Here is a 57671-nt window from a genome sequence, read left to right on the forward strand (position 1 = left end):
GGCCTGGCTGCTCAAGGGCGACCCGGCGAGCGAACAGCTGCGCCGAGAGTTCCGCGTGAAGGACCTGGGCGACAATCTGTTCACCGTGGCCATGGTGGCCACGCTGCCCAAGATCGCCCCCGGCGCCACGCAGGTCGTGAACAGCACGCTGTTCGCCGGCCCCGAGGAAGAAAAGAAGCTCGAAGCCATCGCGCCCGGCCTGGACCTGGTGAAGGACTACGGCATCTTCGCGATCATCTCCAAGCCGCTGTACTGGCTGCTGAACCAGCTGCACGGCATCCTGGGCAACTGGGGCTGGTCGATCGTCGCGCTGGTGGTGCTGCTGAAGGCGGCCTTCTACTGGCTCAACGCCAAGGCCTACGCCAGCATGGCCAAGATGAAGGCCATCAACCCGAAGATCATGGAGATGCGCGAGCGGCTCAAGGACAAGCCGCAAGAGATGCAGCAGGAGATGATGCGGATCTACAAGACCGAGAAGGTCAATCCGATGGGTGGCTGCTTCCCCATCGTGATCCAGATCCCGGTGTTCATCGCGCTCTACTGGGTGCTGCTGTCGTCGGTCGAAATGCGCCACGCCCCGTGGATCGGCTGGATCACCGACCTGTCGGCACCGGACCCCTGGTACATCCTGCCGATCGTGATGACGGCCACCTCGCTGTTCCAGACCTGGCTCAACCCGACGCCGCCCGATCCGATGCAGGCCAAGCTGATGTGGATCATGCCGCTCGCGTTCAGCGTGATGTTCATCTTCTTCCCGGCCGGCCTGGTGCTGTACTGGATCACGAACAACACGCTGTCGATCGCGCAGCAGTGGTTCATCAACAAGCGCCTGGGCGTGCTCGGCGCCAAGAAGTAGCCGCACGACGCCCCAGTCATCCCCCGAAAGGGCCGCGAAAGCGGCCCTTTTTGCTGAAAGAATCCGTACCATGCTTGCCCGCACCACCGATCCCATCGTCGCCATCGCCACTGCCTCGGGACGCGGCGCGGTCGGCATCGTGCGCGTGTCGGGGGCCAGGCTGGCGCCGCTGATCGATGCCATCTGCGGCCGCGCGCTCAAGCCGCGCGAAGCCACCTACCTGCCGTTTCGCGATGCGCACGGCGAGCCGGTCGACCATGGCCTGGCCGTTCACTTTCCCTCGCCGAATTCCTTCACCGGCGAGGACGTGCTCGAACTGCAGGCCCACGGCGGCGCGGTCGTGTTGCAGCTGCTGCTGGCGCGCTGCCTCGAAGCCGCGGCCGAGCCTGATCCCGTCACCGGCCGCGCTCGCCTGCCCGGCTTGCGCGTGGCCGAGCCCGGCGAATTCAGCCAGCGGGCCTTTCTCAACGGCAAGGTCGACCTGGCACAGGCCGAGGCCATTGCCGACCTGATCGACGCCAGCACCGAGGCGGCTGCGCGCAGCGCCGGGCGTTCGCTATCGGGCGCGTTCTCGCGCGAGATCCACACGCTGCGCGATGCGTTGATCCACCTGCGCATGCTGGTCGAAGCGACGCTCGACTTTCCGGAAGAAGAGATCGATTTCCTCCAGAAAGCCGATGCCACCGGGCAACTGGCAAAGCTGCAGTCGCAGCTCGCAGCCGTGCAGCAGCGCGCGAAACAGGGTGCGCTGCTGCGCGAAGGCATCAAGGTCGTGATCGCAGGCCAGCCCAACGCGGGCAAGAGCTCGCTGCTCAATGCGCTGGCCGGTGCCGAACTGGCCATCGTGAGCGCAGTGGCGGGCACCACGCGCGACGTGGTCTCGCAGACCATCCAGATCCACGGCGTGCCGCTGCACGTGGCCGACACCGCCGGCCTGCGCGAGAGCAGCGACGAGGTCGAGCAGATCGGTGTGGCGCGTGCCTGGGGCCAGATCGAAAGCGCCGACGCCGTACTGTTCCTGCACGACCTGACGCGCGCCCATCTGGCCGACTACGGCGCCGCCGATGCCGGCATCCTGGCCGGCCTGCGCCAGAAGCTGCCTGCGAGCGTGCCGGTGCTCGACGTCTGGAACAAGCAGGACGCCGCGCCTGACGCCCATGCCGGGCACGGCATCGCCCTGTCCGCCAAGACCGGCCTGGGCATCGAGGCCCTGCGTGAACAGCTACTGGCCATGGCCGGCTGGCAGGCCGTGCCCGAGGGTGTGTACCTCGCGCGGGCGCGCCACGTGCAGGCGCTGGCCCGGGTCGAAACGCACCTGGCGCTGGCGGCCAGCCATCTGGCGGCGCAGGCCCAGTTGCTCGACCTGCTGGCCGAAGAACTGCGGCTGGCGCAGAACGCCCTGAACGAGATCACCGGCGAGTTCGGCGCGGACGACCTGCTGGGCGTCATCTTTTCGCGCTTCTGCATTGGTAAATAGCGACAGCCGGTTTGAAAAACGTAAACAGTTGTAGCCGAATCTCCTGAGCATCGCTGATACTTCGGCTCACATGCGGGGGCCGAAGAAAACATGTCCATCCAGAACCTGAGCCGCGCCATCGCGGAGAACACGAGCACCGACGCGTTTGCGTTGACGTTCAACGTCCAGCAGTGGGAAACACTGGCGGGCTATCTGCAGCCCATCGATACCGGCGTTGGCGACGTGCTGATCGAACAGGGCACGCCGGACCGCTCGGTTTTCTTCATCGAGAGCGGTGCCATCAGCGTGCACCGCGTCAGCAGCAAGGAGCAGATGCGGCTGGCCGTGCTCACGCCCGGCTCGGTGGTCGGCGAAGGCTCGTTCTTCTCGCGCCAGCCGCATTCGGCCAACGTGGTGGTCACCGGCGCAGGCCGCGTGTGGCGGCTCACGGCGATCCGCTTTGCGGAAATGTCGAACCGCCAGCCCAATATGGCGCTGGAAATCGCGATGGCGCTCGGCGCCGTGATCGCCAAGCGCATGGCGCACCGCTCCAAGCGCGTCGCCGTGACCTGAGGCTGCGCTGTCCGCCGGCGGATCGATCTGCCACATGCGGGCAGGCCAGCCAGCTTTTCGTTTTGACCCCCGAGAGTAGTCAGTAAGCAATCCATGGCCTTGATCTGTCCGGTCTGCAGCACGGAAAACCGCGGCGGCGCGAATTTCTGCAGGAGCTGCGGCGTCAAGCTGCCTGCCGCGGGAGACCGGATTCCCCCGCCGCCGAGTCCCGAACGCGAATGGGCCGCCACCGCGCCCGCCCAGTTGCGCGCGCCGACCATCCCGGCGCCGCTGTTCGAGCCGGACGAGCTGCTGCCTGCGCGCGGATCTTTTTTCGGCAGGTCGGCCGCGCGGCAGAGCGACGAGCATGAACAGACCGTGCTCATGGTGCACGACGACGAACTGCCGCGGACACCCGCGCCGCCCGCTTCGCCGCCGGGCCTGGAGTCGACCTGGGCCCCGAAGTCCGGAACGAAAAGGAGAAGCCGGGCCAAGGTCCGGCAATCCGTGCCGGCCGAACGGCCGCCGCGCAAGCGCGTGATCCTGCTGTGGCTCGGTCTGCTGGTGGTCGCGGTGGCAATGATCGTCGCCGGTTGGTCCGGCAACGGGACGCGAAAGGCGCCTGCGGCCGCTGAAGAGGCCACCGCCCCAGCCACCGAAACTCCCGCGCCCGTGGCCCCATCGTCGCCGTCGCTCGCCGAACCTTCGCCGGCGGCGCCCGAACCTCAGCCCGCCGAGCCGGCCGTGACGCCGCCTCCCGTGGAAACCGCACCGGCTGCCGCCGCGGCGCCCAAGCCCGCTGCCAAGCCGCGCAACAAGCAGGCGATCACTGCCGCACTACCGTCGAACGCGCCCGAACCCGCTGCCGCGGTCGCTGCCCCCGCCCCGGCGCCGGCACCTGTCGCTGCGGCCGAGCCCCAGGCCATGTGCGGCGACCGCAACTTCATTGCCAAGGCGCAATGCATGGCGGCCCAGTGCCTGAAGCCCGAATTCAAGGCCCACGCGCAGTGCGAAGCGGTGCGCCGCCAGCAGCGCATCGAAGAAGAAAAGCGCAACCCGACGCTGATCAACTGAGCTCGCCTCTACCGGGGCACCCTGCGAAGCGGGTTCCGCGGCGTTCCCGAACAAGAAACTAGCCTTTTTGCAGGCGGTCGATGGCGATCGCCAGCGCAGCCGGCTTGCCGGACAGCACCAGCGTATCGCCCTCCGACAGCACCGTGCCGTCGGCCAGCGCACGCGGCTGGCCGTCGTGCCGGCGCAGGCTGGCCACACGCACGCCGAGCGTGGACAGCGCCAGCCGTTCCAGCGGCTGGCCCACCGCGCGCGCGCCGGCGTTGAGCGTGAAGCTGTTGAGGCGCTCGTGATCGAGTTCGTCGGCGTTGTCGTCATCGGCGCCGTGGAAGTAGCCGCGCAGCAGGTTGTAGCGGGCGTCGCGCTGATCCTGCACCACGCGGATCACGCGGCGCATCGGCACGCCGACCAGCGCCAGCGCATGGCTCGCGAGCATGAGCGAGCCTTCGATGGCCTCGGGTACCACTTCCGTCGCTCCGGCCGCCTGCAGTTTTTCCAGGTCGTGATCGTCCTGCGTGCGCACGATCACCGGCACGTGCGGCGCATGGGCGCGCGTGTTGGCCAGCACCTTCATCGCACCGGGCACATCGAGGTAGGTCACGACGACGGCACTCGCGCGCGCCAAGCCGGCCGCCATCAAGGCCTGCAGCCGCGCCGCATCGCCGAACACCACCGAGTCGCCGGCGGCGGCGGCCTGCCGCACGCGGTCGGGGTCGAGGTCGAGCGCCATGTACGGGATGCCCTCGCGTTCGAGGATGCGCGCCAGGTTCTGGCCGCAGCGCCCGTAGCCGCAGATGATCACGTGCTGCGCCGTGTTGATGGTCTTGCGCGCGATGGTCGTCATTTGCAGCGACTGCTGCAGCCAGTCGCTGGCCACGAGCTTTCGCACGATGGCGTTGCTGTACATGATGATGAACGGCGTCGTGAGCATCGACAGCACCATCGACGCCAGCACCGGGTTGGCCAGCCACGGCGGCAACAGGCTGCGCTCCTGCGCCAGCGTCAGCAGCACGAAGCCGAACTCGCCGGCCTGCGCCAGGTAAAGGCCGGTGCGCAGCGACACGCCCGAGGTGGCGCCCAGCACCCGCGCCAGCACCGTCACCAGCCCCAGCTTGAACGCCAGCGGCATCAGCAGCAGCACGGCCACCAGCAGCCAGCGTTCGACCACGATGTGCCAGTCGAGCGACATGCCCACGGTGATGAAGAACAGCCCCAGCAGCACGTCGTGGAAGGGACGGATGTCGGTCTCGACCTGGTGCTTGTATTCGGTCTCCGACACCAGCATGCCCGCGATGAAGGCGCCCAGCGCCAGGCTCAGGCCAGCCAGTTCGGTGAGCCAGGCCAGGCCGAGCGTGATCAGCAGCACGTTCAGGATGAAGAGCTCCTCGCTGCGCCGCCGCGCCACCAGCGTGAGCCACCAGCGCATGATGCGCGGGCCGCCGTACAGCAGCACGCCGATCAGGAAGCTCGCCTTCAGCAGCGCGAAGCCCAGCGCCTTGGCCAGCGCCTCGGGCGGCGCGCCCAGTGCGGGAATCAGCACCAGCAGCGGCACCACGGCCAGGTCCTGGAACAGCAGCACGCCCATCACGCGCTTGCCGTGTTCGCTCTCGAGTTCGAGCCGCTCGGCCATCAGCTTGACCACGATGGCCGTGCTGCTCATGGTGAGCGCGCCCGACAGCGCCAGCGCGGTCTGCCAGCCGAGCCGCCACGACGGCGGCAGCCAGTGGGCGATCAGCAGCGCGCCGGCCGTGGCGATGGCCATCGTCAGCAGCACCTGCAGCAGGCCGAGGCCGAACACGTGTTTTCGCATCGCGCGCAGCTTGGGCAGGCTGAACTCCAGCCCGATCACGAACATGAGGAACACCACGCCGAATTCGCCCAGGTGCTGGATGCCTTCGGTGTTCTGCGCCAGCGCGAAGGCATGCGGCCCGATCAGCACGCCGGCCGAGAGATAGCCCAGCATCGGCGGCAGCTTGAGGGAGCGGCACGCCACCACGCCGATCACCGCGGCGAGGAGATACAACAGCGTGAGATCGAACGAAGACATAGGCGGCGATGCTAGAGCAAGACCCGTGCGCAGCGCGTCGGGGAGGACACGCAGTGCCGAGCGTGGGGGCAACGAGCGCCGCCGGGCCGCCCCAAGGCGCGAGCGCCCCCTCGGGGGGCAGCGAGGACACGCAGTGCCGGGCGTGGGGGCAACCCTCCGACCCGTAAAATCCGGCAATGAGCTCCCGTCCCGTCCCGGCCCCCGTGGTCGACCCCGAAGCCATCCTCGCTCGGGCACGTCTCACCTTCGACATCGAAGCCGAAGCCGTCACCGGTCTGAAGACCCGCGTCGGCCCGAGCTTCGTCGAGGCCGTGCGCAAGATCCTCGAAGTGCGCGGCCGCGTGGTCGTGATGGGCATGGGCAAGAGCGGCCACGTCGGCCGCAAGATCGCCGCCACCCTCGCTTCCACCGGCACGCCCGCGATGTTCGTGCACCCGGCCGAGGCCAGCCACGGCGACCTTGGCATGATCAAGGCCGTCGACCTGGTGCTCGCCATTTCCAACAGCGGCGAGGTCGAAGAACTCACCGTCATCCTGCCGGTCGTCAAGCGCCAGGGCGTGCCCCTGATCGCCATGACCGGCCGCCCTGAATCCACCCTCGCGCGCCATGCCGACATCGTGATCGACGCCGGCGTGTCCAAGGAAGCCTGCCCGCTCAACCTCGCCCCCACCGCGAGCACCACCGCCCAGATGGCGATGGGCGACGCGCTGGCCGTGGCGCTGCTCGACGCGCGCGGCTTTGGTTCGGAAGACTTCGCGCGCTCGCACCCGGGCGGCGCGCTCGGGCGCAAGCTGCTCACCCACGTGAGCGACGTCATGCGCTCCGACGACGATGTGCCGCGCGTGGCACCCGACGCCGGCATCGGCGAGCTGATGCGCGCCATGAGCAACAAGGGCTTCGGCGCCGCGGCGGTGGTCGCGCCCGACGGCCGCGCGCTCGGCATCTTCACCGACGGCGACCTGCGCCGCCTGATCGAAGCCGGTGCCGACCTGCGCAGCCCCAAGGCGGCCGAAGTGATGCACCACAACCCGCGCACCATCCGCGTCGACGCGCTGGCGGTGGAAGCGGCCGAGCTCATGGAGCAGTGCGGCATCACCCGCCTGTTCGTGATCGACGGCGAGGGCGTGATCGTCGGCGCCATCAATACCAACGACCTGATGCGCGCGAAGGTCATCTGATGCCGCTCGAGTTCCAGGCCGAGACATTGCTCGCCGCGCAGGACGTGCGCATCGTCTTCTTCGACATCGACGGCGTGCTGACCGACGGCGGCGTGTACTTCACCGAGCACGGCGAGACGCTCAAGCGCTTCAGCATCCTCGACGGCTACGGCCTGAAGCTGCTGCGCAAGGCGGGCATCGTGCCGGCCGTGATCACGGGACGCGATTCCAAGCCGCTGCGCGTGCGGCTCGAGGCGCTGGGCATCGAGCACGTGCGCTACGGCACCGAAGACAAGCTGCCCGCCGCGCAGGCCATGCTCGACCAGCTCGGCTTCACCTGGGCGCAGGCCGCGGCCATCGGCGACGACTGGCCCGACCTGCCGGTGCTCCTGCGCGTGGGCTTCGCCGCGGCGCCGGCCAATGCCCACGCGGAAGTGCGCGGCATCGCGCGCTACGTCACCCGCGCGCGGGGCGGCGAAGGCGCGGCGCGCGAGTTCTGCGACCTGCTGCTCACGGCCTGTGGCCAGTACCGTGTCATGCTCGACGCAGCCCGGGGCCCGAATACATGAACAATGTCAAACGCGCATGGGGCATGGTGCGCGACGTCCTCGACCGCGCCACGATCTACCTGCCGATCATCCTGACGGCGGCCGTCGCGCTCGGCACCTACTGGCTGGTGCGCAACGCGCCCAAGCTGCTGGAGCCCACGGCCAAGGCCGCGCCCACGCACGAGCCCGACTACTTCATGCGCGATTTCGTCATCAAGAACTTCCTGCCCAACGGCGACCTGCGCAGCGAACTGCATGGCACCGAAGGCCGGCACTACCCGGACTCGGACACCATGGAGGTCGACAAGGTGCGCATGCGAACGGTGTCGCCCGAAGGCCTCGTGACGCGCGCAACGGCCGACCGGGGCGTGTCGAACTCCGACGGCAGCGAGATCCAGCTGTTCGGCAATGCGATCGTCATCCGCGATCCGTCCGTGGGGCCCGGTGGCAAGCCTGCGCCGCGCCTCGAGTTCCGTGGCGACTTCCTGCACGCCTACGTCGACACCGAGCGCGTCACGTCGAACAAGCCGGTCACGCTGATCCGCGGCACCGACCAGTTCACCGGCGACACGCTCGACTACGACAACCTGAGCGGCGTGGCGAATCTGAACGGCCGGGTGCGCGGTGTGCTGATTCCTTCAGCGGCCGCTCCTTCAGGGAAGCGCTGAATGACTCCATCCCCGCTTGTCTTCATCACCGGCGCCTCGAGCGGCATCGGCCAGGCGCTGGCTGCGAGCTTCTACGATGCGGGCTACCGCCTGGCGCTGGTCGCCCGGCGCACGGGCGAGATCGAATCGTGGGCTGCGGCGCGCCAGCTGAGCGCAGACCGCTACCGGATCTACAGTGCCGACGTGGCGCAGACCGACAGCATCGTCGCTGCGGGCAATGCCTGCATCGCGCAACAGGGGCTGCCCGACGTGGTGATCGCCAATGCAGGCATCAGTGTCGGCATCGACACGGCCGAGCGTTCCGACCTCGACGTGCTGGCGCAGACCTTCGCCACCAACAACGTCGGCCTGGCCGCCACCTTCCATCCATTCGTGCGCGCGATGGTGCAGCGCGGCAGCGGGCGGCTGGTGGGCATCGGCAGCGTGGCGTCCATCCGCGGGTTGCCGGGGCACGGCGCGTACTGCGCCAGCAAGGCCGGCGTGGTGGCGTACTGCGAGAGCCTGCGCGGCGAGCTGCACGGCAGCGGCGTCAAAGTCATCACCCTGTGCCCGGGCTACATCGATACGCCGCTGACGCAAGGCAACCGCTACGGCATGCCCTTCCTCATGAAGGCCGAGGATTTCGCCGCCCAGGCGCTGCGCGCCATCGAGGCCGGTACGAGCTATCGCGTGATCCCGTGGCAGATGGGCGTGGTTGCCAAGATCATGCGCATGCTGCCCAACGCCGTGCTGGACCGGGCGGTGCAGGGGCGCGCGCGCAAGAAGCGCAGCGGCGAGGCCTGACGAGCCGCACGCGCCGAGCGATCGGCCATTGAAAAAGGCTCCCGAGGGAGCCTTTTGTCTGTGTGCGCCTTGCAGTGCAGGGCTCAGTAGCCGCTGTTGCCGCCGCCGTAACCGCCGCCACCACCGCTGCGCGGGGGGCGTGCTTCCATCGGACGTGCTTCATTGACGACGACGCTGCGGCCGCCCAGGGGCTGGCCGTTCATGCCGTTGATGGCGGCTTGTGCTTCTGCGTCACTGCCCATCTCGACGAAGCCGAAGCCCTTCGAGCGGCCCGTGTCGCGTTCCATCATGACCTTGGCGCTGGTCACTGCGCCGAACTGACCGAAGGCCTGTTCGAGATCTCCGTCGCGCACCGAGTAAGGCAGGTTGCCGACGTACAGTTTGTTGCCCATCAAGGGACTCCTATAAACACATCAAGAAAAGCGATGGAGTCCCGGAAAGCATCACTCAAACGAGAGCCGTCGAGCCGCGCGAAACTGACCGATCACCGAACTTGCCCCCCGACCAAAATGAAGAGGGAGGCTCGTGCATTATGGGTGAAATAGCCGAAATGCAAGCAGGAATTTGCGTCTTGAGGTAGCACCCGTCAAAACCCCTGGAAGCTGGCGCCTACTTGCGGAGCGGGGCGAGGTCCTTGGTGCTACATGTAGAATCCGCCCGTCATTGGGGAGTAGCCGCCTTCCGATTTGCGAGAGGGGCCCGCGTCAACAGACTTGTCCTGCCCCACAGGACATGGCGCGTGCAGTGAACACACCTGGCGAGACCTTTGACCGTGCAACTTCGGGAATATGGCCGAAGGTGTTGCACGGTCAATTGCGTCCTTCGGCCCAAGGAACCCCTCATCATGGAAGCTTTTCTGGTTGCAACCGGCGTGGTTGCGCTCGCCGAAATGGGCGACAAGACCCAACTCCTGGCCCTCCTGCTCGCAGCCCGCTTCAGGAAACCCTGGCCGATCGTCCTCGGCATCTTCGCCGCCACCCTCATCAACCACGCGCTGGCCGGCGCGGTCGGCAACTACATCACGCGCTGGCTTGGGCCTGATGTGCTGCGCTGGATCCTGGGCGGCTCGTTCATCGCGATGGCCGCGTGGATGCTGATTCCAGACAAGCTCGACGACGATGACGCCCCGGGCGCGTCGAAGTTCGGGGTCTTCGGCACCACCGTGATCGCGTTCTTCCTCGCCGAGATGGGCGACAAGACCCAGATCGCCACCGTCATGCTCGCCGCCCGCTTCACGCACGATTATTTCTGGGTGGTGGCGGGCACCACGCTGGGCATGATGCTGGCCAACGCGCCGGTGGTATGGCTCGGCGAGAAGATCGTGCGGCGCGTGCCGATCAAGCTCGTGCACGGCATCTCGGCCGCGATCTTCCTGGTGCTGGGCATCATCATGATCATCGGCTGGTAAGAAAAAGGCAGGGGGCCCTTCCAGAAACACCGCGGAACCGGCTTTGCCGGGCCGCAGGTGTTGCCCCCGAAGGGGGTTGGCGAAGCGACACGAAGTGCGCGCAGCCTGGGGGATATACTTTGCCTTGCGCCGATTTGCTTCAGCTTGCGGGCGCTTTATAAATCCAGCTAAAGACAGGCGCGGCAGACCCGGCTCGTTTTTGGCGAGGCCGGGTTTTTTTCATTCATGTCGTCGTCACCATCCTTGGTCGTCACCTCGCAGTCGATGCAGTTCGCAGGCCCCCTGGCCCTGCGCAGCGGCGCGTCGATCAGCGACTACACGCTCGCCTACGAAACCTACGGCACCCTGAACGCCGAGCGCAGCAATGCGGTGCTGGTCTGCCACGCGCTCAATGCGTCGCACCACGTCGCGGGCGTCTACGAAGGCCAGGCCCGTTCCGAAGGCTGGTGGGACAACATGGTCGGTCCGGGCAAGCCGGTCGACACCGATCGCTTCTTCGTCATCGGTGTGAACAACCTCGGCTCCTGCTTCGGCTCGACCGGACCGATGCACGCCAACCCCGCCACTGGCCGTGTCTACGGCGCCGACTTCCCGGTGGTCACGGTCGAGGACTGGGTGGACGCCCAGGCCGTGCTGCTCGACGCGCTCGGCATCCGCACGCTCGCGGCTGTGATGGGCGGCAGCCTCGGCGGCATGCAGGCGCTCTCGTGGACGCTGCAGTATCCCGACCGCGTGCGCCACGCCGTCGTCGTGGCGAGCGCGCCCAACCTCACGGCCGAGAACATCGCCTTCAACGAGGTTGCGCGCCGCGCGATCGTCACCGACCCCGATTTCCACGGCGGCCACTTCTACGAACACGGCGTGATCCCCAAGCGCGGCCTGCGCATCGCGCGGATGATCGGCCACATCACCTACCTCAGCGACGACGTGATGAACGCCAAGTTCGGCCGCATCCTGCGCAGCGCCGTGGAGGGCGAGGCCGCGGGGCTCGACTACCGCTACTCCACGCAGGACGTCGAGTTCCAGATCGAAAGCTACCTGCGCTACCAGGGCGACAAGTTCAGCGAGTACTTCGACGCCAACACCTACCTGCTGATCACCCGCGCGCTCGACTACTTCGACCCCGCACGCAGCCACGGCGGCAAGCTCAGCACCGCGCTGGCCCAGGCCACCGCCCAGTTCCTGCTCGTGAGCTTCAAGACCGACTGGCGCTTCTCGCCCGCGCGCAGCCGCGAACTGGTGAAGGCGCTGCTCGACAACCGCCGCAACGTCAGCTACGCCGAGATCGATGCGCCGCACGGCCACGACGCCTTCCTGCTCGACGACGTGCGCTACATGGGCGTGGTGCGCTCCTACTTCGAGCGCGTCGCCAAGGAGTTCCTGCAATGAGCGACCTCGAGCATCAACGATTGATCGCCGAGCTGGTGCCGCGAGGCGCGCGGGTGCTCGACCTGGGCTGCGGCGACGGCGCCCTGCTCGACCTGCTGCAGCGCGAGCGCGGCTGTACCGGCTACGGCGTGGAGATCGCCGACGGCAACGTGCTGCAGTGCATTCGCCGCGGCGTCGACGTGATCCAGCTCAACCTCGACGAAGGCCTCGCGATGTTCGACGACGCCTCCTTCGACGTGGTGCTTCAGATCGACACTCTGCAGCACCTGCGCAATGCCGAGGTGATGCTGCGCGAGACCGCGCGCGTGGGCCGCATCGGCGTCGTCGCCTTTCCCAACTTCGCGCACTGGCCCAACCGCCTGAGCGTGGCGCGCGGCCGCATGCCGGTGACGCGCCGCCTGCCCTACCAGTGGTACGACACGCCCAATATCCGCGTCGGCACCTTCAAGGACTTCGAGGTGCTGGCCGGCAAGAACAACCTGCGCGTGCTCGACGCCTTCGGCCTGCAGAACGGGCGCGACGTGCGCTGGCTGCCCAACGCGCGCGCCAGCACGGCGGTCTTCAAGTTCGAGCGCGGCGGCGGCTGAACGCCACGAAGAACGCCGGATGAGCTTCACGCTTGCACAGCCGGTCCACAGCGAGCTGCTCATCAAGAAAAGCCGCTTCATCGGCTGCGTGCAGCCGGTGGCCGACCGAGCGGCCGCGCTGGCCGTGGTCGCCTCGCTGCGCGCCGAACACCCCGCGGCCGCACATGTGTGCTGGGCCCTGATGGCCGGCGGCCAGTCGGCCGCGAACGACGACGGCGAACCCGGCGGCACGGCCGGCCGACCGATGCTGGAGGTGTTGCGCCACCAGCAGGTCGAAGGCGCGCTCGCGACCGTGGTGCGCTACTTCGGCGGCGTGAAGCTCGGCGCGGGCGGTCTCGTGCGGGCCTACACCGACGCGGTTGCACAGGCCCTGCTCGGCGCCACGCTCGTGCCGTTGCTGCGCCAGCGCAGCCTGCGCTGCGCCGTGCCCTATGCGCTCGAAGGACTCGTGCGGCGCGAACTCGCCGCGGCCGGGGCGGTGCTCGACGGCGTGCAGCATGGCGACGACGTCGCCTTCGCCTTCTCGCTCCCCGAGCCCGATGCCGATGCCTTCATCGCCCGCCTCGGCGATGCTGCGCAAGGGCGCGTCGTCTGGCCGCAGGCGTAACGCGCTTCGGCGGCACGCTGAGCGGCGCCGTCATCGCGAGGATGCCGCGCGGCGCCAATGGCATTGCTTCGTCATCGGGTCCGCGCCGCGCCATCTCCGCGGTCACGATGCCGGTCGGTACCGCGAGCACGCCCCAGCCCAGCAGCATCATGACGGAGGCGATCGCGCGGCCCAGGTCGGTCTTGGGCACGAGGTCGCCGAAGCCCACCGTGGCCATCGTCGAGATGGCCCAGTAGATCGCCACCGGGATGCTGGTGAAGCCATGCACCGGCCCTTCGACCACGTACATCAGTGTGCCCATCACCAGCACCACCAGCATCACGAAGCCGACGAACACGGTGATCTTGCGCCGGCTCGATGCCACCGCCGACACCAATGCGCGGTACTCCACCGAGTAGCGCGACAGCTTGAAGATGCGGAACACGCGCAACAGCCGCAGGATGCGCACGTCGATCAGGTAGGCCATCTCGGGCGCGAAGGCCACGAGAAAAGTCGGCAGCAGCGCCAGCAGGTCGATCACGCCGTAGAAGCTCGTTGCATAGCGCAGCGGCTTGTTCACGCAGCTCAGCCGCGCGAGGTACTCCAGCGTGAAGAGAATGGTGAACACCCACTCGAGCACATTGAACAGCGGCCGCCACTGCTCTCGGATCGGCTGCACGCTGTCGAGGATCACCACCAGCACGCTGGTCACGATCACCGCGATCAGCGCTAGGTCGAACATCAGCCCGGCGCGCGTGTCGGCCTCGAAGATCACCGTGAACAGCGTGCGCCGCCAGCCGTGCGTGGGCTTGTCGAAGCGTGAATCGGTGGCGGACGACATGGCGCGCGAGGTGTGCGCGGCGGAGAGGTTGTCGGTGTTCGAGCGGCTCATGGCGCCACATTGTCATGTCCATGGCCGACTTATTCGGTTACGCTTATTGCGCAATGAAGTGCCGCAGGCCGTGAGCGCGTTCTTACGATAGTCCCTTTCTTGAGGAGCTCCCCCTTGGCTACACAGTCCCCCTTCTTCGGCAAGCGTGATCGTGACACCGATTCGTTGACATCGCGCCCTGCACCGCTCGTCGGTTCGGGCACCAATCTCTCCGGAACCCCCGTCAATCCCTCGTCGCTGACCGCACAGCAAGGCGGCCTGAACGCGGCCGCCGCACCTGCCGCCAAGGAAGGCGGCAGCAAGCTCACCGTCGGCCCGAACATCAAGCTCAAGGGCGTCGAGATCACCGATTGCGACACGCTCGTGGTCGAAGGCCTCGTCGAGGCCACCATGGACTCGCGCCTGATGCAGATCGCCGAGCAGGGCGAGTTCAAGGGCTCGGCCGAGATCGATATCGCCGAAATCCGCGGCGTGTTCGACGGCAGCCTCACGGTGCGCGAAAAGCTCGTGATCCACTCGACCGGCAAGGTCACCGGCAAGATCCGCTACGGCAAGATCGTGATCGAAGAAGGCGGCCAGCTGTCGGGCGAGATCAGCTTCGGCGCCAAGCCGTCGCTGCACGCGGCGGCTTAAGCCTCCACCACGGGAGGCTTCCATCCCAGGCGCTCCAGCAAGGCACCGGCCGCGGCCGGTGCCTTTTCTTTGGCGCCGTTGATGAAGTAGACGAACACGTCGCGCTTCCTGGGCGACTCGGCCCAGCCCTGCGCGCGTGCGGCCCAGGTGTCGAGCGCCTTGGGGGCGTAGCCGGTCTTGAGCTCGGCGTCGGCCATCATGAGCCGTGCGTAGGCGACATCGCCCTCGGGCTCCTCGAACGATGGAAACTTGTCGGCGTCCGTGAACACGGTCGAGACCTTGTGCTTCTTCGCGAGTGCCTTGTAGGCGGGCACGATGAAGCTTTCGTGCCGCACGTCCATCACGTGCCGCAGCACGCGGCTGCCCTCCTTCTTGGGCAGCAGCTCTAGAAAAGCCTCGAAGTCTTCCGCATCGAACTGCTTGGTCGGCATGAACTGCCACACGATCGGTCCGAGCTTGTCGCCGAGTTCGCTCACGCCGCTGTCGATGAAGCGCTTGATCGAGTCTCCCGCGGTGGCAAGCACCTTGCGATTGGTGGTGAAGCGCGAGGCCTTCATCGAGAACACGAAGCCTTCGGGCGCTTCGTCGTGCCACTTGCGGAAAGTATCAGGCTTGAAGGTGCTGTAGTAGGTGCCGTTGATCTCGATGGCGCTGACCTGTCGGCTTGCGTAGTTCAACTCCTTCGCGTGCGCGAGGCCCTTGGGATAGAAGTTATCGCGCCAGGGTTCGTAGGTCCAGCCTCCTATGCCCACCTTGATCCGAGTCGATGCTGCCTTGCTCACATTGCGCTCCGGGTTGAGATCGCCCGCACTCTACGCGGGCTCGCCGCCGGGCGCAAAATGCGTTTTTTCGTCACCCGCGGAGAACCCTTCGATGAACGCCCCCCTGCACCGCGAAATGCCCACCGGCACGCTCGACGCCGAGCGTGCCCTGTCCGACGTCACCGCCCGATGGGACGGCGACATCCTCAAGCAGCTTACCGACTACATCGCCATTCCCGCCAAGTCGCCCGGCTTCGACAAGGACTGGTCGGCCAATGGCCACCTCGAGACCGTGCTGCGCAACGCCGCGGCCTGGGTCGAGGCGCAGAAGGTCGAGGGCCTGAAGCTGGAGATCGTGCGCCTCGAAGGTCGCACCCCCGTGCTGTTCTTCGAAGTGGCTGCCACCGGCACCGACATGGGCGAGACCGTGCTGATGTACGGCCACCTCGACAAGCAGCCCGAATTCACCGGCTGGCGCAACGACCTCGGCCCCTGGACGCCCAAGTACGAGAACGGCCTGCTCTACGGCCGCGGCGGCGCCGACGACGGCTATGCCGTGTACGCCAGCATCGCCGCGTTGCAGGCGCTCAAGAACCAGGGCGCGGCGCATCCGCGCATCGTCGGCCTGATCGAGACCTGCGAGGAAAGCGGCTCCTACGACCTGCTGCCCTACGTCGACGCGCTGCGTCCGCGGCTGGGCAGCGTCGAACTGGTGATCTGCCTCGACTCCGGCGCCGGCAACTACGACCAGCTCTGGCTCACCACCTCGCTGCGCGGCATGGCCAGCGGCACGCTCAAGGTCGAGGTGCTGACCGAAGGCATCCACTCGGGCGACGCTTCGGGCCTCGTGCCTTCGAGCTTCCGCATCATGCGGCAGGTGCTCGACCGCCTGGAGGACAGCTCCACCGGCCGCCTGCTGCCTGCGAGCTTCCACTGCGAAGTGCCGGCCGACCGGCTGGCGCAGGCGAAGGCCACCGCGGCGATCCTCGGCGAAGAGGTCTACAAGCGCTTCCCGTGGGCGCACTACGATTGCGGTGGCTCCACCATGTTCGCGCTGCCAACCACCACCGACCCGGTGGAAGCGCTGCTCAACCGCACCTGGAAGCCGACGCTTTCGGTGACCGGCGCCGAAGGCTTCCCGGCGCTGAAGGACGCGGGCAACGTGCTGCGCCCGTACACCGCGTTCAAGCTCTCGCTGCGCCTGCCGCCGCTGGTCGATGCGGCCGAAGCGGTGCAGAAGCTCAAGGCGCTGCTCGAGGACAACGCGCCCTACCAGGCGCGCGTCACGTTCGAAAGCGGCGGCGGAGCCACCGGCTGGAACGCGCCGACGATCACGCCGTGGTTCGAGGATGCGCTCAACAAGGCCTCGCAAGCGCACTTCGGCGCCTCATGCGGCTACATCGGCCAGGGCGGCACGATCCCGCTGATGAACATGCTCAGCGCCGGCTTCCCCAAGGCGCAGATGATGGTCTGCGGCGTGCTCGGTCCGAAGAGCAACGCGCACGGCCCGAACGAGTTCCTGCATGTGCCCTACGCCAAGAAGCTCACCGCCGCCGTGGCCGAGGTGATCGCCGCGCTGCCGGCCGCGCACCGCGCCGCTGCATCGGAGCCGGCGGCCGCTTGAGCGAGGCGCTGCCTTTGCCGCAGCGCGTGTCGCTGTCCACGCCGGACGGCGAGACGCTCGCCCTGCGCCGGCTGCCGGCGCCCGGTCCGGCGCGCGCCGTGATCGTGGTGGTCCATGGGCTCGGCGAGCACGCGGGCCGCTACCACGCGCTTGCGGAATGCCTGCACGAATGGGACTTCGCCGTGTGGGCGCACGACCACCACGGACATGGCGAATCGACCGGCGCGCGCGGCGGCCTGCCCGGCGAGTTGCGGTTGGTCGACGACCTCGCCCTCGTGATCGACGATGCGCGCCGCGAGAACCCCGGCCTGCCGCTCGTGCTGCTGGGCCACAGCCTGGGCGGGCTGGTGGCCGCGAGCCTGGTGGCGCGCGGGGTGCGGCCGGTCGATGGGCTGGTGCTTTCATCGCCAGGGCTCGATCCGGGCCTGGGCGGTTTACAGAAGGCGCTGCTCGCGGTGCTGCCGCGCATTGCGCCCAACCTGCGCGTGGGCAACGGGCTCGACGACAACTACCTCTCGCACGACCCGGCCGTGGTGCAGGCCTACCGCGACGACCCGCTCACGCACGACCGCATCGGCGGCCGGCTCGCGCGCTTCCTGGCGTACGAAGGCGCGACGGTGCAGCAGCGGGCCGCCAGCTGGCCCGTGCCGACACTGCTGCTCTACGCGGGCGACGACCGCCTCGTGGTGCCCGCCGCCAGCCGCGCCTTTGCCGCGGCCGCTGCGCCCGGCGGCAAGGTCGAGGCGCACTGCTTCGACACGCTGTACCACGAGATCTTCAACGAGCTTGAAGCCGACCCCGTCTTCGAGGCGCTGCAGCGTTGGCTCAACCGGCGCTTTCCGTCGCCGGCCTGACGGTGCGCCTGCGCGCCAGCCAGACCAGCGCCGCGCCCGTCAGCACCACCGGCACCAGCGAACCGAGGTTCAGCAGTCGCCAGCCCTGCGTGGTGACCAGCACGCCGGAGGCGAACGAAGTCACCGCCAGCGTGGCGAACACGCAGAAGTTCAGCGCACCCTGTGCACGGTCGCGCTCCTCGGCGGTGTAGGTCGTGAGCGAGAGCGTGGTGCTGCCGGTGAACAGGAAATTCCAGCCCACGCCCAGCAGGCACAGCGCCACGACGAAGTGGTGCAGCTCGACGCCCGAAAGCGCGATCGCGATGCACCCGAGGTTGAGCACCAGCCCCACGCCCATCACCGGCAGCGCGCCGAAGCGGCGGATCAAATGGCCGGTGAAGAAGCCCGGTGCGAACATGCCGATCACATGCCATTCGAGCACCAGCGCGGCATCGGAGAACGGCAGGCTGCAGATCTGCATCGCGATGGGCGTTGCGGCCATCAGCAGGTTCATCACGCCGTAGCCCAGCGCGCCCGCGGCGGCGGCCACGATGAACACCGGCTGCCGCATGATCTCGCCCAGTGGCCGGCCCCCGGCGGGCCCCGTGCGCGTGGGCGCGGCGGGGAATTCGATGAAGTGCATCACCGCCATCGACAGCAGCGCCACCGCGGCCAGCGCGATATAGGCGCCCGCGAACGGCACGGCAAAGACCTGGCGCGTGGCCGTCGCGAGGTTGGGCCCCGCGACCGCGCCGATCAGCCCGCCCGCCATCACCACCGACACCGCCTTCTCGCGCCACGCCGGCGCGGCGAGCTCGGCTGCGGCAAAACGGTAGAGCCCCGCATTGGCGTTGTAGTAGCCCGCGACCACCGTGGCGAAGCACAGCAGCCAGAAATTCTTCGTGGCAGCCGCGTAGCAGCACAGCAAGGCCGACACCAGCGCCACCGCCAACCCGGTCTGGAACGAGCCGCGCCGGCCGAGGCGTTGCTGCGTGCGGGCCACCAGCCCGGTGCTGAGCGCGCCGCCGATCACGTAGCTCATCACCGGCAGCGTCGCCATCCAGCCGCGCGGCGCGATGCTCAGGCCCACCAGCCCGTTGATGGCGATGAAGGTGACGTTGTTGGTCAGGAGCAGGCCCTGGCAGATGGCGAGCAGCCAGAGGTTGCGGTTCATGGTGTGTCCCGAATCGCGCGTTGCAGGTCGCGTTCGATTTCACTGAAAACGACAGGCGGCAGGTCGCCCAGCGTGCCTTCGGTGCCGTCGAGCGCCACCGCGCGCACGGTCTGAAGTTCCTTGCCGTCGGGGCTGTCCTGCACGAACCTGCCTTCTTCGATTTGCAGGCAGATGCGGCGTCCGCCGGGCACGGCCTTGTTGAAGCTGTCGACCATGCCGCCGTCGCCCACCTCGCGTTGCCAGCCGCGCGTTTCCAGGCCCATGAGGGCGGCGTTCGATATGGCGCGGCCGGCCCAGTGCGGCAGCTCGCGGCGCGGGCGCAGCGCTTCGCCGAGCACGAAGACCGGGCGCATCAGCTGTTCGAAGGGCTGCACGATTTCGTAGTCGGCCAGCACGGCGGCCCAGGCAGTTGCCAGCGACGGGTCGAGGGCCGCGACTTCGAGCGGATGCGGCAGGCCGATGCGCGCGGTCTCGGGCAGCTTGACGGCGTCGTCCTGCAGGTCGGTCAGCTCGCCTTCGGCGCTGATGCGGAAGATGCCTTCGAGCTGCCTGCCCGATGCGTCGAACAGGCCCCAGACCAGCGGCCGGCTGAAGACCCGCAGCACCGGATGGTTGGCGAAGAAGGGAATGAATTCGTCGGGGCCCCAGCGGCGCTGCGCGCACATCGCGGCCTCGAGGCGCTTGACCTGCGTGGTGGCCACGGTCTTCGCGAGCTTGCGCAGCTCCTTCAGCTGCGTGGTCGCAGCGGCGGCCTTGCCGGCGTCGTCGTTGGCGCCCGGCTTGGGCAGCGTCTTGAGCACCTTGCCCCTGGCGTCGTGCACCACAGGCTGGAAGTTGTCGTCCATGCGCACTTCGAAGCTGCGCGGGCCGAAGTCGAGCGTCAGCCGGGCGCGCGTGTCGAGGCCGAGGTCGGGGACGGTGCGATCGGCCAGCTGGTCGAGGCTGAGGCCGCGCTGTTCGGCCACTTCGCCGAGCATGCGATCAGCGCGCGTGCGCAGGTCGTCGTGGCGGGTCTGGCGCGCGAGTTCGGCCAGGTGCATCAGCGCGGCATCACTGCCGATCTCGCCGAGCATCGCCATCGCGTCGTAGGCGCGCACGCGGTCGAGCGCAACGCGCCACTGGCGCAGCAGGCCGTAGAGCTGGCGCGCGGTCTCGCCGTCGCCGAGGCGGCCCTGCAGCGTGAACATCCAGCGCTCCTTGGCCGGGCGGCCGTTGCCGATCCACCAGGCCAGCAGCGCGCGGCCGAAGCGCGCGAGGGAATCGGGCGTGAGTGCATCCAGCAGCCCGGCCAGCCCAGGATAGGGGGCGTCGGGCTTGCCGAGCATCATCGCCATCAGCACGTCGGGCACCACCGCCTGCGGTAGCGCTTCCCCGCCTGCCTTGAGGATCAGGCGGGGAAGCGCTACCAGCGGCAAGGCCTTCGGCACCACGGGCAGGTTGTCGGGCAGGAGTTCTTCGGGCGCGATGGCCAGCAGCTGCGCCACCGCATTGGCGGCTTCGGCGCCGTAGGCGTGGGCCTGGTTGCGCACCGCTTCGGCGTGGCCGGCGCCGTGCAGCCAGCGCAGCGCGGCCTGCGCCGCCTCGCGCGCGGGGCCGGGTTCGCCCAGCGCGACGGGAACAAGGCCGCGCGCAGCCGTGTCGGGATAGCGCGCCAGCCACTCGCCGGCTTCGCGCCGGACCCAGCGGTTGGTGTGAAAGCCCCTGGCGATCCAGCCGGCGAGCGGATCCCATTCGATGACCGAGGCCAGCTCGAACATTGCGCGAGAGCCCTGCTTGAGAAAGCGCGGCAGCCCCGGCAGCGCGGCAGCGCCGAACGCATGGAGGATGGGCCGCACGCGCGAGACATCGCCCGAGTACAGGATGGGGGGCGGCCCATGCATGAATACCGCGACAGCCAGCGGCAGGGGCAGGTGCCAGATGCATTCGGCGACGCCCCAGCGGCTGCCCGGCAGCGTGCCGAAGTCTTCCGGACCGATCTCGCGGCCGTTCGCTGCGACGGCCTCGATGAGCTCGGGGCGCAGGCCCAGCATCCACAAGGCCTTGTGAACCGTGCCGCCCTCGCGCACCTCTGCAGGCGCGTCGGGTTGGTTGCGCGCGAACTCGTTCATCCACCGGTCGGCGCTTTCGCGCGAGACCCGGAGTTCGCGGGCCAGCCAGTCGGACGATTCGCCCGTGGCCTGCAGGTACTGCGGTGGCGGCAGATCGCTCCAGTGCAGCCGCGCCGTCGGCGGCAGGGGCTGCAAGGCCAGCGTCGGGATGACGGGCAGCGCCTGCCGGTTCTTCCACGGCGGGCGCCGCAGCAGCGCGGGCCAGGCATCGACAGCGGCATCGGTCACTCCGCCGGAGCTGTCTTCCTGCAGGCGCGCGAGCGTCTTGCGCTGGGCGTCGTCGCAAGAGGCTTCCAGCGGTTTCTGCCAGTCGGGGTTCGCGGCCAGCAGCTCCAGGACCAGCGCGGCGCCGGCCTGGTGCCGCGCCGGGTTCGCCGACAGCAACTCGCGCAGCACGAACAACGGCCAGCGGCCCGCCTGCTTGACGAGGGCGTTCTTGCAGTCGATCTGCTTGACCTGGGCCACGAAGAAGCCAACGACCGCCGGATCGTGGATGGCCAGCAGGTCGGTCACGGCTTCCTTGTGCGGGGACGGCTCGAAGAACAGTTCCGCCGCCGCGGCGCCGTGCATGTCGAGCATGCGCAGCCGCGCGGCGCGCGGGGGGTAGAAGCGGGAGCGGTGGCGGCGAAAGAAGTCGAGGCTGTCGCAGAGGCGGCGTTCGTCGCAGAGCAGGCCGCCGCAGTGGCCGCAGGGCCGGTCGTTGAATTGCGCGAGCGCCTCGCGCATGCCCTTGGACCACCGCACGGTGCCATCGGGCTGCGCGTCCAGACCTTCTTCCTTCGACTTGCGACTGCCCGCCATGCCATTTCCCTCGATTGATGCCAGCGGGATTGTCGGCCAACACGCGCGGCCAAAAAAAAGCGCCCTCGCGGGCGCATGAATTCAGGAGAAGACAGTCCTTCGGTCAGGACTGCCTGCCTTGCAGCAGGCCGCTGAGCGAACCCAGCAGGTCGTCGTGGTTGCCCAGACCCTGGTCCGGGACTTTGCCGTGCGGCGTGAGCTGGTCGATCAGCGCTGGCAGCATGGTGGCCAGCATCGGCAGCAGCGTTTGCGCGTTGATGCCGAGCTTGGACGCGATGGCAGCGATGGTGTCGCTGCCCAGCGCGTTTTGCAGCTGATCGCCCGAAACCGGCTGGTTTTCCCCCTTGCCGATCCACGAGCCGATGACGTCGCCCATGCCCGCCTGCTCGAATTTCGAGACCAGACCGCCCAGGCCGCCCTGCCCGCCGTTGTTGGCGAGCAGGCCGCCCAGCGCGCCGGCCAGGCCTCCCAGATCGCCCAGTCCACCGCTTTGCGGTTGCTGCTGCTGGGCCGCGCCCCCGAGCACCTGACCGAGTACTGAATCGAGCAATCCCATGACTTTTCCTTTTGGTGTGTGACAGACCGACAGCATTGTTAGGCGCCGCGGGCCATAAGCTGAAAGTGGAACATCACTTTCAAACTGGCAACGTGACAAATTACTTGGTACGGGCCGTCCGTTTGGGGAGCAATGCGGGACTGACCCCTTGCACTCCCACCAGGCCCAGCACGGTGAGCAGCGAATTCTGCGCGCCTTTCCATGCGTCTGTCACGTCGATGGACTCGCTCAGCGAATGGAATCCGGAGGCCTTGCCGCCGCCGCCGACGATGATGGCCGGAACGCCCAGCGAGATCGGCACGTTGGCGTCGGTGCTGCCGCCGCGCAGCAGTGTCTTGTGGCCGAAGGCGCTGTTCGAGCGGACGGCGGCCTCCACGATCACCGAGTCGGGCGGCGTGCGGCCGCCGGGGCGGTTGCCGATGAGCTTGGTGCTCACGCTCAGCGTGTTGACGTTCCAGCGCTTGTTTTCCTCGACCACGGCTTCGTCGATGGCCGCGAGGATCTTCTTTTCGGTCTCCAGCAGCGAGGCCATGTCGTCCGAGCGGATGTCGATGGCCATGCGCGCGTCCGGCGCGATGGTGTTGACCGAGGTCCCGCCGCCCACGGTGCCGACGGTGAACGTCGTCTTGGGAAAACTCGGCGTGTGCACGTCGGCGATCTTCGCGATGGCGCGGCCCATGCCGTGGATGGCGCTGGGCACCTGGCCGAAGGCGCCGAAGCTGTGGCCGCCCGGGCCCTGGAACGTGACCTCGTAGCGGTGGCTCGCGGTGCCGAGCACCAGCACCGCGCCCGGCGGCGACGGCTCCAGCCCCACCATGCCGTCGATGTCGAGGTGGTCGTTGAAGACGGCCTTCATGCCACGCAGGTTGCCGAGCTCTTCCTCGCCGACGTTGCCGACGAACAGCAGGTCGCCCACGGTCTGGACCTTGTTGTCGTTCAACACCTTGAGCCACGACAGCAGCACGGCGAGCCCGCGGGTGTCGTCCGCAATGCCCGGCGCGTGGAGCCGGCCGTCGCGCTCCTTCACCTTCACGTCAGTGCCTGCAGGGAACACCGTGTCGAGGTGCGCGGAGATCAGCAGCTTCGGCCCGTTGCCCGTGCCCTTGCGCAGGCCGATCACGTTGCCTTCGGTGTCGATCTTCGCGTGCGTCAGGCCGAACGCCTTCATGCGCGCGAGAAAGGCTTCGGCGCGCTTCTGTTCCTTGAAGGGCGGTGCCTCGATCTCGGTGAGCATCCTCAGGTCTTCGACCGAGCGCTCGTGGTCGGCCCTGACCGCGTCGAGCAGCTTCTGGATGGCCGGTGCTGCCATCAGTTGGGCATAGGCCTTGTCGACATCGGGGCTGACCTGCGCGGGCGTGGGGGCGACAGCCGGGCTCTGGGCGAGCGCGCCCTGTGCGGCGCACACCAGCGCGGCAAGGACGAGAGGGGCGAGGCGCAGTGGACCTGGCGAGCGGGACATCGAAAGTCCTTCTTTTGTCTCAGTAGAGTAACGATTGTTTCTCAGGCTTTCCGCGCGCGCGTTGCGGAAAACACCACCTTGCGCGGCCTGCCTAGAGGCCGGCGAGGCACACCAGCGCGGCCAGCGCCGCGGTTTCGGCGCGCAGCACGCGCGTGCCGAGGGTGACGGGGGCGAAGCCGCGGGCGATGGCCTGCTGTTCTTCCGAGCTGCTCAGGCCGCCTTCGGGGCCGCTCAGGACGACCGCGCCATGGCCATCGGGGATCTGCACCGCAGGAAGGGCGCGCGTGCCCTCCGCGAGGCTCAGCACGAGGCGCACGGCGGTCGACCCCGTGTCGTGCTGCGCATCGAGCCAGCCCGAAAAGGACTGCACCGGAAGGACCACCGGCACCCGGTTGCGTCCGCACTGCTCGCAGGCCGCGACCGCGATCGCCTCCCAGTGCGCCCGCTTCTTCTCGGCGCGCTCGCCCGACAGGCGCAGCACGCCGTGGGCCGTGGCCAGCGGCTGGATGCTCGCCACGCCGAGCTCGGTGGCTTTCTCCACCAGCCAGTCCATGCGCTCGTTCGCCGGCATCCCGACCGCGAGATGCACGGCGCGCGGGGCTTCACGCTCCACCGGCTGGTGTGCGCCGACCGTTACCGCGACCTCGCTGCGGCCCATGCGCTCGACCGTCGCCGCGTATTCGCCGCCTGCGCCGTCGAACAGCGTGAGCGCATCGCCGGGCTGCATCCGCAGCACCTGAACATGGCGTGCGGCGCCGGCCGGCAGCGCCAGGCTGGCGCCGGCGGTCAGCGGCACGGAACAGTGAAAACGCGGCATGCTGTGAAATCGATGGCGTGGGCAGCCGTTTTCCTTCAGACGCGGCCGTAGGCGAAGCCGGTGAGGGCCGAGGTGCCCTCGACTTCGTCGATCACGCGCAGCAGCGGCGTCAGCTCCATGTAGCGGCTGGCGGTGGCGCGGATGTAGGCGATGAAGCGCGGCGTGTCGGCCAGGTACTTGGGCTTGCCGTCGCGCAGCGTGAGGCGCGCGAAGATGCCGGCCACCTTCAGGTGGCGCTGCAGCCCCATCCACTCGACTGCGCGGTAGAAGGCGCCGAAGTCCTCGTCGACCGGCAGGCCGGCCTTGCGCGCCGCCGTCCAGTAGCGGATGGTGACGTCGAGCACGAATTCCTCGTCCCAGCTCAGGAAGGCGTCGCGCATCAGGCTGGCGACGTCGTAGGTGATGGGGCCGTAGACCGCGTCCTGGAAGTCGAGCACGCCGAGCGCGGGACCGTTGCCGGCCATGAGGTTGCGCGGCATGAAGTCGCGGTGCACGTAGACGCTGGGCGATGCGAGGTTGCTCTCGACGATCAGCTTGAAGCTGCGCTCCAGCCGCTCCTTCAGCTTGCCCTCGACCGCGATGCCGCGGTGGCGGCCGATGTACCACTCGGGGAACAGCGCCAGCTCGCGCTCCAGCAGCGCCCGGTCGTAGGGCGGCAGCACGCCGGGTTTGGAGGCCAGCTGCCAGCGGATCAATGCGTCGATGGCCTGGTCGTAGAGCGGGCGGCTCGCGTCGGGCCGGGCCGGATCGATCACGTCCAGCATGGTCTGGCGGCCCAGGTCGTCGAGCAGCAGGAAGCCGCGGGGCTGGTCCCATTCGAGCACCATGGGGGCGAGTACCCCGGCGCCGGCCATCAGCTGCGCCACCTGGACGAAGGGGGCGCTGTTTTCCTTGTCCGGCGGGGCGTCCATCACGATGCGCGTCGGCGCGGCGGGGTCGGCGGTGTCGAGGCGGAAATAGCGGCGGAAGCTCGCGTCGGCCGAGGCGAGCCGCACCGTGTCGGGCAGCAGCCGGTGGGCAGGCGCGACGGCGGCCACCCAGGCCCGGAACGCTTCGGCCCGTTGCGGATCGGTCCAGGGGATGGTCTCGGCGGGGCTTGGGGCCAATGAGGCCGGGGGCGGGGGTGCTGTCATGGATAATCGATTCTACAAATCCGCCTGGCGCGGCAATCCCCCTTGGCCGGCTTCCGGCCGATGCGGGTTGCTGCTGGCCCCTGCAACCCGCCGGCCTGCCGCGCCGTCTCCCGACGATCCTTCGTTCCGAACCGATGCCTACGACCCAAAGCCCCCACGCTTGGCACCTTGTGCGCTCGCTGCCGCTCTCCCTCGGGGAGTCGGTGGCTTCCCTCGGAACAGCGGGGCGGGTGGCTTGATGCGCCGGCGTGTCGCCCTGCGGCGCTCCACCCCGCCGCTGCGGCTGGCCGTTCTGTCGCTGGCCCTGATGCACGCGCATGGCGCGTCCGCGCAGCAGGCCGGCAACCTCGACGGGCCGCTCACGCTGAAGCGCACGCCGCTGCTGACCGAAACCCTGACGCCCGCGGACCGCAGCCAGATGCCCAGCATCATCACCGGCGACCGCATCTCCGGCCGGCCCGACCTCGAGACCGTGGTCGAAGGCAACGCCACGCTGCGGCGCGGCGCGGTGTCCATCACTGCCGACCGGCTCGAGTACTACCAGCCGGACGACCGCGCCAAGGCCACCGGCAACGTGCGGGTCAACCAGGCCGGCAACGTGTACGAAGGCCCCGAGCTGCAGCTCAAGCTCGAGACCTTCGAGGGTTTCTTCAACAACGTGCGCTACCAGTTCCTCGCGAACGAAGCGCACGGCGAGGCCAAGCGCATCGACTTCGTCGACGCCAACGTGTCGGTGGCCCGCGAAGCCACCTACACCACCTGCCGCCGCGAGGACTTCCCGGGCTGGATGCCGGCCTGGCTGCTCACCGCGACCACGATGACCACGGACACCGAGGAAAACGAGGGCGTGGCCAAGAATGCGCGGCTGAGCTTCATGGGCATCACCACGCCGCCGCTTCCGAGCGTGAGCTTCCCGCTGTCGAACGAGCGCAAGAGCGGCCTGCTGCCGCCCACCATCGGCGTCGACAACATCAACGGCATCGAGATCGCGCAGCCGTACTACTGGAACATCGCGCCCAACCGCGACGCCACGTTCACGCCGACGGTCATGAGCAAGCGCGGTGTCGATTTCAGCAACGAGTTCCGCTACCTCGAGAAGGGCTACAGCGGAACGATGCGCCTCGACCTGATGGGCAGCGACCGGCTCGTGGGCCAGCGCTACAACGAGCTGCGCGCCAGCCAGCTCCAGCAGCTGGCCAAAGGGGAGATCCAGGCCAAGGACCTGACCCCGGCGCCCGGCAGCACCAAGCGCTGGGGCTTGTGGGCCACGCATCACCAGGACTTCGATGCCAAGGCGCTGGGCCTGGATTCGTTGTCCGCCAATATCGCCATCAACAGGGTGAGCGACAACGACTACTGGCGCGATTTCACGCGCACGCCGTCGCTCACGCAGCGCCAATTGCCCAACGACGCATCGCTCAACTGGAGCAAGGGCGACTGGAGCGGCATGGTCCGCACTCTGAAGTACCAGAACCTGCAGTACAACCTGTCGCCGATCGTGCCCGCGTACGACCGGCTGCCGCAGGTCACGGCCAACTACAACAAGTACGACTGGCACGGCTTCGACGTGGCGCTCAACCTGGACTACACGCGCTTTCGCGTGAACACGATCCTGGCGGGGCAGCCCGGCTACGACGCCACCCAGCAGTCGCAACCCGACGGCGACCGCGCCTCGGCCGTCGCCTCGATCAGCCGGCCGTTCATCACGCCGAGTTCGTTCGTCATTCCCAAGCTGATGCTGAACGCGGCCTCGTACAACTACTACCTGCCGCAGTCGGACATTCCGAAGCTGACGCTCAACGGGGTCCAGTACGTCAATGGCGTGCCCTACAACGCCAACTCGCTGTATTTCTTCCCGACCTCCAGCAACCGGACGGTTCCGACCTTCAGCCTCGACAGCGGCCTGATCTTCGAGCGCGACGCCAGCTACTTCGGCCGCGCCTTCCGCCAGACGCTGGAGCCGCGCGCGTACTACGTCTACACGCCGTACCGCAACCAGAGCATGCTGCCGAACTACGACTCGGCGGCCAACGACTTCAGCTTCGCGACCATCTACACCGAGAACGCGTTCTCGGGCGGCGACCGCATCTCGGACACCAACGCCCTCACGCTGGGCGTGACCTCGCGCCTGATCGATCCGGCAACCGGCGTCGAGGCCGCACGCTTCGGCATCGCGCAGCGGCTGCGCTTCAGCGACCAGAAGGTCACGCTGCCCGGCGGCACGCCGGTGACCGACCGCAAGAGCGACCTGCTCGTGGGCGCCCAGATCAACTGGACGCCCAAGTGGAGCCTGGATACCGTCGTGCAGTACAACCCCGACACGCGCAAGTCGGAGCGATCGGCCATCAGCGCGCGCTACAACCCCGAGCCGTACCACAACCTGAGCGCGGCCTTCCGCTACCAGGCGCCCAGCACCCCGACCGCGACCGACGGCAACAAATCGATCGACGTGGGCTGGCAATGGCCGATCAACGACCTCTGGGGTGACAAGGGCAAGAACCTCGGCCCCGGCAAGGGCCAGGGCGGCGGCCGCTGGTATGCGGTCGGCCGGCTCAACTACAGCCTGCAGGACAAGAAACTCACGGACGGCGTGCTCGGTTTCGAGTACGACGGCTGCTGCTGGATCGGGCGCGTGGTGCTGCAACGCATCACCACGGGCCAGGTGACGGCGAACACCCGCATCATGTTCCAGCTCGAATTCGTCGGCTTCTCGAGCATCGGCTCCAGCCCCATGCAGGCCCTGCGGCAGAACATCCAGCGCTACGAACCCTTGCGCCAACCGGGCGAGGCGCCGAGCCGCTTCACCAATTACGACTGAGACGACTGAGCGACGCCATGAAATACATCCGTTCCATCATCACCCTGGGCTGCCTCGCGGCAATCGCTGCAAGCTCGGGCGCGCAGGGCTACCGCGCCGGCAGCGGCATCACGGACATCATGCGCGCCGGGCCGCGCCTGGGCCCGCCCGCAGCGCGTGCGCCGGCGGCTGCGCCCGCTGCGGCGCCCGTGCAGCGCTCGGCCGAATACATCGTTGCGCTGGTCAACTCGGAGCCGATCACCAACACCGACGTGCAGACGCGCGTGTCGCGGCTGATCAAGGAGAACCCCGACGCCGAACGCGTCCCCCGCGGCGAGCTCACGCGGCTCGTGCTCGAGCGGCTGATCACGGAACGTGCGCAGCTTCAGCTCGCGAAGGAAGCCGGACTCAAGGTCGACGAAGTGGCCATCGACCAGGCCGAGCAGACCGTGGCGCGCCAGAACGAGATCAGTCTCGTCGAGCTGCGCCGCCGCGTGGCCGACGAGGGCATCGCGCTGCAGGATTTCCGCAACGACCTGCGCGATCAGCTGCTGCTCACGCGCCTGCGCGACCGCGAAGTCGAATCGAAGGTCAAGATCAGCGACGCCGAGGCCGACGAATACCTGCGCGACCAGCGCAACCTCGCCGTCAAGAATGCGGCGCTGGAAAACCTCAACCTCGCGCAGGTGCTGGTGGCCGTTCCCGAGAATGCCACCGACGCGCAGGTGGCCGCGGCGCAGAAGAAGGCACAGGACCTCGCCCAGCGCGCCCGCTCCGGCGAAGACTTCGCCAAGCTGGTGCGCGAGAACTCCGATTCGCCAGACCGCGCCAATGGCGGCGCCATCGGCATGCGCAGTGCCGACCGCTATCCGTCGCTGTTCGTCGAGGCCACGCAATCGACGGCGGTGAACGGCATCGCCGGGCCGGTGCGCTCCAGCGCCGGCTTCCACGTGCTCAAGGTGCTGGCCAAGGCCCAGATCGGTTCGGGCGACGCGACGGTCACCCAGACTCAGGTGCGCCACATCCTGCTGCTCAACGATCCCAAGCGCACCACGGCGCAGGCAGTGGCGCAGCTGGCCGAATTCAAGCGCCGCGTGCAGGCCGGCACCGCCGACTTCGCCGGCCTGGCCCGCGACAACTCGCAGGACGCCAGCGCCAAGGCAGGCGGCGACCTCGGCTGGTCGCGCCCGGGCCAGTTCGTGCCCGAATTCGAGGAAGCCATGGACCGGCTCGCGCCGGGCCAGATCAGCGACCCCGTGGTGTCGCGCTTCGGCGTGCACCTGATCCAGGTGGTCGGCCGCCGCGATGCCAAGCTCAGCCAGTCGGAGCAGCGCGAAGCCGCGCGCGCCGCGCTGCGCGAACAGCGCGTGGACGAAGCCTTCACCACCTGGGTACAGGAAGTGCGTGCGCGCGCCTACGTCGAATACCGCGATCCGCCCCAGTCTTGATGGCACACCCCCAGGCTGCGCGCACTTCGTGTCGCTTCGCCCACCCCCTTGCAGGGGGCAACGCCAGCGGCCCGGCAGAGCCGGTTCCGCGGCGTTCCTGGCGCAACTTCTCTTTCTTCTCATTGACGGTGGCTTGACGGTATGGCTCAGCACATCGCCAGAAAGCGGTTCGGGCAGCATTTCTTGTCCGACGGCGGGATCATCGACGCGATCGTGCAGGAGATTGCACCGCAGCCCGGCGATCCGATGGTCGAGATCGGCCCGGGGCTCGCGGCGCTGACGCAGCCGCTGGTCGAGCGGCTCGGCCGCCTGACGGTCATCGAGCTCGACCGTGACCTGGCCAAGCGCCTGCGCGAGCACCCGCAGCTCGATGTCATCGAATCCGACGTGCTGAAGGTGGACTTCGCCGAACTCGCGGCCAGGGCGTCGAAGCCCCTGCGCGTGGTGGGCAACCTGCCCTACAACATCTCCACGCCGATCCTGTTCCACCTGCTGGGCTATGCCCACCTGGTCGCCGACCAGCACTTCATGCTGCAAAAGGAAGTGATCGACCGCATGGTGGCGAAACCCGCCACCTCGGACTACAGCCGCCTGAGCGTGATGCTGCAGTGGCGCTACGAGATGGAAAACGTGCTGTTCGTGCCGCCCGAGAGCTTCGACCCGCCGCCGCGCGTGGACAGCGCCGTGGTGCGCATGGTGCCGCTGGCCGAACCGCCGGCCGTGGATGCGGCGCGGCTCGGCGAGATCGTGCAGGTGGCTTTCAGTCAGCGCCGGAAGATCCTGCGGCACACGCTGGGCAAATGGCTGGAAACGCACGGCTACACAGGCGAATTCGATGCGCAGCGCCGCGCCGAGGAGGTGCCGGTAGCCGAATACGTCACCCTGGCCCAAGCTGTTCCCCCATGAAAAAGCCCCGCAGAAGCGGGGCTTTTTCAATTCCATGGTGCCGCCGATCCGGCTTTGCCGGTCGGCCAGCACCGCCCTCGGAAGGGGGTAGGCGAAGCGACACGAAGTGCGCGCAGCCTGGGGGTGAACCGATTACGCGGCGGCGAGCCAGTAGCCGGCGTTGAAAGGGCTGCTCATGCGCAGCGCCAGGGGCGACACGTCGACCAGTTTGTCGGTCGGCATTTTTTCACCGGCCGGCTCGGTGCCGGCGGCGGCCGTTGCGGCGGCGTTGGGGTTCACTTCGATGCCATCGAGGGTTTCAGCGTTCGGCTGAGCCTCGTTCGCCCGTTCTGCTTGGCTGGTAGATGCAGAACGGGCTACAGAAAAGAATAGAAGCACCGGAACGGGACCTTGCGGTCGCCCCAGTAGTCCGAGGCGTCGCGGAAGATGTCGAGCAGCTGCTCGCGCGCTTCCTTGTCGAACTTGGCGTTGGCCGGAATCTGCTCCAGGACGATGACGAAACCAGGCTGTGGGCCCGATTTATGCAACGGGTCCGTCATGCAGTCGTACAGCGCGTCGAAGTTCTTCCCGAAGTGGGCCGGGAACGTGAACTGCTGCGCGATCAGGTCGAGCACGTCCTGCTTGGTCTGGGCGTTGCCCAGGTTGGCGTACAGGAAGTGCTGGCCGGCTGCGTTGGCAGCGTCCTGCAGGTCGCTCACGCGGAACGCGCGGATCGATTGCACGATGTTCGGGCGTACGGCACGAAGGGATAAGGTCATCTCCGCTGGTCTTTCCATAGTCATCATCATTTCTTCGGGGCGCTTCGGGGCGCCGCCCAGGTCGTTTTCATCGCTCATGGCGCAATCCGTCTGAAACTCGCATAGTGATCTGCCGTGTACCAGCAGGCCTCGGGCGCCGTGCGCTGCTCGCCGCCGCAGACGATCCGTTGTGCACCACGATTGCGTGAACCGGGCGTCTGCACCGTGTACTCGCGGTAGTGGCCACGGCGCGCCGGCGGCAAAAGACGCTCGCGATTGCCGAACACGGTGCCGTCCTTGTCATGCCGGAAGGGGCCGCCACTGAGGATGGCCTGGTAGGTTCGCTGGCCTTGCACTGGCAAGTCGGACAGTGCAATTGTTTCCTCGGCGGACGTTTTTCCGGCGCCGAACCATCCGCGGGCCTCGGCCCCCGTCGTCAACGCCGCCAGCATCAGGCTGGTGAGCGCAAACTTTGTGAACGAGGACGTGATCGAGGCGTAAGCCGCCATGGGGCACCACAAGAAAAGAGCGGGGGGTTCGAATCGGCGATCAACGTCGGGGTTAACCCGCAAATTCAAGCCCGCGAGTGTGCACCACGCTGGCGAAAATAGCAAGCGACTGCTCAAAGTTTGAGCAGTCGCAAGGGGAGTGAGTGGTACTTTAAGTTGGCGACCACTCTCGCCAAAGGGCCTATCTTTCGGCGTTTGCGTCAGCCACTGTCAAGGCTGTCATGTTCACGATGCGTCGAACAGTCGCGCTGGCCGTGAGAATGTGCACAGGTTTGGCCGCGCCAAGCAGAACCGGGCCGATCGCGATATTGCCGCCAGCCGCCGTCTTGAGCAGGTTGTACGAAATATTGGCGGCATCGATGTTCGGAAATACCAACAGGTTGGCGTCGCCGGCCAGTGCGCTGTGCGGCATGACGATCGCGCGCTGCTTGCTGTCGAGCGCCACGTCGCCGTGCATTTCGCCATCCACCTCGAGCCAGGGGGCCTGCACGCGCAGCAGTTCGAGCGTCTTGCGCATCTTGATGGCGCTGGGCTCGTTGCTGGTGCCGAAGTTCGAATGCGACAGCAGCGCCGCCTTCGGCTTCAGGCCGAAGCGCATCATTTCCTCGGCCGCCATCGTCGTGATCTCGGCCAGTTCCTCGGGCGAGGGGTCGTAGTTGACGTGCGTGTCGACCAGGAACACCTGGCGGTCCGGCAGGAGCAGGCCGTTCATGCAGGCGTACACCGGCACGTCCTGCGGCGTGCTTTCGCAGCCGCCGGGGCGCTTGCCGATCACCTGGTCGATGTAGTGCAGGTGGATCAGTGTGGTGCCCCAGGTGCCGCAGATCATGCCGTCCACCTCGTCCTTGTGCAGCAGCATCGCGCCGATCAGCGTGAGGCGGCGGCGCATCTCGATCTTGGCGGTCTGCACCGTCTGGCCCTTGCGCTCGGTCATGCGATGGTAGGTCTGCCAGAAATCGCGGTAGCGGTGGTCCTGCTCGACGTTGACGATGTCGTAGTCGAGCTCTTCCTTCAGGCGCAGGCCGAACTTCTCGATGCGCTGGGCGATGATGGCCGGGCGGCCGATCAGCGTCGGACGCGCAATGCCCTCGTCGACCACGATCTGCGCGGCGCGCAGAACGCGTTCTTCCTCGCCTTCGCAGTACGCCACGCGCTTCTTCGACGCGCGCCGGGCGCTGTCGAAAATCGGCTTCATCGTGGTGCCCGAGGCATAGACGAAGCTCTGCAGCCTGTCGCGGTAGGCGTCCATGTCCTTGATCGGACGCGACGCCACGCCGCTATCCTCGGCCGCCTTGGCCACGGCGGGCGCGATCTTCATCATGAGACGCGGATCGAAGGGCTTCGGAATCAGGTATTCGGGGCCGAAGGACAGCTTTTCACCGACGTAGGCCGCAGCCACGCGCTCGCTCTGCTCGGCCTGTGCCAGGTCGGCAATGGCGTGCACCGCGGCGATTTCCATCTCGTCGGTGATCGTCGTCGCGCCGCAGTCCAGCGCACCGCGGAAGATGTACGGGAAGCACAGGACGTTGTTGACCTGGTTCGGGTAGTCGGTACGGCCGGTGGCCATGATGACGTCGTCGCGCACCGCATGGGCGTCTTCGGGCGCGATCTCGGGATTCGGGTTCGCCAGCGCGAAGATCACCGGGCGCTTGGCCATCCTGGCGACCATCGCGGGCTTCAGTACGCCGCCGGCCGACAGGCCCAGGAACACGTCGGCGCCCTCGATCACCTCGGCGAGCGTGCGCGCGTCGGTCTTCTGCATGTACTGGCGCTTGTCGTCGTCCATCAGCTCGGTGCGGCCTTCGTAGACCACGCCGGCGAGGTCGGTGACAAACACGTTCTCGCGCTTCAGGCCGACCTTCAGCAGCAGGTTCAGGCAGGCCAGCGCCGCGGCGCCCGCGCCCGAAGCGACCAGCTTGACTTCCTCGATCTTCTTGCCCGCCACCTTCAGTCCGTTGACCATGGCGGCAGCCACCGTGATGGCCGTGCCGTGCTGGTCGTCGTGGAACACCGGGATCTTCATGCGCTTGCGCAGCTCGCGCTCGACGTAGAAGCAGTCCGGGGCCTTGATGTCTTCGAGGTTGATGGCGCCGAAGGTCGGCTCCAGCGACGCGATGATGTCGACCAGCTTGGCCGGGTCCTTCTCGTCGATCTCGATGTCGAACACGTCCACGCCGGCAAATTTCTTGAAGAGAACGCCCTTGCCTTCCATCACCGGCTTGGACGCCAGCGGGCCGATGTCGCCCAGGCCCAGCACGGCGGTGCCGTTGCTGATGACGGCCACGAGGTTGCCGCGCGAGGTGTACTTGAACGCGTTGGCCGGGTCCTTGACGATTTCCTCGCAGGGCGCGGCAACGCCGGGCGAATAGGCCAGCGACAGGTCGCGCTGGTTGATCATCTGCTTGGTCGCCGCGATGGCGATCTTGCCGGGCACGGGAAACTCGTGGTACTCGAGGGCTGCACGTCGCAACTCGGCGCGTTTGTCTTCGGGCGTGGGAGTCGATGAGGTCGAGGGGGTCGAATCTGACATGTGCCGTAGCTCCTGGTGGCGCTTCTTCTGGGGGCGCCGATTGTAGACCTCGCTGCGCACCGGCCATACGTCGCATGGCCGGTGGTAGCCATGGCGAAAAGCCGGGTGCGCCGTCAAACCGGTGTGGCAATATGCACGGTTCGGACAAAACCTGAAAAAACGAGGAGCGACCATGGCACTGATGGATTTCATCAAGAAGCAGTTCATCGACATCATCCAGTGGACCGAGACCGGCGACGGCACGCTGGCCTGGCGCTTCCCGATGGCCGAGATGGAAATCCAGAACGGCGCCTCGCTCACCGTTCGCGAATCGCAGGTTGCCGTCTTCGTCAACGAAGGCAAGGTGGCCGACGTGTTCGGCCCCGGCATGTACAAGCTCACGACGCAGACGCTGCCCGTGCTCACGTACCTGAAGAACTGGGACAAGCTCTTCGAGTCCCCCTTCAAGAGCGACGTCTATTTCTTCAGCACCCGCCAGCAGGTCGACCAGAAGTGGGGCACGCCCCAGCCGATCACCATCCGCGACAAGGACTTCGGCGCCGTGCGCCTGCGCGCCTTTGGCAACTACAGCTTCCGCATCGGCGACGCCAAGGCCTTCCACACCGAGATCTCCGGCACGCGCGACATCTATTCGGTGGCCGACCTCGACGGCCAGTTGCGTGGGCTGGTACTGCAGAACATCAGCAACGCCATCGCTTCGAGCGGCGTGCCCTTCCTCGACCTCGCGGCCAACCAGATCCAGTTTGCGCAGGCGCTCGCCGCGCAGCTGGTGCCCGAGTTCGGGAAGATCGGCATCAAGCTCGAGAACATCACGGTGCAGAACGTCTCGCTGCCCGAAGAGCTGCAGAAGATCCTCGACCAGAAGATCGGCATGGGCATGGTCGGCAACGACATGGGCAAGTTCATGCAGTACCAGACCGCGCAGGCCATTCCCAAATTCGCAGAAGGCGCCGCTGGCGGCAGCGGCATCGCGGGCGACGCGATGGGCCTGGGTGCCGGCGTGGCGCTCGGCCAGGTGCTGGCGCAGAACCTCGCGCAGGGCCTGAGCCCGAATGCGGCCGCCCAAGCTGCGGCGACGCAGCAGCAGCCGGCCGTGGCCGTGGTGAGCCCCACCGACGTGATGACCACGCTCGAGAAGCTCGGCGAACTCAAGGCCAAGGGCATCCTCACGCAGGAAGAGTTCGACGCCAAGAAGGTGGAACTCCTCAAAAAGCTCGTCTGACCCCAGTATTGGTCCAACCTCCAGGCTTCGCGCACTTCGTGTCGCTTCTCCTCCCCCCTTGCAGGGGGCAACACCGACGGCCCGGCAAAGCCGGTTCCGTGGTGTTTCCCGCAACTGCATCCGTGGTTACAGCCGTCGATCTCCTGAGCCGCCATGGCTGAGGAAACCGGCAACCAACGCTACTACCGCGCGCCCTGCCCTGGCTGCGGCGCGCCCGTCGAATTCCGCTCGGCGCAGTCGACGCACGCGGTCTGCCCCTACTGCCAGAGCACCGTCGTGCGACAGGGCGACACGCTCGCGCGCACCGGCAAGATGGCCGAGCTGTTCGACGACTTCAGCCCGCTGCAGCTGTTCGCCGCCGGCCGCATCCAGGACAAGCCCTTCACGCTGATCGGCCGGTTGCAGTACACCTACCCCGGCGGCCGCTGGACCGAGTGGATCGCCGCGCTCGACGGCGACCGCACCGGCGTGCTCAGCGAGGACAACGGTGCCTACGTCTTCGCGCTGCCCTTCGACCTGCAGCGCACCGCACCGCCCTGGAACGAACTGCGCGTGGGCGCCACCACCGCCTTCGCGGGCCAGAGCTACGCCGTCACCTCGAACGAGCAGGTGGCGCTGACCTCCGCGCAGGGCGAACTGCCGCACCTGCCCGAGCTCGGCCGTTCCTTCGCGATGGTCGAGCTGCGCAACGACAAGGGCTTGGTCCTCAGCATCGACTACGGCACGCAGCCGCCCGCGAGCTACCTCGGCCGCTCGGTGCAGCTCGAAGACCTGCAGCTCACCGGCCTGCGCGAGGAATCCGCAAAGGACGAAAAGGGCCGCAGCTTCAACTGCCCCAACTGCGGCTCGCCCGTCACCGTCAACCTCGCCGACAGCAAGAGCATCACCTGCCGCTCGTGCAACAGCATCATCGACCTGTCGCAAGGCATCGGCGGCGAGCTCAAGCACGCCACGCAGGACGAGCCCGTGCGCCCGCTCATCGCGCTGGGCAGCATGGGCCAGCTGCAGGGTGCGCAGTGGCAGGTGGTCGGCTTCCAGCACCGCATGGGCAGCGCGCCCGGCGACGACGAGTTGTTCGGCTGGGACGAGTACCTGCTCTACAACAAGAAGCGCGGCTTCAGCTTCCTGGTGGACGCCGAGGACGGCTGGAGCATGGTCAAGCCGACCACCGGCGCGCCCGTGATGGCCGAGAGCGGCAACACCGCCACCTACCTCAACAAGCGCTACCAGCAGCAGTACGCCTACAACGCCGAGACCACCTACGTGGCGGGCGAGTTCTACTGGCAGGTCGAGCGCGGGCAGAAAACCTTCAACCGCGACTTCGCCAGCGGCGGCGCACTGCTGTCGATGGAGCGCTCGGCCAACGAACTCACGTGGTCGTCGGGCAGCAAGCTCGACAGCGGCCTGGTGGCCTCCGCCTTCAAGCTCGACGCGCGCAAGGACATGTTCAAGCGCGCCGACGCGCTGCCCGTGAGTGCCGCATCCGGCATGGGCTGCGGCACCATCGTCCTCATCGTCGTCGTGATCATCATCGTGCTGATCATCATGAGCACCTGCAGCAGTTCCAGCGGCTCCACGGGCGGTTACCGCAGCTCGGGCGGGTCATACGGCGGCTATTCGAGTGGCGGCGGGCACAAATGACCGCCCCCAGGCTTCGCGCACTTCGTGTCGCTTCGCCTTCCCCCTCACCGGGGGCAACACCTGCAGCCCGGCGAAGCCGGTTCTGCGGTGTTCCCCGACTTGGGGGGGCGCCAGTTCTGGCGCGCGTTGTGCGGTGACTGGGTGCAAACTGAATCAACTTTGACTGGAGGTCCTCATCATGGGATTTGAATGGCTGAAACCGGGCGTGGTCCTTGGATCGCTCGTGTATGCGCTGATCGGCGTCCTGGTCTTCTGGCTCTGCTTCCTGATCATCGACAAGATCACGCCGTATGACCTGTGGGGCGAGATCGTCGAGAAGCAGAACGTGGCGCTGGGGCTGGTGGTTGCCGCGATGAGCCTCGGCATCAGCATCATCGTCGCCGCAGCAATCCATTGAGCGACGCGGCCCTGCCCGCGCGCACCCCGGATGCGCGGGGGCCGCAACCCGTGGAGATCGCGCTGCTCGCCAGCGTGTTCGTGGTCGCCGCCTGCGGGCTTGTCTACGAATTGAGCGCGGCCGCGCTGAGCAGCTACCTGCTCGGCGACTCGGTGCTGCAGTTCAGCACCATCATCGGCACCTACCTGTTCGCGATGGGTGTGGGCTCATGGCTCTCACGCTATTTCGAGCGGCAGCTGCCGGCGCACTTCCTTCGCATCGAACTGATGGTGGCGCTGATCGGCGGTGCGCTGCCGGCGATCCTGTTCCTCGCGAATGCGTACATGCCGAGTGCCTTCCGGCTGCTGCTGTACGGCCTCGTGACGGTCGTGGGCACGCTAGTGGGGCTCGAGATTCCGCTGGTGATGCGCATCCTGAAGCGCAACATCGTGCTCAAGAACCTCGTGTCGCAGGTGCTCACCTTCGACTACCTCGGCGCGCTCGCGGTGTCGGTGGCGTTTCCGCTCGTCCTCGTGCCGCAGCTCGGCATGATCCGCACCGGCCTGCTGTTCGGCTTCATGAACGCGGCCGTGGCGGTGTGGGCGCTGTGGTTGTTCCGGCATGAACTGCGCCGCGTCGGCGCGCATGCGGTCGCGTGCTTTCTCGCGCTGGCCGCGCTGGTCGCGGCCTTCGCCTGGGCCGATCACATCACCACGCTGGCCGAGGACAAGTTCTACCAGGACCGCATCGTCTTCAGTGCCACCTCGCCCTACCAGCGCATCGTCGTCACGCGGGGGCTGCTCGGGCACCGGCTGTTCCTCAACGGCAACCTGCAGTTCGCCGAGCGCGACGAGTACCGCTATCACGAGGCGCTCGTGCATCCGGTGATGGCCGCGCAGGGCGCGCCGAAGAAGGTCGCCGTGCTGGGCGGCGGCGATGGCATGGCGGTGCGCGAGATTCTCAAGTACCCCTCGGTCGAGTCGGTCACGCTCGTGGAGCTCGACCCGAACATGACCCAACTCTTCACCGAGCACGAGACCCTGGCCGCGCTCAACGGCCACTCGCTCTCGTCGCCCAAGGTGAAGATCGTCAACACCGACGCCTTCCAGTGGCTGCAGCAGCCCGGGGACACCTTCGACGTCATCGTGGTGGACTTTCCCGATCCGACCAACTTCGCCATCGGCAAGCTCTACACCAACAGCTTCTACGCGCTGCTCGAGAGGCGCCTTTCGGCCAGCGGCTATGCGGTGATCCAGACCACCTCGCCGCTGGTGGCGCGCAAGAGCTACTGGACCGTGGCCACCACCATCGAATCGGTGGGCCTGCGTGCCACACCGTACCACGCGCATGTGCCGAGCTTCGGCGAATGGGGCTACATCATCGCGAGCCGGCGGCCCTACCGCATGCCCGATGCGCTGCCTTCGGGCCTGCGCTTCCTCTCGCCTTCCACCTTGCCGCTGATGTTCGACTTTCCGCTCGACATGGCGCGCGTGCCGGCCGAAGTGAACCGGCTGTCGAACCAGACCCTTGTCACCACCTACGAGCAGGAGTGGGGCAAGGTGATGGCGCACTAGCTGAGTCATGCAACGGCGCGAATTTCTCGGAATGGCGGCAGGCGCGCTGGCGCTTGCCGGCTGCGAGGCGCCGCCAACGCCCGTCGAAGGTGGCTTCACCGGCATCGACATGGCGCGCGGCCACGCGATGCGCGATGGCGCGCTCAAGAGCCAGGCGCCCGCCGTCGTGAAGCGCACGCACGTGGTGATCGCAGGCGGCGGCGTCGCGGGCCTTGCGGCTGCACGCGCCCTGCGGCTCTCGGGCATCGACGACTTCACGCTGCTCGAGCTCGAGGACACCGCCGGCGGCAACGCACGCGGCGGCGTGGTCAACGGCATCGCCTGCCCGCTCGGTGCGCACTACCTGCCCGTGCCGGGCGACGACGCGCGCGAAGTGCAGGACCTGCTCGAGGAACTCGGTCTGCGCCGCCGCGTGGCGGGCCGCTGGGAATACGACGAGGCCACGCTCTGCCACAGCCCGCAGGAGCGCCTGTTCTTCCGCGGCGAGTGGCAGGACGGCCTGTTGCCCATGCACGGCGTGGGCGAAGGCTCGCTCGCGCAGTACCGCAAGTTCGCGCAGCGCATCGATGCGCTGCAGCACGCGGCGCATTTTGCGATTCCCACGCTCAAGGTCGCCGTCACGCCCGAGCTGCTGGCGCTCGACGCCATCACCTTCGCGGGCTGGCTCGACAGCGAAGGATTCAGCGACGCACAGCTGCGCTGGTATCTCGACTACTGCTGCCGCGACGACTACGGCGCTGGCATCGAACACGTCTCGGCCTGGGCCGGCATCCATTACTTCGCGAGCCGCCACGGCTTCCATGCGCCCGGCGATCCCACCGGCAGCGTCAACGATTCGAGCCCCGAGCGCGACGGCATCCTCACCTGGCCCGAAGGCAACGGCTGGCTCACGAAGCAACTGGCCAGGCCGCTCGGCGACCGGCTGCGTACCGGCCAGGCCGTCACGCGCATCGCCGAGGTGCGCGACGGCGTCGAGGTCGACGCGTGGGATGCGGCCACGAAATCGCTCGTGCGCTGGCAGGCCGAGCGCTGCATCGTCGCGCTGCCCGTGTTCATCGCCGCGCGCGTGGTCGAGAACCCGCCGGCCGTGCTGAAGAACGCCGCGGCCCACGTGCGCTACGCGCCCTGGCTCGTGGCCAACATCCACCTGCGCGGCCCGCTGGCCGACCGCCATGGCGCAGCGCCGAGCTGGGACAACGTGATCCACGGCACGCGCGGCCTCGGCTACGTCGACGCGCGGCACCAGTCGCTCGACCCCACGCCGCGCGGCACCGTCCTCAGCTGGTACCGCCCGCTGGGGCCGAGCGGCTACGACGCGGCGGACGGTCGCAAGCTGCTGCTCGATCGGCCGTGGAGCGGCTGGCGCGACGACCTGCTCGCAGAGCTGTCGGTGCCGCACCCCGACCTGCCTTCGCTCGCCACGCGCATCGACGTCACGCGCTATGGGCACGCCATGTCCATCCCCAAACCGGGGCTGCTGGCGCAGATCGGCTCGCAGCGCACGACATCGGACGAGGCGCACCGCGGCAGCGTCGTCGCGGGACGCCTGTCGTTCGCGCATGCCGACTGGTCGGGCTACTCGATCTTCGAGGAGGCGTTCACGCGTGGGCACCTCGCGGGAATGCGCGTGGCGGCGGCATGAGGCGTCCGAGGTGCAGTCACGCCGACGGGGTGCTCTGCGCAGCGAAATAAAGGAGGAGGCCGCAGGCCGGTGGACATTCGCGGAGGGGGCACCCGGTGTCCTTCGCACTCGCCCTGAAAAAACACCCAGCAAAGCAAACGCACCATGAATCCTTGAAATGGCCCCGGCGCAGCCCCGTGCAGTTTTCACGCGGACTTCACACACGGCGCCATCGCTTCACAGACGGTCGGCAAACTCGCGAACGCCAACAAAAACATCGGGGGAGCTTCCATGCTTCAAGTCGCCAACAGAAAACTCGCGTCGCTCAGCGACGTGCTCTTCACCGGGCTGGGCCGCGTGCTCGGATTCCTGCGTCCGCTGGCCCGCGGGCTCATCGGTTCCTGGCGGCCGCCGGGCTGGCTGCGCATTGCCGGCGCCTTCGTGCTGCTCGGATTGCAGTGGCTGCAGCAGCGGTTGGCGTGGCTGGTGCTGCTCCTCTTATTGGTGCTGGCCGGTTGGATGGCGAGCCCCCATGTGCTGAAGTGGTGGCACGGCCTCACGCCCGACCGCGTCGAGCCCGTCGTCGCCACCGCGAAGACCGAGCCGCCGCAACGTACACAGATCGAGCTCGACAAGGGGCCGAACCCCTTCGTCATGAACTTCTCCGCCTCGGTCGCGCCCATTGCGCGCATCGGCCAGGAGGCCACCGGCGTCATCATCGAGCCCGCCATTGCCGGCCGCTGGACCTGGACCAAACAGAACCGCCTCGAATTCCTGCCCGCGCAGGACTGGCCCATCGGCCAGCCCTACAAGGTGCAGATCGCCGGCAACGCGCTCGCGCCGCACATCGAGATGGCGCAGCGCAAGTACGAGTTCACCTCGCCCGAATTCACCGCCCAGATCGCCAGCGCCGAGTTCTACCAGGACCCGGTGCAGGCCAACGTACGCCGCGCGCTTTTCCAGGTGCGCTTCTCGCACCCCGTCAACACGGCCGAGTTCGAAAAGCGCCTGGTGCTGACCTACGACCAGCCCTGCAGCAGCTCGATCTTCAGCGTCGGCAAGTGCGCGAGCGAGAAGTTCACGGTCAGCTACGACAGGCTGCGCCTCAATGCCACCCTGCAGTCGGACCCGCTGCCGATTCCCGAGAAGACGCGTCCAGCGATTCTCAGCCTCACGGCTGGCACGGTCGCGCAGAAGGGCGGTCCCGCGCTGCGCAACGACCAGTCCCGCGCGGTCGACATCCCCGGCCTCTTCAGCCTGGCCATCGCCGGCATCGAGCCCACCATCGTCACCGGCGAGAACGGCGAACCCGAGCACGTGATGCACGTCACCGCCTCGATGCCGGTGCACGAACGCGAAATGGCGCGCGTGGTGCAGGCCTGGCTGCTGCCGGCCACGGAAGAAGCCAAGGGCGATCCCGACGACAAGTTCGACTGGTCGGCCGAGCCCGCGAAGATCACCGACGCCGTGCTGCGCCGCGCGAAGAAGATCAGCCTGCAGCCCATCGCCAGCGAGCGCGAAGTGACCGAGATGGTCAGCTTCCGCATGCCGCAGGCCGAGGGCGGGCGCTACCTGCTGGTGCGCGTGGCCAAGGGCCTGAAGACGCCCGGCGGCTACCAGCTCGGCGCGGCGCGCCAGGACGTTCTGCTGCTCAAGACCTTCGCGCCCGAGCTCACCATCATGAGCCAGGGCTCGCTGCTCGCGCTGTCGGGCGAGCGCAAGCTGCCGATCCTGGTGCGCGACCTGCCCGGCATCCGCCTCGAAATCGGCCGCCTGCTGCCGCAGCAGCTGCAGCACCTGGTGACGCAGACCAACGGCGACTTCGCGCATCCGCAGTTCTATGGCGGCCTGCAGTCGGACAACCTCGTCGACCGCTTCCAGAAGGAGATCCCGCTCAGCATCCCCGCCGGCAAGGCGCACTACGAGACCGTCGACTTCGCCGAGTACCTGCGCAGCGACGCGTCCGACCGGCGCGGCGTGTTCCTGCTCAAGGTGCAGGGCTACGACCCCAAGGCCAAGAAGAAGCCCGAAGGCGATGCGCAAGCCCAACCCGAGGACGAACAGCAGCAGTCCCCGGACGAGGAAGAAGGCAACGGCGAGGGCGGCAACCCCGAGCAGCAGCTCGACCAGCGCCTCGTGCTCGTCACCGACCTGGGCATCGTCGCCAAGAAGTCGCTCGACGGTACGCGCGACGTGTTCGTGCAGAGCATTGCCAACGGACAGCCCGTGGCTGGTGCACTGGTCGAAGTGTGGGGCCGCAACGGCATGATCGTGGCGTCGCAGGCCACCGACGCGACGGGCGCGGCCAAGCTGCCCAACCTCGCCGGCTACCAGCGCGAGAAGGCGCCGGTGGTGCTGGTCGTGCGCAAGGACGGCGACCTGAGCTTCCTGCCTTTCAACCGCAGCGACCGCACGCTGGACATCTCGCGCTTCGACGTCGGCGGCCTGCGCGCGGCCGGCGTGCCGAACCAGATGACGGCCTACGTCTTCAGCGACCGCGGCATCTACCGCCCGGGCGACACGATGCACATCGCGATGATGGTGAAGGCCGGCAACTGGGCCACCTCGCTGCGCGACCTGCCGCTCGAAGCCGAGATCATCGACGCGCGCGGCCTCAGCGTGCGCCGCGAGAAGCTCAAGCTCGGCCCCGGCGGCGCCGCGGAAATCGCCCACACCACGCAGGACAGCTCGCCGACTGGCAACTACACCGTCAACCTCTACCTGCCGCGCGAATCGTCGCCCGGCACGCCCGAGGTCGAAGGCCTGCTGATCGGCAGCACCACCGTGAAGGTGCAGGAGTTCCTGCCCGACCGCACCAAGGTCACGGCCAAGCTCAGCAGCGAAGTGGCCGAAGGCTGGGTCAAGCCGAAGGACCTGAAGGCGCTGATCGATGTGCAGAACCTCTTCGGCACGCCCGCGCCCGACCGCAAGGTGGAAGGCACTCTCACGCTGAGCCCCGGCTTCCCGGTGTTCCGCGCGTTCACCGACTACGCCTTCTTCGATCCGCAGCGCGCTGCCGACAGGCAGGCCGACGATCTGGGCAGCGTGCAGACCAGCGCCGACGGCAAGGCCGAGTTCGACCTGCGCCTGTCGCGCTTCGACGCCGCCACCTACCAGGTGCACGTGCTGGCCAGGGCCTTCGAGCCCGAGGGTGGGCGCAGCGTGTCGGCCGAGGCGCAGACGCTGGTGAGCGACATGCCCTACCTTGTCGGCGTGAAGGTCGACGGCGACGTCGGCTACGTGAGCAAGGGCGCCGCTCGCAGTGCCACCGTGATCGCGATCGACCCGCAGGCCAGGAAGACAGCCGTGCCCGGCCTGAAGATCGAACGCGTCGAACGCAAGGTGCTGTCGGTGCTCATCAAGCAGGACAGCGGCCTGTACCGCTACGAGTCGCGCCGCAAGGAGATCGTGCTCGACGAGAAGCCCTTCGCCATCGTTGCCGCCGGCAACACCGTGGCGCTGGACACCGGCGCCCCCGGCAACTTCGCCTACGTGGTGCGCAACGCCGACGGGCTGGAGCTCAACCGCGTGGAATACAGCGTGGCCGGCAACGCCAACGTCTCGCGCTCGCTCGACCGCAATGCCGAACTGCAGCTCACGCTCGACCGCAAGGACTACGAGCCCGGGCAGGAGATCGCGGTGAGCATCCGCGCGCCCTACGTGGGCGCCGGCCTCATCACCATCGAGCGCGACAAGGTCTACGCCCATGCATGGTTCAAGACCGACAAGACCGCCTCGGTGCAGAAGATCGTGCTGCCCAAGGACTTCGAGGGCACGGGCTACATCAACGTGCACTTCGTGCGCGACCCAGCCTCGGACGAGGTCTACATGAGCCCGCTGTCGTACGGCGTCGTGCCCTTCGTCACCGCGCTGACCAAGCGCACCGCCAACCTGCAGCTCACCAGCAGCGAACTGGTGAAGCCGGGCCAGACCGTGAAGATGAAGCTCACCAGCGACAAGCCCACGCGCGCCGTGGTCTTCGCGGTGGACGAGGGCATCCTGCAGGTGGCGCGCTACAAGACGCCTGATCCGCTCAAGCACTTCTTCCAGAAGCGCGCGCTCGAAGTCGGTACGCTGCAGACGCTCGACCTGATCCTGCCGGAGTTCAAGAAGCTCATGCAGGGCGCCGCGCCCGGCGGTGACGGCGAAGGCGAACTCGGCAAGCACCTGAACCCGTTCAAGCGCAAGCGCGACAAGCCTGTGGCCTTCTGGTCGGGGCTGGTGGATGTGAACGGCAGCCGCGAGTTCAGCTACACCGTGCCCGAGAGCTTCAATGGCAGCCTGCGCGTGATGGCCGTCGCGGTGAACGACGAGACCACCGCCGCCAAGAGCACCCGCACCGTGGTGCGCGGCGACATGGTGATCCTGCCCAACGCGCCGCTCGCCATGGCGCCCGGTGACACGGTCGAAGTGGGCGTGGGCCTCGCGAACAACATCGTGGGCTCGGGCAAGGAAGTGCCCATCGCGCTCACGCTCACCGCCTCCGGCGGGCTCGAAGTGGTGGGCGATGCCACACAGACGCTCAAGGTCAACGAGCGCGGCGAGGCGAGCACGAAGTTCAGCGTGCGCGCCAAGCCGGGCGAGCAGGCCGTGCTGGGTTCTTCGGCGCTGGTGTTCACGTCGACGCACAAGAACTTCAACGCGCGCCTGTCGACCGAAGTGAGCGTGCGGCCTGCATCGCCCTTCGTCACGCTGGTGCAGGCCGGCAGCTTCCAGCGCGCGGGAGAAATCTCGAGCCAGGCCGACCTGTACCCGAACTTCCGCCAGAGCGCCGTGGCCGTGTCGGCCGCGCCGTGGTCCTTTGCCACCGGCCTCATGCAGTACCTGGAGGCCTACCCGCACGGCTGCACCGAGCAGATCACGAGCCAGACCTTCCCGGCAGTGCTGCTCTCGGGCCGTCCCGAGCTGGTGAAGGAAATGGCGCGCGGGCGCACGGCCGAGCAGGGTCCGCTGCCCGAGGCGCGCAAGACCTTCGAGCGCTACCTCGTGCAGCTGCGCGCACGGCAGACGGCCGACGGCGGCTTCTCGCTGTGGCCCGGTGCGGGCACCGACGCCTTCGCCACGCTGTACGCCGTGCACCTGCTGGTCGAGGCCAAGGACCACAAGCTGCCCGTGCCGCAAGACCTGCTGCAGAAGGCCAATGCCTACTTGCAGGGCTGGCTCGGCAGCGGCGACGCATCGCTCGACGGCTGGCGCCAGCGCACGCAGGCGGCCTACCTGCTGACGCGCCAGGGCATCATCGCGCCGGCCGCACTGGCCAACCTGCGCGAAGCATGGCGCAGCAAGCAGACGCAGGGCTGGAGCGACGACCTCGGCGCCGTCTACCTTGCCGCGAGCTACCAGCTCGTGAAGCAGGAGCAGGTGGCCAACGAGCTGCTCAACCCGGTGTGGGCCGACCTGCTCGCGCGCACCGAGAAGAAGCAGCGCCGCAACGTCTGGGGCACCTACTACGACCCGCTGGTGCACGACAGCATGACGCTGCACCTCGTGGGCCGCCACTTCCCGTCGCGCCTGAAGACGCTGAAGCCCGCAGTATGGGAAGGCATGGGCGCGATGGTGCGCGACGGCTGGTACAACAGCCTGTCGTCAGCCTCGATGCTGCTCGCGGTCGACTCGTACTTCGAGGCCGTGGGACAGAACGTGGAAGGCAAGCTCACGGCGAGCACTGTCAATGCGCAGGGCCAGGCCGCCGCACTCGCGCTGGGCGCGGTCAACCCGATCACGCGCGCCGCGGTGCCGGCCGGCACCGCCAAGCTGAAGCTGTCGAACGACAGCGACTTCAACCTGTACTACAGCTGGGCCGAACAGGGCTTCGAGCGCAACGTGCCCGCCACCGCGGTGAACAAGGGCCTCGAGATCTTCCACGAAGTGCTCGATGCCAAGGGCAACCCGATCGCCAAGGCGAAGCTCGGCGAGGAGGTCACGGTGCGGGTGCGCGTGCGCAGCCTGGAGCGGGCGAACATCAACGACGTGGCGCTGGTCGACGTGCTGCCCGGCGGGCTGGAGCCGGTGCTGCAGGCCGTGGGCGACGACGACGATGCGAATGCCGACGCACCGATCTGGAAGAAGCGCCTCGGTGGCGGCGGCTCGTGGAAGGTGCAGTACGCCGACATCCGCGAAGACCGCGTCGTGTTCTACGGCAGCGTCAACAAGGACCTGCTCGAAGTGACCTACAAGGCGCGCGCCACCAACGTGGGCGACTACGTGGTGCCGGCCGCGTACGGCGAGGCGATGTACGACCGGCGCGTGTTCTCGCGCTCGGCCGGCGCGCGCTTCCAGGTGGTGGCGAATTGATCGTGACGCGCTCTTGCCTTGTCCCCTCTCCCGCGTGCGGTAGAGGGTTAGGGTGAGGGTGCGGCGCTTCCTATGACCTCCGCGCTCGATCCATCGCCGATGCCCTCACCCCAGCCCTCTCCCGCAAGCGGGAGAGGGAGGAAGGCCGCGCTCGCCCTTGCGGTCTTCGTCGTGCTGCTTGTCCTTCTTCGCCTGTGGCCCCACGCCCCGCTGAGCGAAACCGTCGGCAGCTCGCGCGCCGTCTATGCGCAAGGCGGCGAGCTGATGCGGCTCACGCTCGCGGCCGACGAACAGTACCGGCTCTGGGTGCCGCTGGAGCGCATCTCGCCCACGCTGGTCGATGCAGTGCTGCTGTACGAAGACCGGCGCTTCTACACGCACCCCGGCGTCAACCCTGCCGCGCTGGCGCGAAGCGCGTGGCGCATCGCCAGCGGCGAGCGCCGCCAGGGCGGCTCCACGCTCACCATGCAGCTCGCGCGGCGCGTGTACGGTATCGACAGCCGCACGCCCACCGGCAAGGTCGCGCAGATCTTCGCCGCGCTATGGCTGGAGGCGCGCTTCAGCAAGCACGACATCCTCGAGGCCTACCTCAACACCGCCCCCTATGGCGGCAACATCGAAGGCGTGCAGGCCGCGAGCCTCATCTACTTCCGCAAGGACGCCGCCAAGCTCAGTCTGCCCGAGGCGCTGACGCTCGCGGTGATTCCGCAGAACCCCGTCAAGCGCATCGCCGAGCGCGGCCGCAACGCCGAGCTGCAATCGGCGCGCGAACGCCTGTGGGCGCTGTGGGCCGAGCGCGATCTGGCGGCGAAGCAGCACGCGCCCGACGCGCAGCTCGCGCTCTCGGCACAGTCGCGCGGCAGCCTGCCTTTTCTGGCACCGCACGCCACCGACATGCTGCTCGCGCAGGAGCGTGGCGTGCAGGAAGTGCGCACCACCATCGACCTGCGCATGCAGGCCACGCTCGAACGCGTGATGGGCCAGTACCTGCGCGCGCACGCCGACGTGGGCATGAGCAACGCGAGCGCGCTGTTGCTCGATGCGTCGACGATGCAGGTGCGCGCGATGATCGGCTCGGCCGACTTCCGCAACGACGCCATCTCGGGGCAAGTCAACGGCGTTCTGGCCAAGCGCTCGCCGGGCTCCACCCTCAAACCCTTCATCTACGCGCTGGCGCTCGACCAGGGGCTGCTGCATCCGAAGACCATGCTGAAGGACGCGCCCACCTCCTTCGGCCCTTACACGCCTGAGAACTTCGACCACCGCTTCGCCGGGCCGCTGCCCGCGCAGGAGGCACTGATCCGCAGCCGCAACGTGCCCGCGGTGGCCGTGGCAGCGAAGCTCTCGAAGCCGGGGCTCTACGACTTCATGCGCCTGGCCGGCGTGCAGAAGCTGCAGGGCGAATCGCACTACGGTCTCGCGCTGGTGCTCGGCGGCGGCGAGGTCACGCCCGAGGAGCTGGCTGGCATGTATGCGACGCTGGCCAACGGCGGCATCTCGCAGCCGATCCGCTACACGCAGCCCGCGCCCGGCGAGCGGCCCGTGCAGCCGCTGCGCTTGCTGAGCGAGGAAGCGTCGTTCATCACGCTCGACATGCTGCGCCACACGCCGCGCCCCGACACCACGCTGCCCGCACGCCCGGCCATCGCGTGGAAGACGGGCACGTCCTGGGGCTTTCGCGACGCGTGGACGGCCGGCGTGTTCGGCCGTCACGTGCTGGTGGTGTGGGTCGGCAATTTCGACGGCACCAGCAATCCCGCGCTGGTGGGCGTCGACGCCGCCGCGCCGCTGTTCCTGCGCATGGTCGATGCGCTGCGCGCCGAGCGGCTCGACCCGGGCGAAATCGCATCGCGCCAGCCGGCGGACCTGCGCCAGATCGAGGTCTGCGCCGCGACGGGCGGCCTGCCCGATGCGATGTGCCCGGTGCGCACCATGACATGGTTCATTGCCGGCAAGTCGCCGATCCAGGTCAGCAACCTGCACCGCGCAGTGTGGGTCGACGAAACGACCGGCAAGGTGGTCTGCGGCCCGCAGCCCAATGCGCGCCAGCAGGTGGTGGAGCAATGGGGCAGCGACATGCGCCGCCTGTTCCGCCAGGCCGGCCTGCCACGCGCGAGCGCGCCTGCCGACGGCTGCGAGAAGGATGGCGATGCGCCGGAAAGCGCGCCGCTCATCACGTCGCCCTTGCGCGGCGTGCGCCACACGCTGCGCGTGAAGAAGCCCGAGCCGCTGGTGCTGCGCGCCGAGGCTGCCGCGGGCACGCAGGCCGTCTACTGGTTTGCCGACGATGCGCTCATCGGCCGCGCCGAGCCCGGCGAAGGCATCACCTGGATGCCCGATCTCTCCGTATCGGGCCGGCGCTATGTGCTGCGCGCGGTCGACGACCAGGGCCGCGCGGAGTCGCGCGAAGTGACGGTGGACGTCGCTCCTTGAAAGGATGTCATGGCCGCGTCATGCCGCCTCGGCATGGTCACGCGTTTTGAACTCGAACGCCTTCCTTTCCATGACGCGCATCGCCTCCCTGTCTTTCATCGCTCTTGCCGCTGCACTCGCGTGCGGCGGCGCGACGGCCCAGACCGCCTTCCCCTCCACGCTCGCCGGCCACGCCGTCCTGCCCGCGCAGAGCTTCGTCGCTGCGCCCAAGGACGCGCCGGCCGACCTGCAGGCCAGCGGCAAGTTCACGACCGGCAAGCGCGTCGAGGCGATCGGCTCGGTCGAAGGCCTGTCGGCCGGCCGCGGCACCGGCGTGTCGCTGCCCTTCAAGGGCCAACCGCTGCAGGGCCACTCGGGCATCAAGAAGATGGACGACGGCAGCTTCTGGATCCTCACCGACAACGGTGCCGGTACCAAGGCCAACTCGCCCGACTTCATGCTCTACCTGAACCACTACAAGGTGGACTTCAAGAGCGGCAAGTTCAACCGCCTGAACACCATCTTCCTGCATGACCCGGACAAGAAGGTGCCCTTCCGCATCGTCCACGAAGGCACCAAGCAGCGCTACCTGACGGGCGCCGACTTCGACCCCGAGAGCTTCCAGTTCGCCGGCGGCGCGCTGTGGATCGGCGAGGAGTTCGGACCCTTCCTGATCAAGGCCGACCTCAAGGGCAAGGTGCTCGCCGTGCACGACACGCTGGTCGACGGCAAGGCCGTGCGCTCGCCCGATCACCCCGCAGTGACCACGCCAGGCATGCCCGGCGGCGCGGTCGATTTCCAGATCAAGCGCTCCAAGGGCTTCGAGGGCATGGCCTCGTCGAAGGACGCAAGCAAGCTCTACGCGCTGCTCGAAGGCCCGGTGTGGAATGCCGAGGCCAAGGACTACGAACGCGTCGACGGCAAGGAAGCGCTGCGCGTGCTGGAGTTCGATGTGGCCACCGAGAAGTGGACGGGCCGCCACTGGAAATACGTGCTCGAAGCCAATGGCAACGCCATCGGCGACTTCAACATGATCGACGCAACCACCGGCTTGATCATCGAACGAGACAACGGCGAAGGCACGAGCGACAAGGCTTGCCCCGAAGGCCAGAAGCGTACCGACTGCTTCCACGACATCGCGAAGTTCAAGCGCGTCTACAAGGTCGAGCTGAACGACGCGAACGCGGGCGGCCCGGTGCGCAAGATCGGCTACATCGACCTGCTGAACATCGCCGACCCCGACAAGCTCGCACGCAAGCCGCTGAACGACGGCGTGCTGAAGTTTCCCTTCTTCACCATCGAGAACGTCGACGTGGTGGACGCCACGCACATCGTGGTCGGCAACGACAACAACCTGCCGTTCTCGAGCAGCCGCGAGCCGAACAAGGCGGACGACAACGAGCTGGTGCTGCTGGAAGCGGGCGCGTTGCTGCAGGCGAAGTAAGCGGCCTGCCGCGAGGGCATCGGCACCGCCTTGCTGTCTTTCAGGTGTCCGTGCCGCGCTGCTGCACCAAGGTCATCGCGAACTGGCCGTTGCCGACCGACCAGTCCGAGTAATCATTTTCGTGAGTGAAGATGAAAACGTCGGCTGGTGCGATGCCAGCCTGGTGTTCCAGGTTGTGCGCGATCTGGCCATAAAGTGTCCGTTTCATCGCATCGCTGCGCCCCCGGCGCATGGTGATCTCGACCACGATCACGCGATCGGAACGTGCCACGCCATTGAACCTGCGATCGAAAAAGAAATGGTCGGCCCTGTACGGGTTCACCAGGTTGAACAGCTCGTCCTCCGGCATCCCGATACTGCCGACCAGTGCGTCGTGGATGCCTCGCACGATGGCCTGGCATTGAGCGGGAGGCGTGTCTTCAGGGACGGCGGTGCGAATGAAAGGCATGGTGACGGACTCCAGCAAAAGCGATGCATGCCGCCGGACGATTCCGGACAGGTCATGCGCCGTTTGTAGGCGCCGCAAAGCAAAAAACGAACCGATGAATTTGCCGGTGCTATGTGCAATAAAGTCACTTCACCATGAAACAGCATCTTCGCCACATGAACGCGCTGCGCGCCTTCGAAGCGGCCGGCCGTCTGGGCCGCATGACCCTGGCCGCCGACGAGTTGCATGTCACGCCTGGTGCGATCAGCCGGCAGGTGCGGCAACTCGAGGATGCGCTCGGCGTCGTGTTGTTCGAAGGGCCGAAGAACCGGCCGGTGCTGACCGTTGCCGGCAAGTACTTGCAGCCGACCCTGTCGGCGGCCTTCATGCAGATCGAACAGGCGGTGGATGCCATGCTTGAGCGGCAGCACACGACATTGGACGTCTCCTGCCTCAGCACCTTCACGATGCGCTGGCTCATTCCGCGGCTCTACGATTTTCATGCGAGCCAGCCGGACATCGGCGTGCGGCTCAAGACCACGGACCAGAGTGCGGCAACGCCGGTGTCGCGCAGCGACGTCGCGATCTCGGTGGCGCAGGACGAAGACGAGGAGGCGACGCCTGCCGATGTGTTCCTGTTCGACGAACTGCTCGGCCCCGTGCTGGCTCCCGGCCTGGCCGACCGGTTGCGGCTCGGCGAGCCGGCCGATCTCGAGAACCGGGAGATCCTGCAGACGCGCACGCGGCGCAATGCCTGGTCGATGTGGAGCGCATCGGTCGGCAGCGCGGTGCGAGTTTTGCCCGGCACGGAGTTCGAGCACTACTACTTCACGCTGGAGGCTGCGATCGGCGGCCTGGGCATCTGCATCGCGCCCTGGCATCTCGTGATGGACGACGTGCGGGCGGGACGATTGACCGCGCCCTTGGGCTTTCATGCCAGCGGCTACCGCTATGTCGCCAGGCGCAACGGCACCCGGGACGAGGCGGCGCGACTGTTTTGCGACTGGCTTCAGGCCCAGGCCATGGCGATGCCACAGCCCGGGCCGCTCGGCCCGCGGGCCGTCAGGCCCGCATCAGCGCCTCGATCTCGTCCGCCTTCACGGGCACGCCGCGCGAGATGAGCTCGCAGCCGGTGGCCGTGACGATCGCGTCGTCCTCGATGCGGATGCCGATGCCGTGGAACTGCTCCGGTACGCCGTCGGCGGGCCGCACGTAGATGCCGGGCTCCAGCGTCAGCACCATGCCCGGATGCAGGATGCGGCTCGGGCGGTTCTTGATGACCTCGTTCGACAGCGGATCCTTGCGCTCGCTCACCTCGCCAATCTGCGTGGGCTCGACGTAGCTGCCGCAATCGTGCACGTCCATGCCGAGCCAGTGGCCTGTGCGGTGCATGTAGAACTGGAAGTAGGCGCGCGAGTCGATCACGTCGTCCACGCCGCCCACCTTGTTGGCGTCGAGCAGGCCGAAGTCGAGCATGCCCTGCGCCAGCACCTTCACCGCGGCGTCGTGCGGATCGGTGAAGCGGTTGCCGGCCTTGGTGACGGCGGCCGCGGCGTCCTGGCTGGCCAGCACGAGGTCGTACAGCGCGCGCTGCGGGCCGGTGAACTTGCCGTCGGCCGGGAAGGTGCGGGTGATGTCGCTCGCATAGCCGTCGAGTTCGCAGCCGGCGTCGATCAGCACCAGATCGCCCTTGCGCAGCGGTGCCGCATCGGCGCGGTAGTGCAGCACGCAAGCGTTGGCGCCGGCCGCCACGATGGAGTAGTAGGCCGGGTACTGCGAGCCGCCAAGGCGGAATTCGTGCAGCAGCTCGGCGTCGAGGTGGTACTCGCGCGCGTCCTTGCCCTCGCGCAGCATGCGGGCCGAGAGCTGCATCGCGCGCACGTGGCCGCGGGCGCTGATCTGCGCGGCGCGGCGCATGATGTCCTGCTCGTGCGCGTCCTTGATCAGGCGCATCTCGTCGAGCGGGCCACACAGGTCGCGCTGTTCCTCGGGGCACAGCGCGCCGTAGCGCACGCGGGCGCGAACCGACTGCAGCCAGCCGTCGATGCGGGTCTCGAGGCCCTTGTGGATGGCGAACGGGAACCACACGGTCGAGCGGTTCTCGAGCAGCTTCGGCAGCCTGGCATCGAGGTCGGCGACCGAGAAGGCTTCGTCGACACCGAGTGCCGCGGGTGCCGCGTCGGGGCCGAGGCGGTAGCCGTCCCAGATCTCGCGCTCCAGGTCCTTCGGCGCGCAGAACAGCGTGGCGCGGCCATCGCCCGCCAGCACCAGCCAGGCATTGGGCTCGGTGAAGCCGGTCAGGTAATAGAAGTAGCTGTCGTGGCGGTAGAGGAAATCGGTGTCGCGGTTGCGCGGGCGTTCGGGCGCGGTCGGGATGATCGCGATGCCGTCCTTGCCCAGCTGCGAGGCGAGGCGCGCGCGGCGCTCGGCGTAGATCGTGGTGGTGGCTGCTGAAGTCATCTGCTTGGCGTGTTCAGTTGGGCGAGTCGTTCGGGGGTGCCCACATCGGTCCAGGGGCCGGTGTAGAGCTCGGCGCTCACGAGTTCATTGTCCATCGCGGCGCGCAGGATCGGTGCCAGCGGGGCTTTGCGGCCGGCCGGGTTGCCGCTCGGGATGTCGCAGTACGGTGGCGCGAAGAGCTCGGCGCGGTACAGGCCGATGGTCGAGAAGGTGAACTTCCGGTCGGCCGTGTTGAGCGCGAGGCCCCCGGCGGACAAGCCGAAATCGCCCTTGAGGTTGTGCGCGGGGTTTGGCACCAGCCACAGGTGCGCGAGCTTGCCGCTGGCGACGAAGCGGTCGACCGAGTCTTGCGTGAAGGCGAAGTCCGGCGCGAACACGTCGCCGGCCGCGACCCAGAACACCTCGCCGAGCAAAGGCAGCGCACGCACGATGCCGCCGGCCGTCTCCAGCGCGCCGCCGAAGTCGCGGCCCTCGTCGGAATATGAAATCGACAGTGCCGCTGGCCCCTGCAACAAGGGCTTGGCGCCGAACCGCTCGGAGATCTGCGTGCCCAGCCAGTCCGTGTTGACCACCAGCTCGGTGAACCCGCCCGCGGCCAGCGCTTCCATCGGCCACTGCATCAGCGGCTTGCCGCGCACTTCGAGCAGGGGCTTGGGAGTGATGTCGGTCAGCGGCCGCATGCGTTCGCCGCGCCCCGCGGCCAGGATCATGGCCCGCACGGAAATCGAAGCTGCGTTCGTCATCGGCTGATTCTTTCGGGAAACACCGAGGAGCCGGCTTTGCCGGGCCTCTGGTGTTGCCCCCGGCAGGGGGTGGGAGAAGCGACACGAAGTGCGCGAAGCCTGGGGGCGAGTGTCATTTCCGCCCGCGCTGCAGTTCGTTGCGTTCGCTGTGGAGGGGCTGGAACAGCGCCACCAGGCATTCCATCAGCGCATGCGCCTTGGCCGAGTGGTCGCCGCTGAAATTGCAGACGTACACGTCGAGCGTCACGCCGCGCTGCTCGGGCCAGGTGTGGATGCACAGATGCGATTCGGCCAGCAGCACCGTGGCCGTGACCCCGCCCGGGCCCTGCGGCGTGGCCGGAAAACCATGGACCAGCCTGCCCACCGCCTGCAGCCCGGCGGCGTCCACCGCCTTGAGGCAAACGGCGCCCAGGGCCTTCTGGTCGGTCAGCCATTGAAGGCCGCATTGGCAGTCGTGAAGGTCGGCGGTGAGGTGCAGCCCGTGCATGGGGCGCAACTCTAGCAGTCCGGCCGCTGCACAAGAGAGCATCGGGCGGGCGTTTGCCCTGTATCGGCGGGTGTCCGGGCTCGCCCGGTAAAATCGCGGGTTCCCCCTATCTCCTCCCACCCTTTTCCCCCGAAAGTCCACCGCAAATGGCAAACCACGCCCTGATGGCCAACGCAATCCGCGCTCTGGCCATGGATGCCGTCCAACAAGCAAATTCCGGACATCCGGGCGCACCGATGGGCATGGCCGACATGGCCGTCGCACTCTGGGGCGAACACCTGCGCTACAACCCCGCCAACCCGCACTGGTTCGACCGCGACCGCTTCGTGCTGTCGAATGGCCATGCCTCGATGCTGCTGTACTCGGTGCTGCACCTCACGGGCTACGACCTGCCGATGGAGGAAATCAAGCACTTCCGCCAGCTGCACAGCAAGACCGCCGGCCACCCCGAAGTCGACGTGACGCCGGGCGTCGAAACCACCACCGGCCCGTTGGGCCAGGGCATCACCAATGCCGTGGGCTTCGCGCTGGCCGAGAAGCTGCTCGCTGCCGAGTTCAACCGCAATAGCCACCACGTCGTCGACCACCACACCTACGCCTTCCTGGGCGACGGTTGCATGATGGAAGGCATCAGCCACGAAGCCTGCGCCCTCGCTGGCGCTTGGCACCTGAACAAGCTGATCGCGCTGTACGACGACAACGGCATCAGCATCGACGGCCAGGTCAAGCCCTGGTTCATCGACAACACCGAAGAGCGCTTCAAGGCTTACGGCTGGAACGTCATCGGTCCGATCGACGGCAACGACGCCAAGGACGTGTCCAAGGCCATCGCCAAGGCCAAGAAGGAAGAATCGAAGCCCACGCTGATCATCTGCAAGACGACCATCGGCAAGGGCAGCCCGAACCGCGCCGGTACCGCCAAGGCGCACGGCGAGGCGCTGGGCGCCGAAGAAATCAAGCTCACCCGCGACGCGATCGACTGGCACTACCCGCCCTTCGAGGTCCCGGCCGAGGTGTACGCCGACTGGGACCACAAGGCCGAAGGCGCGAAGACCGAAGCCGCCTGGAACGACAAGTTCACCGCCTATGCCGCCGCGTACCCCGAACTGGCCGCCGAGTTCACCCGCCGCATGAAGGGCGAGCTGCCCAGGGACTTCCACCAGGTCGCGTTCGACACCGTGGTCGCCGCCCACACCAGGGGCGAGACCGTCGCCAGCCGCAAGGCCAGCCAGCTCGCGCTGGAAGCCTTCACCGCCGCGCTGCCCGAAATGCTCGGCGGCAGCGCCGACCTGACCGGCTCGAACCTCACCAACACCAAGAGCACCGCCGCGCTGCGCTTCGACGCCAAGACCGGCGCCGTCGTACTGAACGCGCCCCCTGCGCCGCTGGTGCTCCAGGGCGCCGAAGACGAAGCCGCACAAGGCGCCGCCGTCGAGCCGCCGCACGGCGAGATCGGCCGCCACATCAACTACGGCGTGCGCGAGTTCGGCATGGCCGCCATCATGAACGGTGTGGCGCTGCACGGCGGCTACATCCCCTACGGCGGCACCTTCCTCACCTTCAGCGACTACAGCCGCAACGCCATCCGCATGGCCGCGCTGATGAAGCGCCGCGTGATCCACGTGTTCACGCACGACTCCATCGGCCTCGGCGAAGACGGCCCGACGCACCAGTCGATCGAGCACGCCGCGTCGCTGCGCCTGATTCCGAACCTCGACGTCTGGCGTCCGGGCGACACCGCCGAAACGGCCGTGGCCTGGGCCGTGGCGCTGCAAAACCAGTCGCGCCCGACCGCGCTGCTGCTGAGCCGCCAGAACATCGCCTACGCACCGAAGAGCGAGCTCGGCGACATCAGCCGCGGCGCCTACGTGCTGTCCGAGCCCGAAGTCGTCGGCCTCAAGAGCAAGAAGACGGCCGCCGTCATCATCGCCACCGGCTCCGAGGTGCCGCTCGCACTGGCGGCGCAGAAGCTGCTGGCCGAGAAGAAGATCGCCGTGCGCGTGGTGTCGATGCCCTCGACCACCACCTTCGACCGCCAGGACGTGGCCTACAAGAAGAGCGTGCTGCCGAAGAAGATTCCGCGCATCGCCGTCGAGATGGGCTGCACCGGCGGCTGGTGGAAGTACGGCTGCGCGGCCGTCGTC

Annotated in this window: 45 protein-coding genes, 1 pseudogene and 1 riboswitch (2 of these 47 only partly in view); of the genes and pseudogenes, 28 read left to right on the forward strand and 18 right to left on the reverse strand. The window is 67.8% G+C overall.

Annotation, left to right across the window (positions count from 1 at the left end; genetic code table 11):
* The 4 genes from yidC to ACCD11_RS09425 all read left to right on the forward strand — a co-directional run.
* On the forward strand, nucleotides 1-856 hold the 3' portion of the coding sequence (gene yidC, locus ACCD11_RS09410) for a membrane protein insertase YidC (RefSeq protein ID WP_007834833.1). It extends 854 nt beyond the left edge of the window; 856 of the gene's 1710 nt are visible here — the last part of the coding sequence; its start codon lies beyond the left edge, outside the window; it ends in the stop codon at nucleotides 854-856.
* A gap of 70 nt (nucleotides 857-926) precedes the next feature.
* Complete coding sequence (gene mnmE / locus ACCD11_RS09415; protein ID WP_413313651.1) at nucleotides 927-2333, forward strand: tRNA uridine-5-carboxymethylaminomethyl(34) synthesis GTPase MnmE; 1407 nt, start codon at nucleotides 927-929, stop codon at nucleotides 2331-2333.
* 90 nt (nucleotides 2334-2423) lie between these two features.
* The gene (locus ACCD11_RS09420; RefSeq protein ID WP_007834835.1) at nucleotides 2424-2885 is read left to right on the forward strand and encodes a Crp/Fnr family transcriptional regulator; all 462 of its coding nucleotides are present in this window, start codon (nucleotides 2424-2426) and stop codon (nucleotides 2883-2885) included.
* A gap of 93 nt (nucleotides 2886-2978) precedes the next feature.
* Nucleotides 2979-3938 (forward strand): zinc ribbon domain-containing protein, encoded by a 960-nt coding sequence (locus ACCD11_RS09425; protein ID WP_413313652.1) that lies wholly within the window; start codon nucleotides 2979-2981, stop codon nucleotides 3936-3938.
* A gap of 58 nt (nucleotides 3939-3996) precedes the next feature.
* On the opposite strand, the gene ACCD11_RS09430 is transcribed toward ACCD11_RS09425, so the two are convergent.
* Nucleotides 3997-5982 carry a monovalent cation:proton antiporter-2 (CPA2) family protein gene (locus ACCD11_RS09430; RefSeq protein WP_413313653.1) on the reverse strand — a complete coding sequence of 662 codons (1986 nt, stop codon included), beginning with the start codon at nucleotides 5980-5982 and terminating at the stop codon, nucleotides 3997-3999.
* Nucleotides 5983-6158: 176 nt separating this feature from the next.
* Here ACCD11_RS09430 and ACCD11_RS09435 point away from each other — a divergent pair, with 176 nt between their 5' ends.
* Genes ACCD11_RS09435 through ACCD11_RS09450 form a run of 4 tightly spaced genes read left to right on the forward strand, consistent with a single transcriptional unit; the run spans nucleotide 6159 to nucleotide 9138 of the window.
* Nucleotides 6159-7160 carry a KpsF/GutQ family sugar-phosphate isomerase gene (locus tag ACCD11_RS09435; RefSeq protein WP_413313654.1) on the forward strand — a complete coding sequence of 334 codons (1002 nt, stop codon included), beginning with the start codon at nucleotides 6159-6161 and terminating at the stop codon, nucleotides 7158-7160.
* Nucleotides 7160-7708: a KdsC family phosphatase gene (locus ACCD11_RS09440; protein ID WP_007834841.1), complete on the forward strand. Its 549-nt coding sequence runs from the start codon at nucleotides 7160-7162 to the stop codon at nucleotides 7706-7708. The genes ACCD11_RS09435 and ACCD11_RS09440 overlap by 1 nt, the downstream gene beginning before the upstream one ends.
* Nucleotides 7705-8355, forward strand: coding sequence for an LPS export ABC transporter periplasmic protein LptC (gene lptC / locus ACCD11_RS09445; RefSeq protein WP_007834842.1), 651 nt, complete (start codon nucleotides 7705-7707; stop codon nucleotides 8353-8355). Before ACCD11_RS09440 ends, lptC begins: the two co-directional genes overlap by 4 nt.
* Entirely contained in the window at nucleotides 8356-9138 is a 783-nt protein-coding gene (locus tag ACCD11_RS09450) for an SDR family oxidoreductase (RefSeq protein ID WP_413313655.1), read from the forward strand. It abuts the gene before it with no gap.
* 86 nt (nucleotides 9139-9224) lie between these two features.
* Here ACCD11_RS09450 and ACCD11_RS09455 read toward each other — a convergent pair.
* A pseudogene (locus ACCD11_RS09455) lies at nucleotides 9225-9530 on the reverse strand (RNA recognition motif domain-containing protein); the annotation flags it as partial.
* Nucleotides 9531-9791: 261 nt separating this feature from the next.
* A riboswitch (yybP-ykoY riboswitch) is annotated at nucleotides 9792-9968 on the forward strand.
* Nucleotides 9969-9982: 14 nt separating this feature from the next.
* Between ACCD11_RS09455 and ACCD11_RS09460 the strand changes: the two are divergent.
* The 4 genes from ACCD11_RS09460 (at nucleotide 9983) to ACCD11_RS09475 (ending at nucleotide 13129) form a co-directional block, all read left to right on the forward strand.
* Nucleotides 9983-10546, forward strand: coding sequence for a TMEM165/GDT1 family protein (locus ACCD11_RS09460; RefSeq protein WP_007834845.1), 564 nt, complete (start codon nucleotides 9983-9985; stop codon nucleotides 10544-10546).
* Nucleotides 10547-10771: 225 nt separating this feature from the next.
* Nucleotides 10772-11935, forward strand: coding sequence for a homoserine O-succinyltransferase MetX (gene metX / locus ACCD11_RS09465; protein ID WP_042673612.1), 1164 nt, complete (start codon nucleotides 10772-10774; stop codon nucleotides 11933-11935).
* Nucleotides 11932-12522, forward strand: a complete 591-nt coding sequence (gene metW, locus ACCD11_RS09470) for a methionine biosynthesis protein MetW (RefSeq protein WP_007834857.1) — start codon at nucleotides 11932-11934, stop codon at nucleotides 12520-12522. Before metX ends, metW begins: the two co-directional genes overlap by 4 nt.
* 19 nt (nucleotides 12523-12541) lie before the next feature.
* Nucleotides 12542-13129, forward strand: a complete 588-nt coding sequence (locus ACCD11_RS09475; RefSeq protein WP_056517353.1) for an IMPACT family protein — start codon at nucleotides 12542-12544, stop codon at nucleotides 13127-13129.
* Here the strand turns inward: ACCD11_RS09475 and ACCD11_RS09480 are convergent.
* Complete coding sequence (locus ACCD11_RS09480; RefSeq protein WP_413313656.1) at nucleotides 13074-14000, reverse strand: ion transporter; 927 nt, start codon at nucleotides 13998-14000, stop codon at nucleotides 13074-13076. The genes ACCD11_RS09475 and ACCD11_RS09480 overlap by 56 nt on opposite strands.
* Nucleotides 14001-14114: 114 nt before the next feature.
* On the opposite strand from ACCD11_RS09480, the gene ACCD11_RS09485 reads away from it, so the two are divergent.
* Nucleotides 14115-14633 carry a bactofilin family protein gene (locus tag ACCD11_RS09485; RefSeq protein ID WP_007834862.1) on the forward strand — a complete coding sequence of 173 codons (519 nt, stop codon included), beginning with the start codon at nucleotides 14115-14117 and terminating at the stop codon, nucleotides 14631-14633.
* Here the strand turns inward: ACCD11_RS09485 and ACCD11_RS09490 are convergent.
* Nucleotides 14630-15415: a DUF72 domain-containing protein gene (locus ACCD11_RS09490; protein ID WP_413313657.1), complete on the reverse strand. Its 786-nt coding sequence runs from the start codon at nucleotides 15413-15415 to the stop codon at nucleotides 14630-14632. The genes ACCD11_RS09485 and ACCD11_RS09490 overlap by 4 nt on opposite strands.
* A gap of 91 nt (nucleotides 15416-15506) precedes the next feature.
* Here ACCD11_RS09490 and ACCD11_RS09495 point away from each other — a divergent pair, with 91 nt between their 5' ends.
* Nucleotides 15507-17018, forward strand: coding sequence for a M20 family metallopeptidase (locus tag ACCD11_RS09495; protein ID WP_413313658.1), 1512 nt, complete (start codon nucleotides 15507-15509; stop codon nucleotides 17016-17018).
* Nucleotides 17015-17872: an alpha/beta hydrolase gene (locus ACCD11_RS09500; RefSeq protein WP_007834869.1), complete on the forward strand. Its 858-nt coding sequence runs from the start codon at nucleotides 17015-17017 to the stop codon at nucleotides 17870-17872. Before ACCD11_RS09495 ends, ACCD11_RS09500 begins: the two co-directional genes overlap by 4 nt.
* Here ACCD11_RS09500 and ACCD11_RS09505 read toward each other — a convergent pair.
* From ACCD11_RS09505 to ACCD11_RS09530, 6 genes are all read right to left on the reverse strand, one after another.
* Nucleotides 17844-19025 carry an MFS transporter gene (locus ACCD11_RS09505; protein ID WP_413313659.1) on the reverse strand — a complete coding sequence of 394 codons (1182 nt, stop codon included), beginning with the start codon at nucleotides 19023-19025 and terminating at the stop codon, nucleotides 17844-17846. The two genes, ACCD11_RS09500 and ACCD11_RS09505, sit on opposite strands and share 29 nt — an antisense overlap.
* On the reverse strand, nucleotides 19022-21934 hold the full coding sequence (locus ACCD11_RS09510) for a DUF4132 domain-containing protein (RefSeq protein ID WP_413313660.1): 2913 nt from the start codon (nucleotides 21932-21934) through the stop codon (nucleotides 19022-19024). The genes ACCD11_RS09505 and ACCD11_RS09510 overlap by 4 nt, the downstream gene beginning before the upstream one ends.
* Nucleotides 21935-22037: 103 nt before the next feature.
* Complete coding sequence (locus tag ACCD11_RS09515) at nucleotides 22038-22490, reverse strand: YidB family protein (protein ID WP_007834874.1); 453 nt, start codon at nucleotides 22488-22490, stop codon at nucleotides 22038-22040.
* 100 nt (nucleotides 22491-22590) lie between these two features.
* Nucleotides 22591-23949 (reverse strand): M20/M25/M40 family metallo-hydrolase, encoded by a 1359-nt coding sequence (locus ACCD11_RS09520; RefSeq protein WP_413313661.1) that lies wholly within the window; start codon nucleotides 23947-23949, stop codon nucleotides 22591-22593.
* 91 nt (nucleotides 23950-24040) lie between these two features.
* Nucleotides 24041-24766 (reverse strand): 16S rRNA (uracil(1498)-N(3))-methyltransferase, encoded by a 726-nt coding sequence (locus tag ACCD11_RS09525; protein ID WP_413313662.1) that lies wholly within the window; start codon nucleotides 24764-24766, stop codon nucleotides 24041-24043.
* A gap of 35 nt (nucleotides 24767-24801) precedes the next feature.
* Nucleotides 24802-25899, reverse strand: coding sequence for an aminoglycoside phosphotransferase family protein (locus tag ACCD11_RS09530; protein WP_413313663.1), 1098 nt, complete (start codon nucleotides 25897-25899; stop codon nucleotides 24802-24804).
* 238 nt (nucleotides 25900-26137) lie between these two features.
* Here ACCD11_RS09530 and ACCD11_RS09535 point away from each other — a divergent pair, with 238 nt between their 5' ends.
* The 3 genes from ACCD11_RS09535 to rsmA all read left to right on the forward strand — a co-directional run bounded on the left by ACCD11_RS09535 (nucleotide 26138) and on the right by rsmA (nucleotide 31050).
* Nucleotides 26138-28717, forward strand: a complete 2580-nt coding sequence (locus ACCD11_RS09535) for an LPS-assembly protein LptD (RefSeq protein ID WP_413313664.1) — start codon at nucleotides 26138-26140, stop codon at nucleotides 28715-28717.
* A gap of 17 nt (nucleotides 28718-28734) precedes the next feature.
* A complete protein-coding gene (locus ACCD11_RS09540; RefSeq protein ID WP_413313665.1) occupies nucleotides 28735-30144 on the forward strand; it encodes a peptidylprolyl isomerase in 1410 nt (469 codons plus the stop codon).
* 141 nt (nucleotides 30145-30285) lie between these two features.
* A complete protein-coding gene (gene rsmA / locus ACCD11_RS09545; protein WP_413313666.1) occupies nucleotides 30286-31050 on the forward strand; it encodes a 16S rRNA (adenine(1518)-N(6)/adenine(1519)-N(6))-dimethyltransferase RsmA in 765 nt (254 codons plus the stop codon).
* Nucleotides 31051-31182: 132 nt separating this feature from the next.
* Here the strand turns inward: rsmA and ACCD11_RS09550 are convergent, their stop codons facing one another.
* The 4 genes from ACCD11_RS09550 to ACCD11_RS09565 form a co-directional block, all read right to left on the reverse strand.
* Complete coding sequence (locus ACCD11_RS09550; protein ID WP_162130814.1) at nucleotides 31183-31329, reverse strand: hypothetical protein; 147 nt, start codon at nucleotides 31327-31329, stop codon at nucleotides 31183-31185.
* Between the two features lie 77 nt (nucleotides 31330-31406).
* On the reverse strand, nucleotides 31407-31832 hold the full coding sequence (locus ACCD11_RS09555) for a barstar family protein (protein ID WP_157610139.1): 426 nt from the start codon (nucleotides 31830-31832) through the stop codon (nucleotides 31407-31409).
* 50 nt (nucleotides 31833-31882) lie between these two features.
* Nucleotides 31883-32296 (reverse strand): ribonuclease domain-containing protein, encoded by a 414-nt coding sequence (locus ACCD11_RS09560; protein WP_007828532.1) that lies wholly within the window; start codon nucleotides 32294-32296, stop codon nucleotides 31883-31885.
* A 181-nt stretch (nucleotides 32297-32477) separates the two neighbouring features.
* Entirely contained in the window at nucleotides 32478-34826 is a 2349-nt protein-coding gene (locus ACCD11_RS09565) for an NADP-dependent malic enzyme (RefSeq protein ID WP_007828534.1), read from the reverse strand.
* 172 nt (nucleotides 34827-34998) lie between these two features.
* Here ACCD11_RS09565 and ACCD11_RS09570 point away from each other — a divergent pair, with 172 nt between their 5' ends.
* The 8 genes from ACCD11_RS09570 (at nucleotide 34999) to ACCD11_RS09605 (ending at nucleotide 51410) form a co-directional block, all read left to right on the forward strand.
* Nucleotides 34999-36048 carry an SPFH domain-containing protein gene (locus tag ACCD11_RS09570; protein WP_007828536.1) on the forward strand — a complete coding sequence of 350 codons (1050 nt, stop codon included), beginning with the start codon at nucleotides 34999-35001 and terminating at the stop codon, nucleotides 36046-36048.
* Nucleotides 36049-36201: 153 nt separating this feature from the next.
* On the forward strand, nucleotides 36202-37689 hold the full coding sequence (locus ACCD11_RS09575; protein WP_413313667.1) for a DUF4178 domain-containing protein: 1488 nt from the start codon (nucleotides 36202-36204) through the stop codon (nucleotides 37687-37689).
* Between the two features lie 178 nt (nucleotides 37690-37867).
* A complete protein-coding gene (locus ACCD11_RS09580; protein WP_007828540.1) occupies nucleotides 37868-38086 on the forward strand; it encodes a DUF350 domain-containing protein in 219 nt (72 codons plus the stop codon).
* Nucleotides 38083-39639 carry a polyamine aminopropyltransferase gene (locus tag ACCD11_RS09585; RefSeq protein ID WP_413313668.1) on the forward strand — a complete coding sequence of 519 codons (1557 nt, stop codon included), beginning with the start codon at nucleotides 38083-38085 and terminating at the stop codon, nucleotides 39637-39639. Before ACCD11_RS09580 ends, ACCD11_RS09585 begins: the two co-directional genes overlap by 4 nt.
* 7 nt (nucleotides 39640-39646) lie before the next feature.
* On the forward strand, nucleotides 39647-41281 hold the full coding sequence (locus ACCD11_RS09590) for an FAD-dependent oxidoreductase (RefSeq protein WP_413313669.1): 1635 nt from the start codon (nucleotides 39647-39649) through the stop codon (nucleotides 41279-41281).
* A gap of 270 nt (nucleotides 41282-41551) precedes the next feature.
* Nucleotides 41552-47554: an alpha-2-macroglobulin family protein gene (locus ACCD11_RS09595; RefSeq protein WP_413313670.1), complete on the forward strand. Its 6003-nt coding sequence runs from the start codon at nucleotides 41552-41554 to the stop codon at nucleotides 47552-47554.
* A gap of 99 nt (nucleotides 47555-47653) precedes the next feature.
* Nucleotides 47654-49987 carry a penicillin-binding protein 1C gene (pbpC, locus tag ACCD11_RS09600; RefSeq protein ID WP_413313671.1) on the forward strand — a complete coding sequence of 778 codons (2334 nt, stop codon included), beginning with the start codon at nucleotides 47654-47656 and terminating at the stop codon, nucleotides 49985-49987.
* A gap of 70 nt (nucleotides 49988-50057) precedes the next feature.
* Nucleotides 50058-51410, forward strand: a complete 1353-nt coding sequence (locus ACCD11_RS09605) for an esterase-like activity of phytase family protein (RefSeq protein ID WP_413313672.1) — start codon at nucleotides 50058-50060, stop codon at nucleotides 51408-51410.
* Nucleotides 51411-51450: 40 nt separating this feature from the next.
* On the opposite strand, the gene ACCD11_RS09610 is transcribed toward ACCD11_RS09605, so the two are convergent.
* Nucleotides 51451-51858 (reverse strand): tautomerase family protein, encoded by a 408-nt coding sequence (locus ACCD11_RS09610; protein ID WP_007828549.1) that lies wholly within the window; start codon nucleotides 51856-51858, stop codon nucleotides 51451-51453.
* 134 nt (nucleotides 51859-51992) lie between these two features.
* Here ACCD11_RS09610 and ACCD11_RS09615 point away from each other — a divergent pair, with 134 nt between their 5' ends.
* Nucleotides 51993-52958, forward strand: coding sequence for a LysR substrate-binding domain-containing protein (locus ACCD11_RS09615; protein ID WP_413313673.1), 966 nt, complete (start codon nucleotides 51993-51995; stop codon nucleotides 52956-52958).
* Here the strand turns inward: ACCD11_RS09615 and ACCD11_RS09620 are convergent.
* The 3 genes from ACCD11_RS09620 to speD all read right to left on the reverse strand — a co-directional run bounded on the left by ACCD11_RS09620 (nucleotide 52900) and on the right by speD (nucleotide 55527).
* Nucleotides 52900-54297, reverse strand: a complete 1398-nt coding sequence (locus tag ACCD11_RS09620) for an aminopeptidase P N-terminal domain-containing protein (RefSeq protein WP_413313674.1) — start codon at nucleotides 54295-54297, stop codon at nucleotides 52900-52902. The two genes, ACCD11_RS09615 and ACCD11_RS09620, sit on opposite strands and share 59 nt — an antisense overlap.
* Nucleotides 54294-55007 carry a nucleotidyltransferase family protein gene (locus ACCD11_RS09625; protein WP_413313690.1) on the reverse strand — a complete coding sequence of 238 codons (714 nt, stop codon included), beginning with the start codon at nucleotides 55005-55007 and terminating at the stop codon, nucleotides 54294-54296. Before ACCD11_RS09625 ends, ACCD11_RS09620 begins: the two co-directional genes overlap by 4 nt.
* Before the next feature lie 145 nt (nucleotides 55008-55152).
* Entirely contained in the window at nucleotides 55153-55527 is a 375-nt protein-coding gene (gene speD, locus ACCD11_RS09630) for an adenosylmethionine decarboxylase (protein WP_413313675.1), read from the reverse strand.
* 146 nt (nucleotides 55528-55673) lie between these two features.
* Here speD and ACCD11_RS09635 point away from each other — a divergent pair, with 146 nt between their 5' ends.
* Nucleotides 55674-57671: the 5' portion of a transketolase family protein gene (locus tag ACCD11_RS09635; RefSeq protein WP_413313676.1), read on the forward strand. It continues 108 nt past the right edge of the window; only the first 1998 of its 2106 coding nucleotides appear in the window; it begins with the start codon at nucleotides 55674-55676; the stop codon falls past the right edge of the window.

This window comes from Variovorax sp. Varisp36, assembly GCF_047304235.1.
Lineage (GTDB): Bacteria > Pseudomonadota > Gammaproteobacteria > Burkholderiales > Burkholderiaceae_C > Variovorax.

Coding starts and splice junctions, on each gene's coding strand:
- ACCD11_RS09460 (WP_007834845.1), top strand. CDS start 9,983: ATGGAAGCTTTTCTGGTTGCAACCGGCGTGGTTGCGCTCGCCGAAATG.
- ACCD11_RS09575 (WP_413313667.1), top strand. CDS start 36,202: ATGGCTGAGGAAACCGGCAACCAACGCTACTACCGCGCGCCCTGCCCT.
- ACCD11_RS09505 (WP_413313659.1), bottom strand. CDS start 19,025: ATGAACCGCAACCTCTGGCTGCTCGCCATCTGCCAGGGCCTGCTCCTG.
- ACCD11_RS09425 (WP_413313652.1), top strand. CDS start 2,979: ATGGCCTTGATCTGTCCGGTCTGCAGCACGGAAAACCGCGGCGGCGCG.
- ACCD11_RS09565 (WP_007828534.1), bottom strand. CDS start 34,826: ATGTCAGATTCGACCCCCTCGACCTCATCGACTCCCACGCCCGAAGAC.
- ACCD11_RS09560 (WP_007828532.1), bottom strand. CDS start 32,296: ATGGCGGCTTACGCCTCGATCACGTCCTCGTTCACAAAGTTTGCGCTC.
- ACCD11_RS09475 (WP_056517353.1), top strand. CDS start 12,542: ATGAGCTTCACGCTTGCACAGCCGGTCCACAGCGAGCTGCTCATCAAG.
- ACCD11_RS09555 (WP_157610139.1), bottom strand. CDS start 31,832: ATGACTATGGAAAGACCAGCGGAGATGACCTTATCCCTTCGTGCCGTA.
- ACCD11_RS09625 (WP_413313690.1), bottom strand. CDS start 55,007: ATGATCCTGGCCGCGGGGCGCGGCGAACGCATGCGGCCGCTGACCGAC.
- ACCD11_RS09595 (WP_413313670.1), top strand. CDS start 41,552: ATGCTTCAAGTCGCCAACAGAAAACTCGCGTCGCTCAGCGACGTGCTC.
- ACCD11_RS09525 (WP_413313662.1), bottom strand. CDS start 24,766: ATGCCGCGTTTTCACTGTTCCGTGCCGCTGACCGCCGGCGCCAGCCTG.
- ACCD11_RS09620 (WP_413313674.1), bottom strand. CDS start 54,297: ATGACTTCAGCAGCCACCACCACGATCTACGCCGAGCGCCGCGCGCGC.
- ACCD11_RS09515 (WP_007834874.1), bottom strand. CDS start 22,490: ATGGGATTGCTCGATTCAGTACTCGGTCAGGTGCTCGGGGGCGCGGCC.
- ACCD11_RS09615 (WP_413313673.1), top strand. CDS start 51,993: ATGAAACAGCATCTTCGCCACATGAACGCGCTGCGCGCCTTCGAAGCG.
- mnmE (WP_413313651.1), top strand. CDS start 927: ATGCTTGCCCGCACCACCGATCCCATCGTCGCCATCGCCACTGCCTCG.
- metW (WP_007834857.1), top strand. CDS start 11,932: ATGAGCGACCTCGAGCATCAACGATTGATCGCCGAGCTGGTGCCGCGA.
- ACCD11_RS09610 (WP_007828549.1), bottom strand. CDS start 51,858: ATGCCTTTCATTCGCACCGCCGTCCCTGAAGACACGCCTCCCGCTCAA.
- ACCD11_RS09510 (WP_413313660.1), bottom strand. CDS start 21,934: ATGGCGGGCAGTCGCAAGTCGAAGGAAGAAGGTCTGGACGCGCAGCCC.
- speD (WP_413313675.1), bottom strand. CDS start 55,527: ATGCACGGGCTGCACCTCACCGCCGACCTTCACGACTGCCAATGCGGC.
- ACCD11_RS09605 (WP_413313672.1), top strand. CDS start 50,058: ATGACGCGCATCGCCTCCCTGTCTTTCATCGCTCTTGCCGCTGCACTC.
- ACCD11_RS09430 (WP_413313653.1), bottom strand. CDS start 5,982: ATGTCTTCGTTCGATCTCACGCTGTTGTATCTCCTCGCCGCGGTGATC.
- lptC (WP_007834842.1), top strand. CDS start 7,705: ATGAACAATGTCAAACGCGCATGGGGCATGGTGCGCGACGTCCTCGAC.
- ACCD11_RS09530 (WP_413313663.1), bottom strand. CDS start 25,899: ATGACAGCACCCCCGCCCCCGGCCTCATTGGCCCCAAGCCCCGCCGAG.
- metX (WP_042673612.1), top strand. CDS start 10,772: ATGTCGTCGTCACCATCCTTGGTCGTCACCTCGCAGTCGATGCAGTTC.
- ACCD11_RS09440 (WP_007834841.1), top strand. CDS start 7,160: ATGCCGCTCGAGTTCCAGGCCGAGACATTGCTCGCCGCGCAGGACGTG.
- pbpC (WP_413313671.1), top strand. CDS start 47,654: ATGCCCTCACCCCAGCCCTCTCCCGCAAGCGGGAGAGGGAGGAAGGCC.
- ACCD11_RS09495 (WP_413313658.1), top strand. CDS start 15,507: ATGAACGCCCCCCTGCACCGCGAAATGCCCACCGGCACGCTCGACGCC.
- ACCD11_RS09520 (WP_413313661.1), bottom strand. CDS start 23,949: ATGTCCCGCTCGCCAGGTCCACTGCGCCTCGCCCCTCTCGTCCTTGCC.
- ACCD11_RS09590 (WP_413313669.1), top strand. CDS start 39,647: ATGCAACGGCGCGAATTTCTCGGAATGGCGGCAGGCGCGCTGGCGCTT.
- rsmA (WP_413313666.1), top strand. CDS start 30,286: ATGGCTCAGCACATCGCCAGAAAGCGGTTCGGGCAGCATTTCTTGTCC.
- ACCD11_RS09450 (WP_413313655.1), top strand. CDS start 8,356: ATGACTCCATCCCCGCTTGTCTTCATCACCGGCGCCTCGAGCGGCATC.
- ACCD11_RS09480 (WP_413313656.1), bottom strand. CDS start 14,000: ATGAGCCGCTCGAACACCGACAACCTCTCCGCCGCGCACACCTCGCGC.
- ACCD11_RS09580 (WP_007828540.1), top strand. CDS start 37,868: ATGGGATTTGAATGGCTGAAACCGGGCGTGGTCCTTGGATCGCTCGTG.
- ACCD11_RS09420 (WP_007834835.1), top strand. CDS start 2,424: ATGTCCATCCAGAACCTGAGCCGCGCCATCGCGGAGAACACGAGCACC.
- ACCD11_RS09540 (WP_413313665.1), top strand. CDS start 28,735: ATGAAATACATCCGTTCCATCATCACCCTGGGCTGCCTCGCGGCAATC.
- ACCD11_RS09535 (WP_413313664.1), top strand. CDS start 26,138: ATGCGCCGGCGTGTCGCCCTGCGGCGCTCCACCCCGCCGCTGCGGCTG.
- ACCD11_RS09570 (WP_007828536.1), top strand. CDS start 34,999: ATGGCACTGATGGATTTCATCAAGAAGCAGTTCATCGACATCATCCAG.
- ACCD11_RS09435 (WP_413313654.1), top strand. CDS start 6,159: ATGAGCTCCCGTCCCGTCCCGGCCCCCGTGGTCGACCCCGAAGCCATC.